Source organism: Acinetobacter sp. YH01020, assembly GCF_013420275.1.
Classification (GTDB): domain Bacteria; phylum Pseudomonadota; class Gammaproteobacteria; order Pseudomonadales; family Moraxellaceae; genus Acinetobacter; species Acinetobacter amyesii.
On record NZ_VOYN01000016.1, the window covers coordinates 1 to 57,671 of the forward strand.

A 57,671-nucleotide genomic window follows, 5' to 3' on the forward strand; every position below is an offset into this window, starting at 1 on the left:
TTTAACGTCTGATAATTTTTGAATATCTTTGAATTTCATCCAAGAATTATCCCTTGAATTAAATAATTTTGCTGATTAATTTAAGATCAAATAAATTGTACGTTTTTTGATTTATGACGGAAGTCTAATGTATTATGCCAATGTTTGGGTTGGTGTGGTGGCCACAATTATCGTGCCGATTTATTTTTGGCTGACCTTCAAACAATCACAAAAACTGGCAGGCAAACGCCGTGCCCTACGCGATAATTTTGAAAAGAAAAATCAGGGTATTCTGAGTATTATCAATTCGATAACGGTCATTAAATCTTTTAACAAAGAAGCCGTCGAATCGAAAAAACAATTAAATCTGCAAAAGTCGCTGACTGAAAACCAAATGCAGACACGGCAAACCAGTTATATCTTTGACGGACTCAAAACCTTTATCGAACAGGTCGGTGTGGTACTGATCATCATTCTGACAGCCTATTTTGTTTTGGATGGGCAAATGAGTATCGGGATGATTATGTATCACGTGTTGTTATTTAATAACGTCTCTGCCCCGATTCGCTCGCTGCATCGTATCTATGATGAAATTAACTCTGCGATGATTTATTCGGAAAGCTTCTTTAATATCTTAGAAGCGGATCATGAAATTGAAACCAGTGGCACTGCCCAACCTACGATTCAAGGTCAATTTGAATTGAGCAATGTCGACTTTAGCTATCCCAATGGTTTTCAGGCATTGCACCGCATCAACATGACCATCCAACCGAATAAAATCACCGCATTGGTTGGTTTATCTGGCGCTGGTAAATCGACATTAATTAGCTTATTAGATAAGTTTTATCATCCTCAAGCGGGCAATATCAAACTCGATGGCATCGACCTAGAACAAATTGATACGCAGTATTTACGTGAAAATATTGGTTTGGTTTTACAAAAAAATCATATTTTCCCAGGTTCAATTTTTGAAAATATTCGCTATGGCAAAAGTACAGCCACAGAGCAAGAAGTCTTTGATGCAGCACGAAAAGCCTCGATCCATGATCAGATCTTAAAACTTCCACATGCCTATGAAGCCGATGCCCTACTGCTTTCGGGTGGACAACAACAGCGCATTGCCTTGGCACGTATGTTCCTGAAAAATCCACCGATTATTTTCTTGGACGAACCGACGGCTAGTTTAGACGCGATCGCTGCTGAACAAATTAAAAATAGTCTGGATCAAATTAAACAAGGGCGTACCGTCATCATGATTTCACATAGTTTGTCGCAAATTATCGATGCCGATTACACCTATGTGATGAAAGACGGACAAATCGTAGAACACGGGGAGCATCATGATTTGTACCATCAAGAAGGTGCCTATAAGCAAATCTTCGATGCGATGGCGAAAAGTTTAAATATTGACAAAATTGCCCGGACTTTTGAGGAAGACGAAGAAACACATAGTTAATTTTAGACCGAAAAAAGCCCATCGTTTGATGGGCTTCGTTCATATTTGTTTTATTCAATTAACGCTGAACTTTTTGCTCAATTTCTTCAACACTGGTGTGACGGACATCTAGACCTTTCACCATATAAATCACCTGTTCAGAGATATTTCGAGCATGGTCACCAATACGTTCAAGTGAACGCAGCACCCAAAGTACATTCATCACCCGAGTAATATGGCGTGGATCTTCTATCATATACGTCATGAGGGTACGGGTTGCCGATTGATACTCGCGGTCAATATCAGCATCGGCCAAAAGGACACGTAAAGCCTGATCTACATCCAAACGTGCAAAGGCATCGAGCGCATCATGAATCATCACGCGGACTTGGTTGCCAATATGACGTGTTTCCATATAGCCACGCGGTGAACCCCCCTCTTCACACAAGCTTTGTGCAATACGGGCAATTTTTGCCGCTTCATCACCAATCCGTTCTAAATCGGTGTTGGCTTTCGACATCGCAATCACCATGCGTAGATCAATTGCAGCAGGATGACGACGCGCCAAAATTAGGGTAAGCGCTTCATCAATTTCAGTTTCCATACGGTTCACCGTATTGTCTTGAAATTGAACATCAATCGCCATTGTTGCATCCGTATCCAATAAGGCATGAATGGCATTTGCAACCTGCTGCTCCACTAAACCACCCATGGTCATAAATTTGGTATGCACATCCTGCAACTCTTCATTGAATTGCGAAGAAATATGATGGTTTAAAACAGGATTATTAGGCAAAGCGAGTCTCCACTACAACGTGAATCGGCAGATTTTAGTGCCATATTAAAGCATATTGATTGTGAAACTTTTATGACCATGGATTATTTCTTTAGTAGGATCGATGGCTGATTTTTCTGATCGACCAACCATGCATTCATTTCCACTAAATCAGCTTCCGTTAATTTCCCAACGGAGGCTTTGAGTTGTAATACATGTATTAAATAATCGTACTTGGAATTTAAATAATCTTGACGGGCTGAAAAGGCATTACGCTGTGCCAGTAGCACATCAACCATAGTTTTCAGACCTTCCTGATACTGGGCTTGTGATGCTAAAGACACTTGCGCGGAAGAATCCATCGCGGCTTTACGTGCCTGTAATTTACTTTGATCCGTTTCGACTTGCATATAAGATTTTTTTACATCGGTTTGTGCTTTTCGAATTGCTGCATCCACCTGTGCTTGGCTTTTTTCAACATTGATCGCTGCTTGCTTAATGGATTTCTGTGTCCGTCCGCCATTAAACACATTCCAGTTCATTTCAATCCCCACCTGATCAAATTGACCATCTTGCGACATGATGGATTGTGGACTTTGCTTGTTATAACCATAGGTCCCTACCGCTTCAATCTGAGGATATAAGGCAGCTTTTTCGACGCGTTTGCCATCTTCCGCATAACGTTGTTGCATACGCGCTTGTAAAATGCCTAGGTTCTGCTCCTGAGCCAGTTCTTCCCACGCTTGTACATTGTTTGGAATCGGTTTTTCAAAATGAAAATCTTCACGTAACACCGCCAAATTTTCTCGATATGGCCCAATCAACTGTTGTAATTGTTCCTGCGCCAAAACCAATTGAACATTGGTCGCCATACGGTTGGCCCGAGCATTTTGATATTGAGCATTGGCTTCGCTGACATCACTTTTTGCCACCAAACCTTCTTTTAATTTAGCATTCATCATGCGCAGCTGTTCAGATAGCGCCTGTTCTTCTTGTAAGTTGGCAACCGTCAATGCTTGCTGACGTAGGACATTAAAATAAGCTTCGGATACATTTAAAATATGATCTTGTTTTTGAATCCGCAGATTGATTTCACTTAAATTAATCGAGGTCTTGACTTGCTTCAGCCCTTCCCATGCATCCCAACGAAAAATGGGCTGACGGGCAGTAAGCGCAATTTGTCTTGTTGTGGTGCTGTCTGGCATGATCAGCCCGGCTTGAGCGCCACTTTGGTTGGAATTTTGATTTTTTCGGGTCACATTTCCGGAGATTGTTACCGTCGGGAGTAAGTTCCCATTGGCAATCCCCAAATTCAATTTATCCGCTTCATATTGTAGTTTATTGGCTTGCCAATTGGGGTCTTCTTGTTTTGCACGTTCATAAGCTTGCACAAGATCTAGCGCACACGCCCACTGACTCGTGAAAAGTAAACAAAGACCCACCACAACTTTTTTGTTCATTTTTTTTGTAAATTCCTAATATTCAAATACCCGAGATTGAATATTCAAGCCTAAAACTAAGCAAATACTAATCATATCCTTGCAAATTTCCGTATGATTTTTATTAATTTTTTATATCAAATGCGACAAAACCGGATAATTTCAGTCGTTTTCGGACACTACTCACAACGCTATAACAAAGAACTGTACAATAGTACACATATTGCACGTGTTTCATCTATAAAATAGTCGACATTCCATCGGACAATACCACTTCTATAGCGCATCGAGTTCCTGTGTCAAAATTTTTTCAGCTGCCTGCAAAGTTTAGTGCAATGTTTTTATGTTTCAGTATGTTGAATGGATGCCAACAACAGCCTGAACCTCAACCTGCACCAGAGTTTCCCAACAATAAGACTGTTCAAAAAGAAGCAGTCGATTTGTCTTTGCTGTGCAAAAAACTTGAAAAAAACATGCTGGAAATAGACGATCAACGCACAACTTTCGCTTTAGAACAAATCAACCAAGATCTCAAAGTCTGCTTACCGCTATTAAAAGCGGACGAACAAAAAAAATTACTGCGTTTGTCCAATCAAATGTATCGTAACTTTTTACATGTTGAACGTACAGCTCAACAGCAAATGGCGTTCGAACAATTTGCCTTTGATATGGCTCAGCATCCTACCATTCAACAAAATCATTATGAGCAGCTCACTGCCCGAGATCAGTATTTACTGAAACATAAAGGCCAAGCTTATGTGGAGTTGTTCGATGCAGGTGAAGGACAATTACGCTATCGCCGCAGTCCTGAATATTTAGCCAAAATTTTTGCGCCTTATATGGAAGAATCTGAGCAAGTCTTTATTGAAAAACTGGCTGAACAAAATGCACAACCTGCCTTGCTGCAACAAAGTTTAGCCATTGAGCCACAAGAGATTGCGACACGTGCAATTTTTTGGGAAGACTATCTCAAACAATATCCAGATAGCCCCTACAAAAAAGATGCACAACAATTACTATATCAATATAGCCAGTTGTTATTTATTGGTTCGGCACATAGTCCAGTTTCCAATGACTTTTCAGACCGCCTCAGTATTCAAGCCAGTTCTTTAGAAGAAATTGAACGCTTGGCTCAATTAAAAAACTCCAAATTGGCAGATCAGGCGCGTTTATTTTTAAAATTATTAGATCAAAATACTGCTGCATCTAATCAGCGATCAGAAGCGCAGCTGTTGAATTTAATTGGTGTCCGCAATCCTGATCCGCATTATAAGAAAGACTGTTTTAGTGACGCCATCTGTGTAAATCAGTCCTCTACTTAGCCAATGCAAGTTCAATTGCACATGTGCCTAGCCAAAATTCTGCACTGCAAAATCGATGAAAAATAACACTGTTTTAAAACAGCCTTCATGCTAATATCCGCACAAAGCTTGACGGAGCGCAGGTAATTTCCTGCTGAGATCATCTAAATTTAGTTCGCTAAATTTAAGGATGAGTACCGTTGAACCTGATCAGGTTAATACCTGCGTAGGAATCAAGCCATCTAAAAACTTAAGCCCTTCTTATCTCTTGGTTTTACGCCTTTATTTTCAGGTGAATCCATCAGATAAACTGCCACGTTTTTGGTCGTGCTTGATTCGTTGATGTCATTCATAAGGATCATCGCAATGAACCAATTAACGAATCTCACCGCTTCAGATCGCGCTGCTCAACATGAACAAGATGCTAAAGATCTCACTCGTATTCTCCCCGCGTCAAAGAAAGTCTATATCCAAGGCTCACGTCCAGATATTCGCGTACCAATGCGTGAAATTAGCCTTACAGATACGCCTACAGGTCTGGGTGGAGAAAAAAATCTGCCGATCATGGTTTATGACACCTCTGGTGCTTATACAGACCCCAATATTCAAATTGACCTGAATCAAGGTCTACCCAATGTCCGTGAATCTTGGATCGAGTCTCGAAATGATACGGAAATACTCGATACCTTAACTTCAAAATTTGGACAAGAGCGTCTTCGAGATATTCGTACTGCAGAGATTCGTTTTGCGCATATTTCAAAACCCCGTCGCGCTCGTCGTGGACACAATGTCTCTCAAATGCACTATGCCAAACAAGGCATCATCACTCCTGAAATGGAATACATTGCGATTCGTGAAAATCAGCGCCAACATGAAGGTGTTGATATGCGCCAACATGCCGGTCAAAATTTTGGCGCACGCAATTTAACTGAAATCACCCCAGAATTTGTACGTCAAGAAGTGGCTGAAGGTCGTGCCATTATCCCTGCCAACATTAACCACCCTGAATGTGAACCGATGATTATTGGTCGTAACTTCTTGGTGAAAATCAATGCCAACATTGGTAACTCAGCACTTGGTTCAAGCATCGATGAAGAAGTGGCAAAAATGACTTGGGCAACTCGTTGGGGTGCTGACACCATCATGGATTTATCGACAGGTAAAAATATCCATGAGACCCGCGAATGGATTATTCGCAACTCCCCTGTACCGATTGGCACCGTGCCGATTTACCAAGCTTTAGAAAAAGTTGATGGTGTCGCAGAGGACTTAACCTGGGAAATTTTCAAAGACACACTGATTGAACAAGCCGAGCAAGGTGTCGATTATTTTACGATTCACGCAGGCGTACTGCTTCGTTATGTTCCACTCACCGCCAACCGTTTAACAGGTATTGTGTCACGTGGCGGATCCATCATGGCGCAGTGGTGCTTAGCGCATCATGAAGAAAACTTCCTGTATACGCATTTTGATGAAATCTGCGAAATCATGAAAGCCTATGATGTGTCATTCAGTTTAGGTGATGGTTTACGTCCGGGGTGTATTCAAGATGCTAACGATGAAGCTCAATTTAGTGAATTACGCACCTTAGGTGAATTGACTCACCGGGCATGGGAACATGATGTACAAGTCATGATTGAAGGCCCAGGCCATGTCCCAATGCACATGATCAAAGAAAATATGGATCTACAACTCGAGGTTTGCAAAGAAGCACCTTTTTATACCCTTGGGCCGCTCACCACCGATATTGCCCCGGGCTATGACCACATTACCTCTGCGATTGGTGCGGCAATGATTGGTTGGTACGGCACCGCGATGCTGTGTTATGTGACCCCGAAAGAGCACCTTGGTCTACCAGATAAAAAAGACGTCAAAGATGGCATTATCACCTACAAAATTGCAGCCCATGCCGCAGACCTTGCCAAAGGTCATCCCGGTGCGCAGGCCCGTGATAATGCATTGTCGAAAGCACGCTTTGAATTCCGCTGGGAAGACCAATTTAATCTGAGCTTAGACCCTGATACAGCACGCAGCATGCATGATGAAACTATGCCGAGAGAAGCACATAAATCGGCCCATTTTTGTTCCATGTGTGGACCTAAATTTTGCTCGATGAAAATCACACAAAATGTGAGAGATTATGCAAAAAATCAGCAAGATATGCAGCTTTCTTCAGAATCTAATCCTGAAATTGAGACAGGTTTACAAAGCATGAAAGCGGCCTATCATGAACATGGTCAAAAGTTGTACCATAAAGTGTAAAGCTTAAAAAAAATCTTTTGTATTCAACAAAATCTCGGTTAGGATGAAATGGAAGATTTCATCCTAATTAGCGCTTATGAATATTATTAAACAGGCCACATATAACAAAAAAGATTACAGCATTGAAGGGCGTGAACATCTTTATAAAGGCTTTATTCAAGTTGAAAAAGTTCAGCTTCGACACCGCTTATTCCATCAAGACAGCATGATTCCAACCATTCAGCGTGAATTGATTCATCGTCCTGAAGCAGCAGGTGTGCTGATCTATAGTCATCAACAACAAAAATTTGCCTTAATTGAACAATTCCGCATTGGGGCGATTGATGATGAAACTTCGCCATGGCAACTAGAGATTATTGCCGGCGTGCTCGATGGTGATGAATCTGCTGAAAGCTGCATCCGCCGTGAAAGTTTGGAAGAATCAGGCTGTGAATTAGATGCACTACAGCATTTATTTAGTTTTTATCCCTCTGCGGGTGCCTGCGCGGAATTATTCCACCTTTATAGTGCTGAATCTGAACTTCCCGAACATGGAGGAGTCTTTGGCATGCCTGATGAAGGAGAAAATATTCAATTGCATATCTTAAACTATGCTGATATTCCTGAATTATTAACCAATGGTCGGCTAAAAAACGCACCTGTCATTATGGCCTTGCAATGGTTACAACAACAAATACATACTACAAGGAATGTCTAAGGGGAAGGACATGACTTTAAGGGATACACCACAATACGACTGGACACTGATCCAGATCTCGGACACACATTTAATGGATCAGGAAGATCTTGAATTTGTCCGCATGAATCCAGAGCAGAGTTTTCACGATGTGATTCAACAAATTCAGTTGAACCATCATCACATCGATACGCTTGTCCATACTGGCGATCTTGCACAAGTGCCGGTAGAGCGTACCTATGCGCGTTATCTCGAATATATGCAACAGCAGCCGTTTCCGTTTTATCAGATTCCAGGGAACCATGACGAAGCGTCTTGCTTCCCATTTCATCAACAGGAAGATCGTGCTCACTGCATCGCATTAGGCAATTGGTGTCTGATTTTACTGAACAGTGCGGTTAAAGGAAAAGTGGATGGTTGGGTATCACAACAGCAGTTGGAACAATTAGATCAGTTACTCACAGCACACTCACAGCAACACATCATTGTGGCATGCCACCACCACCCTTTTGCCATGCAATCGCATTGGATAGATCAGCATAAACTAAAGAACGCTGAACATCTCATAGATGTGCTTTCACGCCATGACAATGTCAAAATTGTACTATGCGGACACGTACATCAAGACTCGTCTAATCAATGGCGCAATATTCAGTTTTTATCGACGCCTTCGACCAGTGTTCAGTTCAAACCGCATAGTGAAAATTTTGCCTTAGATGAGGCTTTACCAGGGTATCGTGCACTCTATCTGAATGATAATGGTGAATTTAAAACTGAAGTTGTTCGGGTCAAATTGAAACAACCTCAAATTAATGTTGAAATTTCAGGTTATTAACTTTTCAATTTGATTTTTTTGCTTTACTTTATGGCTTCTAAAGGAAAAGTGATAGTTAGAATCCAAACATCAAAGACTATCAATAAGCAGAAAAAGTCTATATGATGACGACCCCCACAGAAGGAAACTCTGTGTTGGGTGGATAAAAAACTTGCATATCACCATATTTTTTGCGTATAGATATATGCATATGATGAGGAATGCCCTACATGGCGAATGACAACCAAAATCAAGTCTTAGACGAACAAACTGATGTAGTAGACGAAAAGTCTACCAAACGCGTGCGCAAATCAAAGCCAAAGGCGACTGAAGGTGGTTCTACTGCAAGCTTATTTGGTATTGAACCTTATCAGCCTAAAAAGAATGAAGAATACATGTCTGAAGGGCAACTTGAGCATTTCCGTCACATCTTATTGGCGTGGAAAGCTGAGTTAATGTCTGAAGTAGACCGTACTTTGAATACCATGCAAGACGAAAATACTGCGCTTCCAGATGTGAACGACCGTGCAACGCAAGAAGAAGAATTTGCGATTGAACTTCGTACACGTGACCGTGAACGTAAACTGATCCGTAAAATTGAACAATCAATTGAAGCGATCAAAAATGATGACTACGGTTTCTGTGAAACGTGTGGTATCGAAATTGGCTTACGTCGCCTAGAAGCACGTCCAACAGCAACTTTATGTATCGACTGCAAAACACTTGCAGAGATCAAAGAGAAGCAAAATAACGGTTAATTCTGTGTTGAGTAATTCCTCTCTAGCCCTCCCTTTAAAAAAGGGAGGGAAAGTTGCAGAGCATTACGTGGGTCGGTTTGCGCCATCGCCAACCGGCCCTTTGCATTTTGGCTCTTTAATTACAGCAGTCGCAAGCTACTGCGATGCCCGTGCCCATCAGGGGCAATGGGTCGTTCGTATCGAAGATACCGACATTCCACGTATATTCCCCGGCAGCGAAGAACACATCTTACGTTGTATTGATGCATTTCAATTCGAACCAGATACCGAGATCATTTTCCAAAAAGACCGCCTCGAAATCTATGAGCAAGTCATTGCACATTTGTATTCCCAAGACTTGATCTATGCCTGTCAATGCACCCGAAAAATGCTTGGTTCAAATCATATCTATCAAGGCACATGTCGTAATCTTGGCCTTCCCCTTCAGGATCAGGCCATTCGAATCAAAGTCGATGCACAGAACATTTGTTTTACCGACCGCTTACAAGGGACGCATTGCTCCAATCTGCAACAAGATTTGGGCGACTTCGTCTTAAAACGCCGTGATGGCATTATCAATTATCAACTTGCTGTCGTGGTGGATGACTACCTACAAGGGATGACCCATGTCGTACGTGGAGCTGATCTTTTGGACAATACCGAACGTCAAATTTGGCTCGGACAGGTTTTGGGTTATCCACGCCTTGAATACATGCACTTGCCATTGGCAATGAATAATCAGGGACAAAAACTGTCAAAACAGAATATGGCTCAAGCTCTTGATTTAAACCAAGCAGCACCTTTATTGCAACAAGCATTGCAGGCCCTACATCAACCGCCAGTCGACTTAGACACGCCGCGCATTATGCTACAACAGGCGATTGCGCAGTGGGATATTCAACAAATTCCCCATGGCACAGCATTGCCTCAAATCTATCAATAAACCCACATCCCTATCTGAGCCAATCACTCGATATTCAATTGAATTATGCTTTAATAAAGTGATCAATTGACCATTGGAGAGCCTAATGTTTTTTATTTTTGGAGTTGGTCCGAAAACCAAAGTCATTGAAAAGAGCCAATTTACTTGCCCTGTCTGCCGCAGCAGAACTCAGTATGAGTTGAAACAGCAACGTAATTATTTTTCTTTATTTTTTATTCCATTGATTCCACTATCTAAAGCCAAGGCGAGCTTGGTCAAATGTCTCCATTGTGGAACGGAGATGCCGGCGAGTGTACTGCACCATGCATCTCCCGATCCGCAACGAGATACGAATTTAGAAGCTTGATTCTTCTTTACTTGGGTTCACTTCTTTGGTCGTCGCATCGATCTTTAAGATCAGACTCACCATAACCGCACAGATAATCAGAGAAGACCCTCCATAACTAATAAACGGTAAGGTCAAACCCTTGGTAGGAAGCATGCCCATGTTCATGCCGGCATTCACCAAAATTTGCAGCAAGAAGATAATACTAATGCCATAAGCCAAGTAGCCTGCACGTAAGTATTGATGACGTAAAGCACGATGACCAATGCGAATACAGCAGATCAACATCACAAATGACAGCGTCAATACGGTCAAAATCCCAAAGAAGCCAAATTCTTCGCCCAAAACCGCCAACATGAAGTCAGTATGAGCCTCAGGTAAATACGACATTTTTTGAATACTATGACCCAAGCCGACACCAAACCATTCACCGCGACCAAAAGCCATTAATGCATTCGACAACTGGTAGCCTGCGCCTAATGGATCATTCCATGGATTTGAGAAGGACATCAAACGTTCTAAACGATAAGGTTCAAATAAAATCAAGAACACAAAGGCCATGATGATCGCACCAAAGGCAATTGCGAACTGAATCAACGGTGCTCCTGCGAGGAAGAATACCCCTAGCATGGTTAAGGCAATCACCACCGTCGCCCCTAAATCGGGCTCAGCCATGACCAAACCGACAGTTGCAGCCATAATCACTGCCAAACGTACCAAGCCCTTGATGTTATTGCGGACTTCTTCGGCACGCCGTACCACATAGTCTGCGGTAAATATCGCCATCATGACTTTGGCGACTTCCGAAGCCTGTAAGGTAAAACCTGCGATCCGAATCCAACGCTTAGAACCATTGACTTCAGTACCTACCGCCAAAACGGCAGCTAACAGGACAATGGTCACAATCCATAAAAAGAAGGTGTTGTTAAACCACACATTTAACGGCACTTTATAGGCGATATACGCAGCCATGGCGGCAGCGGCAATCGAAATCCCGTGTCGTGAAATGTAATGGAAGGCATTTTCATGCATGCGCTCTGCATAAGGCATCGAAGCAGATGCCACCATGATCGACCCAATACACAACAATGCCAAAACACAGAACATTAAAACATTGCGCACGTTGACCTCGGCAGGTAACCGAGGAATCCAACGCTCTACAACTTCATTTATTCTATTTATGGTCGTCTGAGCTAACCCAGCCATACAACTTTCCTTATCGTTCTTTTAAACGAGTGCATTCACACAATCAACAAATTGGTGTCCACGCTCACTGTAACCTTTAAACATATCAAAACTTGCGCACGCTGGAGACAATAACACCACATCATTGGCTACCGCATTTTGTTGGCACAGCTCAACCGCTTGTTTCAAACTTTCAGCATGAATCAGCGTGGTTGTCCCTTCAATCGCTTTTTCAATAATTGGACGATCTTCACCAATCAACACCGCAACTTTGGCATATTTTGAAAGTGAATCACGCAGCGCAGTAAAGTCCTGCCCTTTGCCTTGACCACCTAAAATAATCGCCACTTTACCGCCTTTGGCTTCAATCGCGGCACCTAGACCATCAATCGCAGCTAAAGTCGCACCAATATTGGTGCCTTTAGAGTCGTTATAATAACGAACACCATGCACTTCTTTGACAAATTCACAGCGGTGCTCTAAACCTTTAAAGGTTTTCAAAGTTTCCAACATGCCTTCGAGTGGCAAACCAATCGCTTCACCCAAAGCCAAACATGCCAAGGCGTTTGCCACATTATGTGTCCCTTGAATATACATGTCTGCACTTTTCAGTAAACGCTCACGACCACGTGCCAACCAAATTGTGCCATCAGTATCGCGTAAAATACCAAACTGATTCATATCTGGAGCATTTAGGCCAAAGCTTTGCATTGGAGTAATATCTGGAACCAATGGACGTGTTAATGAATCATCACGGTTATACACCACTTTTTTCACCGCTTGGAAAATACGATGCTTCGCAGTGTGATAGCCCATCATATCGCCATGACGGTCCAAATGGTCTTCGCTCATGTTCAACACAACAGCAACCTCTGCTGCCAAGTTCGACGTGGTTTCTAATTGAAAACTTGAAAGCTCTAAAACATAAAGCTCAGGATCATCTTTGGTGAGATCCAAAGCCGGTCGACCCAGGTTGCCACCCACTGCCACTTTTTTGCCTGCATCTGCTGCCATAAGACCAAATAAAGTCGTTACGGTACTTTTCGCATTCGAACCTGTAATCGCGACAATTGGCTTATCCGTCGCACGACGTAAAATTTGAATTTCTGAAACCACAGGAATGTTGGCTGCAATGGCCGCCTGAATTTGCGGTAATTTTGGATCTAGCCCCGGGCTGATAATAATTTCTTCTGCTTGGAGTAATAAATCTTGATCCAACTGACCAAAACTGGTTTGTACATCACTTGGAATTTGATCATGACCCGGTGGGACTGCTCGTGAATCGGTGACTGCAACGCGGTAGCCATGGCTATGTAAGAAATTCACTGCGGAAACACCAGAAATCCCTAATCCGGCAACAACCTTCAATCCACCACGCTGTATTAACATTTTCGCCCCATTTTTTGGTCGGTTTTTAAATCTGACAAAATGTTAGCACTTTGCTGTTTTGAATGCTTTTTATGTTTTCACTTTCTCGCAGTTTTTTTGTGTCCGCTCGTAAAAAACCGCCCATCTCGGGCGGTTTCTTCACGCAACGGGCGGTGAGCTTATTTCCACTTCACCGCTTGTACTTCAGCTTTTTTTGCAGATGAATTATCCGAAGCTGAACATCCACAACCGCCTGCACAGCCTGCTGCCATTTTTGGCTTTAACCATTTGGCTAGACTGTTCCAACCACGGTTTGCACAGTGCTCAGATAAAGTTGTGAAGACTGAGTTCGATGTTTTTGGAAATACCTTCTTAAACACCACGACAGCACTCCAAATCACCAATACCGCAATAATTATTGATTCAAGCATGTCTCTCTCCTTTGTTCAGCTTTTGCCATTCACAATTCAGAATCCAAAATAGCGTGTTGCAAATTGATACGTGATGAATGCCATTAAATAAGCCAAACCAAATAAATAGATGGTCATGAAACTCACCGTTTTCAAGGAGCCAGTTTCACGTTTAACTGTCGCCAGTGTCGCCAAGCAATGTGGCGCATAAATAAACCACACCAATAATGATAAACCGGTTGCCAATGACCAACCCAATGACCCATCACTACTAATTAAATTTGCCAGGCCTTGAGACATGGCATCGTCATCTGTTGCAGACAAGGCATACACCGTACCCAATGCCGCCACAACGACTTCACGTGCCGCCATCGCTGGAATTAAGGCAATACAGATCTGCCAGTTAAACCCTAATGGTGCAAAAATCGGTTGTAATACATGCCCAAGCATACCTGCCAATGAATAATCAATATCCGGCAAGGTTGCGCCTTCTGGCGGTTGCGGGAAAGTACACAAGAACCATAACAAAATCGATAAAGCGAAAATGATGCCACCGACACGTTTCAAGAAAATCTTGGCACGGTCCAGTAAACCAATCCAAACACTCTTAATATCTGGGAAACGGTAGCTTGGAAGTTCCATCAATAAGGCATGCTGTGATTTATCTTTTTGGAAGAATTTCAGGACTGTTGCCACAATTAAGGCACTCACAATCCCTGCTGCATATAATGCAAATAGTACCAAGCCTTGTAAGTTAAAGACGCCCCAGACTATTTGCTCTGGAATAAATGCCGAGATCAACAAAGCATAAACCGGTAAACGTGCCGAACACGTCATCAACGGCGCAACTAAAATCGTTACTAGACGATCTCGAGGATCTTGAATACTCCGAGTTGCCATAATGCCCGGTACAGCACAGGCAAAGCTCGATAACAGAGGAATAAAAGCACGACCACTCAGACCCGCTTTAAACATCAGCTTATCTAGTAAGAACGCTGCACGTGGTAAATAACCTGATTCTTCTAAAACCAAAATAAAGAAGAATAAAATTAAAATCTGCGGCAAGAACACCACCACACCACCTGCACCCGCAATGATCCCATCAACCACCAAGCTGTTCAGTAGTGGATGTGAAATGTGTTCACCAACCAATTCACCGAACCAACCGAAGAAGGTTTCAATACCGTCCATAAACGGCGCAGCCCATGCAAACACCGCTTGGAAGATAATAAACATCATCACCGCTAAGGTAATTAAACCAAAGACTGGATGTAGAAAAATTTTATCGAGGAAGTCTGAGCGTTTATCTTCATGATCAACAAACACCACCACGTCTTTTAAAATTTGTTCAATTTTTTCGTGGTTAGTCCCAGAAAGATTGGTATCACTTAATGACGCATCTGGTTTTCTGAAACCTTCAGCATCCAAAGCACCCATTAAGTTTTCAATACCCGCATTACGCACAGCAACGGTTTCTACGACAGGCACACCCAAACGCTGAGACAGCTTTTGGGTATTGATTTGCATGCCACGACGGCGTGCTTCATCCATCATATTGAGGACAAGTAAAATTGGTCGACCCAAATCGATCATTTCCATGACCAAACCGAGGTGCAATTTTAAGTTTGTCGCATCAACGACACATAAAAAAACATCTTGATGGCCTTCTTCTGCAATTTTACCTTGCACGACATCACGCGTAATCGCTTCATCAGGACTCGTCGCTTCTAAGCTATATGTCCCCGGCAAATCCAAAACTCGAACAGATTTACCCGATGGCAAAGTAAATTGACCAACTTTACGCTCAACCGTTACCCCAGCATAGTTCGCAACTTTCTGACGTGTGCCCGTTAAATGATTGAATAATGAAGTTTTACCACAATTTGGATTACCAACGAGGGCAATACGTAACGCATCACTCATGCTGATGCCCCTTCCATTGCTATTTCCACTTTTTCAGCTTCTACTTTTCGCAGTGCGAAACGAGTAAACCCAACTTGAATTAAAATCGGATCACCACCAAAAATACCTTTGGTAATCACCTGTACTTTTGTTCCGGGAACAAAACCCAAAGTCTCTAAACGGCTAGCGACTAAATCAGCCGGAGCATTGTTGCCATTCTGGTTACGATGTACCTTATGAATGACTGCGCTTTGTTTCACTTTCAAATCAGATAATCGCACGCAACTAACCCTAAAAAATTTTGAACATTATACAAACAAATGAGAATAATTAACAAATCGGATTCGATTTCAATTCTCATTTAGCAATCTAGCATCGACACGACTATTTTTTTAAATTACATTGCATTAAACCATTGTGATTTCTTGGTTTAATTTCAAAAATGAGCGGCACATGTTAAATAAAAAACCACGAATCCCGACCCCAGTCCAAATTCCAGAAACACTCAGTTTTTTACACGGATATCGTGATGATTTAATTGCTCAAACCGTCAGCCCACACACTCGCAATGCATATTTATCTGATTTAATTCAATGCAGTGAGTGTCATACGCATGTCATGACTGATTGGAGCAGTGACGACATTTCAGATGTCTTGCTTAGCCTGACTAAACAAGGAAAAAGCCCTCGCTCGATCGCCCGCTCACTTTCTGCACTGCGTTCATTTTTCAAGTTCTTGCGTGAACAAAAAATACGCAGTGACAATCCTGTTGCAATCCATAAAACACCCAAATTGGGTCGTGCCCTACCAAAGGATTTATCTGAAGCAGATGTTGAAGCCCTGATTAATGCCCCAGACCTCAACACCGCATTGGGTCTACGTGATCGTGCCATGCTCGAAGTGCTGTATGCCTGTGGTTTACGTGTCTCTGAGTTATTAAATTTAAGATTAGAACTGATCAATCTTAAACAAGGCTATTTACGAATTACCGGTAAAGGCAATAAAGAACGCTTAGTCCCTTTAGGACAAATGGCGGTGGAATGGATCGAGAAGTATTTAGCTGAAGCACGTCCCGTTTTATACAAAAGTGCAACCGATGCTTTATTTCTCACTCAACTTGGTGGAATGATGAGTCGCCAAAACTTTTGGTACGCGATTAAACGCTATGCGCTCATTGCAGGCATTCAAGCCGAATTATCACCACATACCTTACGCCACGCCTTTGCCACGCATTTGCTCAACCACGGTGCCGACTTACGTGTCGTGCAGATGCTGCTCGGCCACAGTGACTTGTCTACCACGCAAATTTATACCCATGTCGCGCAGGTTCGTATGCAAAAATTACATGCAGACTATCATCCGAGAGCTTAACGGCAGGAAATATCAGACCAAGAAGTTCTATCGTGCCCGATATTTTTTGCTATGCTTACTCACCTGTTTGATAAAGCTAAAAGAAAAGGGTTGTTTATGTTATTTACCCGTTCAAAAATTTTTCTCGCATCGACACTTGTTGCCAGTATGGCGTTAGTGGCTTGTTCTAATTCAAATAATGACGAAAAGAAAGATGCGACATTAACGGCAAGTACGCCTGCAACTGGTGAAGCTTCGAATTTATCTGAACGTAATGCTCAGCAGCGTTTAATTGATACTTTGCAATCCAATCTGCAAAAAGCCAATATCAAGGCCAAAGTCACTGGGGTGAAAGCGACTGAAGTTCCTAATTTGTTTTGGGTGAGTTTTGAAGGCATGCCTGCGGTCTATGCTACAGCTGATGGTAAATACATTTTCCAAGGCGACGTGGTTCGTTTAGGTGAAAAACAACTCTTTAATGTAGGCGATACGCTACAAGCAGAGGCCAACAAAAAATTATTTGATCAATTAAAAACTGAAGACCTACTGATTTATAAAGCCAAAGGTAAAACCAAACACGTAGTTTATGTGTTTACCGATGTCAGCTGTCCTTATTGCCATAAATTACATGAACAAATGGATGATATTAATGCCCGTGGCATTGAAGTCCGTTATATCGCTTGGCCACGTGGTGAACAACACATGCCAATGATGGAAACTATCTGGTGTAGCAAAGACCGTCGTGCCGCATTTGATAAAGCCATTGCCGGTGAGCAAATCGAGCCTGCATCATGTCAAAACCCTGTGCGCAACATGTATGAAATGGGTCTAAATATTGGTGTGAATGGTACGCCAGCGATCTATAACGCAGAAGGCAAACACATCGGTGCTTACATGTCGGCTTCCGAACTTGAAAGTTCGCTTAAATAACTAATTTTTATAGGCTAAATGAATGTTTTTTATGGGTAGGAATAAAGTGATTTCTACCCTAGAGTCCGAACGTTTTTTTAGCTATGATCTAAACTCACTTAAAGCAATGATGAAATAAATGGAGTGTGACGTGAAACCAGTTCGTCTGGCAATCCTCGGTCTTGGTACTGTGGGTGGTGGTGCCCTTAAACTACTAAAAGAAAATGCTGCTGAGATTAAACGTCGCACCGGTCGTGAAATTGAAATTACCCATGTGGGTACGCGTCGCCCTCGTCCTGATTTAGAACTGCCTGCTTCAGTGAAGCAAAGTGCTGATTTATTGGATATCGTCCGTCAACCCGATGTAGACGTTGTGGTTGAAGTTATGGGCGGCATTCACCCTGCCTATGAAGTGATTCGTGAAGCAATCGTTCATGGCAAACAAGTAGTCACAGCCAACAAAGCACTTTTAGCTGAACACGGTAATGAATTGTTCAAATTGGCCGATGATCATCACGTTCAGATTGCTTATGAAGCAGCTGTCGCAGGTGGTATCCCAATTATTAAAGTCCTCCGTGAGGGTTTGGCAGCCAATAAAATTGACTGGCTTGCAGGTATCATTAACGGTACTGGTAACTTTATCCTGACTGAAATGCGTGAAAAAGGTCGTGCCTTTGCAGACGTTCTCAAAGAAGCGCAAGAACTCGGTTATGCCGAAGCAGATCCAACATTCGACGTCGAAGGCATCGATGCGGCGCACAAGTTAACATTGCTGGCTTCTATTGCTTTTGGTATCCCACTCCAGTTTGACAAAGTCTTCACTGAAGGCATCAGCAAAGTTACTGCGCAAGATGTCAAATATGCTGAAGACCTTGGTTTCCGTATTAAACATTTAGGTATTGCACGTCGTGCTGCAACAGGCATTGAGCTTCGTGTACATCCAACGCTGATCCCTGAAGACCAACTGATTGCCAATGTAAATGGCGTTAAAAATGCTGTGTTGGTTCAAGCCAATGCCGTTGGTCCAACGCTTTACTATGGTGCAGGCGCAGGTGCAGGCCCGACCGCATCAGCGGTGGTTGCTGATGTTGTCGATATTGTCCGTGACATCTCCTATACCGAAGATGGCGCTGGCACAATTCCACAGCTTGCGTTTGAAGCCCTAACTGATTTACCAATTCTTCCACGTGAAGAAATGACCACTGGATACTACATCCGTATTAATGCCGAAGATCAAACTGGCGTTCTTGCTGATGTCACTACGATTTTAAGCCGTGCAGGAATTAGCATCGATGCGATCATGCAACAGCCGCGCTTAAAAGACCTTATTCCTATCGTGATTCTGACTGATCCAGTCAAAGAATCTAAAATGGATGAAGCACTTCAACAAATTCAAGCATTACCTGTCATTCATGGCGAAATTGTACGAATTCGTTTAGAATCGCTTGATAATTAATCGGGTCGAGGGGAATATTTCAGTTCCTCTCGCCAAGCTCTACACACAATTGGAACATCATCATGTCTAATGCCAATCGTTATACTGGTTTAGTTGACCGCTATCGCGACCGTTTACCCGTATCTGCAACTACTCGCGCAATTTCTTTGGGCGAAGGTAATACGCCACTGATTAAGCTTGAGAATATTCCACGCATTATTGGCAAAAATGTTGAAATTTATGTGAAGTACGAGGGCTTAAACCCGACTGGTTCATTTAAAGACCGTGGTATGACCATGGCTGTAACAAAAGCAGTGGAAGAAGGCTCTAAAGCAATTATCTGTGCATCTACAGGTAATACATCTGCTGCAGCGGCTGCTTATGCTGCACGTGCAGGCATTAAAGCCTTTGTGCTCATCCCAGAAGGCAAAATTGCCATGGGTAAAATGGCACAAGCGATGATGTATGGCGCAGTAACAATGCAAATCCACGGTAACTTCGATGACGGTATGCGTCTTGTAAAAGAAGTTGCGGATCAAGCACCAGTTACGATTGTAAACTCAATCAACCCATACCGTCTGCAAGGTCAAAAAACCATTGCTTACGAAATCGTTGACGAATTAGGTCGTGCACCAGACTACCACTGCCTACCTGTAGGTAATGCGGGTAACATCACAGCACACTGGATGGGTTATACCGAAGCTGTGGCGAATCAGCCTAAAGAAGAATTTGTACAAGTGGTTTATGATCCTGAAACTGATCAATTCACAGGTCCAAAACCTGCGGGTCTACCAACAATGGTGGGTTACCAAGCTGCTGGCGCGGCACCATTCCTACGCGGCGCACCTGTAGAAAACCCTGAAACTGTAGCAACTGCGATCCGTATTGGTAATCCACAAAGCTGGAACCATGCTAAAGCCGTAGTCCGCGACTCAGAAGGTTGGTTTGACGAACTGCAAGATGCTGAAATCTTAGAAGCACAGCGTCTACTATCTATGTACGAAGGTGTATTCGTAGAACCTGCTTCTGCAGCTTCTATCGGTGGCGCGATTCGTGACATCAAAGCAGGTAAAATTGCTGAAGGTTCTGTGATCGTATGTACTGTAACAGGTAACGGTTTAAAAGATCCTGACACTGCCATCAAGCAATGCCAAGATGCCGTAATGTTGTCGATTGATGCAACTATGGATCAAGTTCGTGATTCAATTCTGTCAAATATGTAATTTATATGCTGACTGAATAAAAAAAAGCCCTGCTCTTGCAGGGCTTTTTTTATATCTTGCATTCACTTCAGCATTTAAACGTTGAGTAAATCTAAATACTGAAAGAATGAAAAATCTGAAATCTTGTTAAATACGTTTTGGTAACTGGCTCGCCCAGTTCATTAAACGAGTCGCATCATTGGTTCGTGCCACTGAAGAATCCGCACCCAATAACACCACCACCGCTGGACGGTTATTCAGTGTGGTATGCATCACAACACAGCGCCCTGCTTCATTAATAAATCCTGTTTTTGAAATATTAATATTCCAACCACCATTACGCACTAACGCATTGGTATTGTTTGATTTCAATACGCGGTAACCCAAATTAAAGTCATAACTTGGTGTGGTTGAAAATTGACGAATCAAACCATACTGCGAAGCGGTATTCACCAAAATCCCCAAGTCACGTGCCGAAGCGACATTACCAGGGTGCAAACCTGTCGATTCCATATAATGTGTCGAATTCATCCCTAATGAGCGTGCTTTCGCATTCATCGCTGAAATAAATGCAGAACGACCACCTGGATAAGTACGTGCTAATGCCGAAGCCGCTGGGTTTTCAGATTTCATCAAAGCAAATAGCAAAGCTTCTGCGCGGTTCATACTGTCGCCAGCACGCAGCGTTGAACTTGAGCTTTTACAGCCTGAACATGAGAAATCAGACTGTTGTAAGGTAATCTTTTCAGACATGTTTAATCGGGCATCTGAAATCACTACTGCTGTCATGAGTTTGGTAATTGATGCAATCGGTAAAGCGGTATTGCTATTTTTGCTATATAGCACTTCACCAGTTTGACCATCCATAACCAGTGCTGCACGCGCATTTACAGAAGGCTGACCTGCGTATTGATTGGTATCAATGATACGGACCGTCTTTGATGGTGCCGCCTGTACCACACCGCCTGTGCTACGTACAGAAGTAGTCACTTTAGTTGACCCTTGAGGAGATGGCTCTTCAGCGCTATAAGACACGTCACCGTTGAGTAACTGGTTTGCATCTTCAGATGACCAGCTAATATTTGACTGCTGATTTGCAGCACTATTCATCACAATTTCAGCAGAACTGAAACTGCTCATACTGAATAAAATTGACATGCCCAAAACGTGCATGAAGGATTTATTTAATTTTTTCACCATTGCTCACTCAACTCAGGATACTAAACATTTGCGCAAGACCAGCAATATGCCGTACATTGGTCACAACTACGAACATTTTTTGCTCACACATTGTGTATGAAGTTTTTCATTTCATATAAGAATAGGATTGCTAATTTTGTCGTTTCATTGCAAGCTTATTTTGCTTTATGTAACAAAAAAAACAGTTTTTGATTTGAGGGAGAGTGTAGGTGATCACAGTTTTGGTGGTAGATGACCATGAATTAGTCCGTACTGGTATTTGCCGTATGCTCGAAGACCATGCAGATGTCCAAGTCATTGGACAAGCCGAATCGGGTGAAGATGCGATTACACTTGTTCGCCAACACCATCCAAATGTTGTTCTATTAGATGTCAATATGCCAGGGATCGGAGGTGTAGAAACCACACGTCGCCTACTTCAAACAGCGCCAGATACAAAAGTCCTTGCTGTCAGTGGTCTTGCTGAAGAACCCTACCCGTCTTTATTATTAAAAGCAGGTGCCAAAGGCTATATCACCAAAGGTGCACCAGTTACTGAAATGGTCCGTGCGATTAATAAAGTGATGCAAGGCGGCAAATATTTCAGTGCAGACATTGCGGAACAACTGGCTAGCTCATATTTGTCTGATACCCAACAATCGCCTTTCGATGCCCTGTCTGAGCGTGAAATGCAAGTTGCCATGATGGTGGTCAATTGTATTAGTGCACAAGAAATTTCTGATAAATTATTCGTTAGCGTTAAAACGGTGAATACCTACCGTTACCGTATTTTTGAAAAACTGAATATTGATAGTGATGTCAAACTAACTCACTTGGCGATTCGCTACGGGTTAATTAAACCTTAACACCACGTACATCCTGTTACTATGACACAGCGTTCAATCCATAGTGAATTGAACCAGTATCATTTGGGCCTTTGGTACAGTGCTTATCGCTTTATCATCAGTGCCTGTCTGTTACTGGTCTTTTTACTGACCTACACTCAATTCAGTTCAGATTATGAATACCCACGTTTATACCTATATGTATTAACGATTTATTTGCTGTTTACCAGCATTCAATTCATGTCGCTTGGACGCTTCAAAGTCCGTATTCCAAACCAGTTACTGCTGTTATTCATTGTAGATGTCATTTCACTGAGCTTACTGACCTTAGCCATCGATGGACCTAATTTACATTTGAGTTTGCTGTTTGTGATTACGATTTTTGCAGCATCCCTGTTATTAGATGCCCAAAAAGCTTTGGTTATCACCCTCATCGCTGTGATTTGCGTGGTGTATCAACTGTTTTTAGGTTCAATTCTTGAATTTACCTCACTCAAAAATTTAACCAACAGTGCGATTTTGGCTTTTTTATTTTGTGTGGTGTATGGCAGTGCGCAAATTGCCGTGAAACGTTTCCAGTTACTAGAAAATCTGAATTTTTCGCAATCCTTAGAGCTACATCGACTACAAAACATTAACCGCTATATCTTGGAGCAGATTGATACGGGCTATTTGGTGTTGGATGAAAACTGTCATGTGGTGCTGAGTAATCCTGCTGCTTGCCATTTACTCGGCATGCCAAATTCTTATCATCATGACCAATATCCACTGTATACCACGCAGCCCGACTTATTTGAATTACTCAAATTTGAAGATTTAAAAAGCGGGGAAAAATTTCAATTTGAATCGCAACAAAGCCAATACCACATTCAGGTACTCGTACAAAAACTCGTTGTGCCGCATCAAATGTTGACCTTGCTGATTTTACAAGATGCACAAAAACTCAATCAGCAAGTGCAACAATTAAAATTAGCCGCTTTAGGTCAACTCTCCGCCAGTATTGCCCACGAAATTCGCAATCCTTTAGCCGCAATTGTGCATGCCAATGATTTATATCCGCAAAGTGATACCGAACAACAGCACATGTTGAATCATATGATTTCACGTCAAGCGGTGCGGATTGACCGAATTATTCAAGACACCCTAAATATGGTGCGCAATAAGGAAACCCATCCGACTCGTCTGAATCTAGAGCAATTTTTACCGCTGTTCCTACAAGAAGATCTAGCAGACATTCAACAGAACATTCGGCTCAATGTACAAGCCAAAACCTTTATCGATTTTGATGAGGCACAGTTCAGACAAATTTTAATCAACCTAATTCGTAATGCGATTCGCCATAACAATCCGGACATGTCGTATATCGAAGTGGTGGCGCGTACGGATCAGAAAAAAGTCCAGATCGATGTCCGAGATTTCGGTCATGGGGTTGCTTTACAAAACCGCGCACAGTTATTTCAACCATTTTTTAGTACCGAAATTACTGGAACTGGTTTAGGATTATATCTTGCTCATAGCTTCTGTGAAGCGAATCAAGCACAGCTTTCCTATGTAGAACAAAAACAGGGAGCTTGCTTTAGGATTGAGTGCTTACAAGCTGTTATTTAATTGTTTTTAGGGGAAAACTGTGGATTCACAACCACTGGTATTATTAGTTGATGACGAAGAAGACTTATGTATGCTGATGCAAATGTCTTTATCAAGGATGGGGGTTAAAACACATGTCGCACATCGCCTCGACGAAGCTAAAAAAGCCTTGTCTACCTATAGCTACGATGCCTGCCTAACCGATCTCAACTTACCCGATGGTAATGGTCTACAGCTCTTAGATTGGATGAATGAGCACTGTCCGACCCTGCCCGTTGCTGTGCTAACAGCCTATGGCAACATGGACATTGCCATTGCCGCATTAAAGGCGGGAGCATTCGATTTTGTCAGCAAACCGATCAATCCCAAACATCTTGAACAACTGCTACAAAAAGCCCTGAATAAGCCATTGGCCGAAGACATTACTTCGCAAGATGCTTTAGAACATAAAATGTTGATTGGTGAATCACTCCCAATCCAGCAATTGCGTCGAACTCTAAAGAAAATTGCACGTTCACAAGCACCTGTTTTTATTACGGGTGAATCTGGTACGGGTAAAGAGGTCGTGGCCAATTTGGTTCACCGTTTAAGCAACCGTAATGAAGGGCCTTTTATTGCCATTAACTGCGGGGCAATTCCCACAGAGTTAATGGAAAGTGAACTTTTTGGCCATAAAAAAGGCAGCTTTAGTGGTGCCACCCAAGACAAGCAAGGTCTGATTCAATCTGCACATGGTGGTAGCTTATTTCTGGATGAAATTGCCGAATTACCTTTAGCCATGCAAGTTAAACTGCTACGTGCGGTACAGGAAAAACGTATTCGCCCCGTAGGTTCAGACTGTGAAATTGATGTTGATTTCCGTGTGATCAGTGCCAGTCATCAGGACTTAGAAGCTCTCGTCCAACAAGGTCGATTCCGCCAAGATTTATTTTTCCGTATCCATGTGATGGATTTAGTGTTGCCTGCCTTACGTGAACGTGGCGACGACATCCTCTTATTGGCACAACATTTTATTCAAAAAATTAGCCATGAATGGGAAATTGCCACTAAGCCTCTGACTGAACGAGCGAAAAACTTCCTACTCAGCCAATACTATCCGGGTAATGTCCGTGAACTCCGCAATATTATCGAACGTGCCATGACCCTCTGCGATGATGAGCAAATTGATCTTCAACATCTGCAAAGTGCGCCATTAAGACAACCGAGTGCTCAGTTCAATTCCGCTCCAACAACGAATGATTCTGCACAGCTTGCTGCAAACAGCAACGAACAGAGTGTGGTTCCTCGTAAACTACCTGAAGAAGGTTTAGAACTCTTTTTAGAAAATATCGAAAAAGAAGTGCTCATGAATGCGTTGAATTTGACTCACTGGAACAGAACACTTGCCGCCAAAAAATTAGGTATGTCATTCCGTTCATTACGCTATCGTTTGAAAAAATTCGGTTTAGATACCGAAGACGAAGAGTAAAAGCTTTCCAGCGTATTGCTGTTTATTTTTGATTCAGCAATAACTCTGCAACATGATCGACATAGTGATCTTCACGTGCATCATGTTGCAGCGGATAGTTATAGTCTGGCTGCACTCCAATTCCTTCAATCATTTTGCCATTCGGTGTCAGATATTGTGATACGGTCATCTGTAAGGCTGCACCATTACTCAATGGAAATAGTTTTTGAACCACACCTTTACCATAACTTTTCTCACCCGCTACCCATGCACGTTTATGCTCTTTTAATGCTGCGGTAAAGACCTCTGCGGCAGAAGCAGAACGATTGTTGATTAAAATACCAACTTTCATATTTTGAAATTCAAAACTCGGTAAAGCCTGAAATTGTTGGTCACCTTCAGATCGACTTCGAGTCGACACAATAATGCCCTGATTCAAAAATAAATCGGCAGACTCCACTGCTGCGGACAATAACCCGCCGGGGTTATTTCTTAAATCAAACAATACAGCTTTGACACGTGAACCATGACTTTCAATTAAACGCTTAATTTCATTGGCTGTATCTTGTTGAAAAACTTTTACGTGTAAAACTAAAACCTGATTATTTAATAATTTAGATTCTATATCTGTTTCAACTTTAGTGTTTCTGACCAAATTAACCGGTTGACTTGCAGTTATCAGCTGTAGATTCAGCGTTGAACCTATACTACCGGTGAGTAGGTGTCGCACTTGATCTTGATTGAGTTTTTTGAGTTCTTGATCATCAATTTTAAACACCGCCGCGCCATTTTTCAGACCTAGCTTTGCTGAATCGGCATCAGGCTTTAAATTGGTGATGACCCATTGCTGTAGACCTGCATCAAAACGCAAATTGAAATCGACACTCGCAATATCCCCTTCGGTGTATTGCAAAAGCTGCTTATAGTCTTCAGGTGAAAGATATCGTGAATAACGGTCTAAACCACTGACCATGCCTTTGATGGCTTGTTGGAATAATGCATCGTCATTTTTTTCAACTACATAATTTTCTTTGACAATGCCATAGATTTGAACAAATTGTTGGATCGATTCGACAGGTACTTCGGCATAACTTTGTTCATAGCTGCCATCAAATTCATCGAAAGCCGACTTTGCTTTGTCGGCTCCCCATGTCGAATGACTAGAACACAGCAGCAAGGCTGTAAGGCTTACAACTGACGTCCAGTGTGCTTTAGTCATTCATGCTTCCTTACATTTTAAGCTTCAAGAGTAATCAAGTTACGACCTTGCATTTCTGTTGGTACAGGAATCTGCATAAGAGTTAAAAGTGTCGGCGCTACGTCAGCCAAAACACCACCTTCTGCTATTGTTGCATTGGTCGGGCCAACATAGATAAACGGCACAAGTTCAGTGGTATGTTGAGTATGCACCTGACCACTTTGGTAATCCTGCATTTGCTCTACGTTACCATGATCGGCGGTCACTAACATGTGACCTTTATTTGCCATCACAGCTTCATATACACGACCTAAGCACGTGTCTACGGCCTCAACTGCTTTGACTGCTGCATCAAACACACCAGTATGACCAACCATATCACCATTGGCATAGTTCACAACCAGTAAATCGTACTCACCTGAATTAATTGCGGCAACCAATTCATCAGTGACTTCATAAGCACTCATTTCTGGTTTTAAATCATAAGTCGCAACGTTTGGTGATGGAATCAAAATACGTTTTTCACCCGGATATTCATCTTCACGACCACCACTGAAGAAGAAGGTCACGTGTGCATATTTTTCAGTTTCAGCAATACGAAGTTGTGTTTTACCCAAATTAGACAGGTATTCACCAATCGAGTTATGCAACACTTCTGGCATATAAGCCACAGGTGCATCAATTGTTGCTTGGTAACGTGTCAACATGACAAATTTTGATAAAGCAGGAACCACTTTACGTTCAAAACCTGCAAAATCTTTTTCCACAAAAGCTTTGGTAATTTCACGCGCACGGTCAGCACGGAAGTTCATGAAGACAACGCTATCACCATCTTGGATCGGTGCTAAATCACCAATACGCGTCGCTTTTACAAATTCATCTGATTCTTCAGCAGCATAAGCCAGCTCTAAACCTTCAACAGCAGTCGCTGCTGTACGCACTGCTTCACCTTCAGTTAAAAGACGATAGGCTTGCTCAACACGATCCCAACGGTTGTCACGGTCCATTGCAAAGTAGCGACCAATCATGGTGGCAATACGACCTTGACCCGGATACTGAGCAAACAGCGCATCTAATTTTTCAAGCGAAGGTTGTGCGCTTTTTGGTGGCGTATCACGACCATCAAGGAATGCATGAAGATACACTTTTGCATCGCGTTTTAATGCCAATTCAGCCATCGCCACAATGTGATCTTCATGTGAATGCACACCACCTTCAGACAACAAGCCCATGATATGTACAGCACGATTTGCAGCTTTGGCTTTTTCAACCGCATCGACTAAAACGTCATGTTCAAAGAACGCACCGGTACGAATATCTTTGGTAATACGAGTAAAGTCTTGATACAGCACACGTCCTGCACCAAGGTTCATGTGGCCCACTTCAGAGTTACCCATTTGACCATCAGGTAAACCAACGTCTTCGCCAGAGCCTGAAATCAATCCATGCGGATGCTTTTCCTGCATTGCAGTCAAGTTTGGTCGTTTTGCTGCTAAAAAGGCATTGTCCTCGACCGCTTCGCGATGACCCACACCATCCATAATTACCAATACGTGTGGGATTTTGCCAGCAGTTGCATCCGTCATAATGAACACTCTTTCGTTTATAAATTAATCATACTATCTTACCGAATTTTCGGTGAAGACTCTATGTGACAACCATGGTTTATCTAGGTCATCAACATTGTTTTACTCAATCTTGCATGCACTTAACGTGCGCGATGCAGCAAGTAGCCACCCGCTACAAACATCAAAATAATTGGTATAAAGACGAACCATGCAGGCGATGGCGCGTACACCAAACTTGCATAACCCAAGAAATCTTGTAAGTAGTAAAAACCCAGTCCAGCAAATAAGGCAATCACCAAGCGGAAACCCATCGACTGTTGACGTAAAGGTCCAAAAATAAATGAACAAGCAATCACCACCAAGGCAATTAAAGCAAAGGGCGAACCAAACTTTTGCCAAAACGCCAATTGGTAAGTTTTCGGGACTTGACTATATTCATGCATATAGCTCATAAAGCTCACCAATTGACTCGGTGATAGGTCTTCAGGGTCAATGGTAACCATATGCACATATTTAGGTTGCAAGGCCAATGAAAGCGGCTGTTCAGCATTTTGCTTAGCCACAGCATCACCCGTCGCTAATAGGTCGACTTGGGTTGAATTTTGCAGTGTCCAAGCCCCATTTTTGACAAAATTCCCTTGCTCCGCATCTAAAGTGCCTCGCAAACGATATTTTTCATCAAAATCAACAACCTGAACATCTTTAATTTGACCTTGTGAATTGGCATAGTCAATATAAATAAAGCGCTGGCCTTCACGTGACCAATAGCCTTTGACTTCGCCCAGTTCAGCCGCAGTGCGGTGACTTTTGACGCTTTTGGCTTGTTCATTGGTATAGGGAATGACCCATTCGCTTAATGCAAAGGATAAAACCACCAAAATGAGTGCCGAACGAATCACCCAGCCCACAATCCGCCAAAGGCTGATGCCGACCGAACGCATCACAATTAATTCACTATTTGAAGCTAGAGTACCTAAACCCAGTACCGCGCCAATCAAGGCTGAAATCGGTAAAATTTCATATAAATAATTCGGTGAACTCCATAACACATACTGCAAAGCATTCCATGCGTTATAACCTTCTTTCAGCGAGCCCAATTCACCTAAATAAGTAAAAAGCACTTGTAAGCCAGCCAATACCGCGGTCGCACCAAGCATGGCTAAAGCAGTAGTTTTGGTCACATGTTTTGCAACTATACGACGTGCCAACATTTTAAGACCTCACTCGCTGAATTTGTTTCTTAATTTTGGGCGCTAATTTTTGTTTACGCGAGAACAATGCTGCTGCAATGCCGTAAATCACTAAGACCAGTGGATAAGCCCAGATACCCATTTCATCTTTACTGATCCGCGTTTTGATCGCCATTAAAGCCACGATTAAACTGGCAAAAATAAGTAAGGCGGGGAACAGTTTTAGGTAACGCCCTTGACGAGGACTGACCTCAGACAAAGCGGTGGCAAGCAATAACGCCACCAAAATAGCGAACGGCACAAAGATTCGCCAACCAAGTTCACTGGCAACCACAGGATCATGACGGTTATCCCATAACTTCGAGGTTGGTAAAGCTTCTACTTCAGTACTTTCAAATTTTGCTTCTTTATCATTTTCTAAACGTAAACGATAACTTTGGAATTCTGCTTGAGAATAACGCGGTTGCCCCGGATAAATTTCGTAACGGCGACCTTCAACTAGGTCAACCACATTGGCATTGTCATCGGGCACTTCGACGCGGGTCGCTTCTTTTGCCAAAATAATGACATCAGGCTTGCCCTCTTTTTCTGCACGTTGATAGAAGAAAATATCTTTTAAGTTTTTACGGTCTTCTGACAAGTCGCCTGCATAAATAGTATAGGGCCCAGAGGAAATAAACTCTTTCGGTCGAACCAAGTCAAAGCCTGTTCGTACAGCTTGTGAAGTCGTTAATGCTTCAAACTGACGGATGCCCCAAGGCGACGCCCACAGCATCAAAAATGCTTGAACAGCCATAAAAACCACGGTCATCGGCACCAATAAACGTGACAATTGATTGCGACTGACACCACTACCATTGAGCACAGCCATTTCATGATCGACATACAGACGACCAAAGACCAACATCAGACCAATAAAGAAACCGAGCGGAAGAATTAAAGTTAAAAACTCAGGCAAACGGTAGCCAATGATGCTAAATAAAATACTTGCATCTAAACGACCCTGCGCCGCCACACCAAAGTACTTGATCAAACGACCACCCATCATGATCAAGGTCAATAAGGCAATCACAACCAGTGATGTCGACACCACTTGCTTGACCAGATAACGCCGAATAATCAAATTAATTCTTCCAAAAATAGGGCCAATAAAAACTAGCGTTAGTTTACCCGAATGTAGAAAATATAAAACCTATACCCTTGTTGCTCATTGAAACTCTATTCATATAAATGTTTCAATGGTTTAATGGTTTATAAATTTAAAAAGGCATAAATACCGCACATGAAACTTTCTATTAATACGTCATTCCAAGCGAATGCGTCCAGCCAATATTTGTTGATATTAGTAGATTCTGAGCACGTTACAAATGCAGCTACTTCATATCAAATCAATGATTTAGATAATCTAATTGAAGCAACTCAATTTAAAGCAGCACTCAATGAAAGCCTGCCTTTGGTGGCGAACATTGCCGCTTGTCGCAATAGCGCTCTTTTAGGCCTTGGCAAAGTTGCTGAATTACAGGTCAATAAATTTGCAAAAATTGCACAAACCATTATTAAAGCGTCACAAAAAAAATTCAAACAGATCAGTGTCGATATCTCTGCCCTACCACAAGAACAACATTATTTATTCGCACTTAGCCTGACGCAAGCGGCTTATGCATTTGATGAATACAAATCAAAGAAAAATGAATTTGTTTTGGAGCAGATCCATTTAATCGCTGCTGAAAGTCCATTAACCACTGCACAGCTTGACTTAATTTCTGCAGTTCAATCAGGTCAAAGTTTTACCCGTGACCTAGGTAACCGTCCGGGCAATATCTGCTTCCCTGAATATTTAGCCGAACAAGCTCAAGCGCTTGCAGCTGAATTTCCGGATCAACTCAAAGTGACTGTACTCGATGAACAGCAAATGGCTGATCTCGGTATGGGTGCTTTCCTTGCTGTGAGTAAAGGTTCTGACCGTCCAGGCCGTATTATTACCATCGAATACCTTTCAAATCGTGAAGAAGCCCCTGTAGTGCTTGTTGGTAAAGGCGTGACTTTTGATACGGGTGGTATCTCACTTAAACCAGGTGCGGGCATGGACGAAATGAAATTCGACATGTGCGGTTCTGCATCAGTTTTGGGTACCATCCGTGCGCTGTGTGAAGCGAAATTACCGATTCATGTGGTCGGCGCAATTGCTGCTGCAGAAAACATGCCGTCTGGTCATGCCACTCGCCCGGGCGACATCGTGACAACCATGAGCGGTCAAACCGTTGAAATTTTAAATACCGATGCCGAAGGTCGTTTGGTTCTGTGCGATACCTTGACCTATGTAAAACGCTTTAATCCTGCACTGGTGATTGATATTGCAACCCTCACTGGTGCATGTGTTGTGGCATTAGGTTCAGTCCTTACCGGTATGTTCACTCCGGATGATGAACTTGCGGCTGAATTGACTGCTGCGGGTCAACATAGCTTTGACCGCGTATGGCGCATGCCAGTGATTGAAGATTATCAAGAACAACTTGATTCTCCATTTGCAGATATTGCCAACATTGGTGGTCCAAAAGCAGGTTCTGTGACCGCTGCATGTTTCCTTCAACGCTTTACGCGTGAATACCGTTGGGCGCATTTAGACATTGCTGGGACTGCATGGAACTCAGGTGCAAATAAAGGCGCAACAGGTCGTCCTGTACCATTATTAATGCAATTCTTAGCGAATCGTGCTCAATCGAATGGCTAAAGTTAGCTTTTATTTATTTGAAAAAAGTCCTGAACGACAAGTCGAAAGCACTTGTCGTTTATGCCGTAAGATTCTGCGTCAGCCTGTACGTATTTGGCTACATTGTGCTGACCTAGACTTACAGCAACAACTTGATGAACGCCTGTGGAGTTTCGATCACACAGGTTTCATTCCCCATGGTATCGATCAAGCCGAGGCAACGGTCTGTATTTCTGCCCAATTGCCTGAGCAAGCCGACTGGATTGTGTTTAATTTTAACGATCAAGCACTTGAACAGTTCGCAAGTTTTAGTCACATTATCGAAATTATTGAAAATAACGAACTCGCTAAAATTATTGGGCGTGAAAAATATAAACAATATCGACGTTTGGGCGTTCAACCACAGACCCACAAACTTTAACGTGATATTGGTTTTACCCTATTTGCAAGGAGATGCACCATGGCATTGAATGTCGGTCCAGACTTTAAACAGCGCTGGTTAAAAGTACCTGAAGCTATTCGTCAGACCTTTATTGATGACCTTGGTCGCGTTTGCGATGTACTCAATCCCAGTACAGACATTCAACAATGGCTGGTCAATGACCAACAGCAGCAGCAAGTGTCTTTTGACAAAATTGAGTCTGCCTATGCAGATTTGAAAGCACAGCTGATTGAAGATGCTCGCATTCGTAAACAATTGGCTTTAGAAAAAGCCTTAGAAGAAAAACGTGAAGCTGAACAAGCCTATGCAGAACAACTGAAACGTGACGAAGAGTTACGCTTTGCTGCACAAACGCAAGCGCTCACCATGATGCAGCATAATCTTGATCGTGAAGTACAACACTATGCCGCTCGCTATCATAAAAACCCTGAAGCGGGATTAAGCCAAAGCTTATCGGTTAGCGAAGGACAAATGTTGTCAGAACTTGAAAGTGTACGCGTGCGTTTGGAACTTGAGGCAGAAACGCAAATCGAAATAGCCGTCAGTGATTTCCGTGCAAAATTGAAAGCTGCCGCACAAGAAGAAATTGACTATATCTTAGAAAACTCCAATTTTTCGACAGAATCTACATCGTCCCAAGCATCTTAAGCCGTCCATCGAAATCTGGTCACTGTCATTAAACTGACATGTATTTGCAACATGATGTTCATATGGCTGAAGCATTGTCCCTCAAAACACAATGCTTCAGGCATCCTAAAGATATAATCATGCATCCAGATGGGAATTCAATATGGACATCATTCACCAGATTACCCAGAAAATATCCTCTCTATCTGCTGGAGAACAATGGGACATTCGTGCCAAAGATCTTTGGCTGAGTCATTCAGACTTTCATAGTATTTCGGTGTATCTCAGCCGTGAATCAGAAAAAGGGGGTTTTAGCATTCAGCAACTGCCCCGCAGCTCGATTTTTCAAACCCTTGATGTGGTGACCGTTACAAAACACTAAGTGGTCATCGACTCCATAAAAAAAGCCCACAACAGTGGGCTTTTTCTCAGTCTAAGTTTGGCTTAGACCAAATCTGCAACTGCAGAAACGGTATGTCCTAGGAAATAACCAATACCAAGTAATAATCCAATCCAGATGAAACCACCTAGCACGTTATAGAACATAAATGTACCGAGGCTCATGCGCGCAGACCCAGCGGCAAAAGGCGCAAAAGAACGTACAAAAGGTACAAAGCGTGCGACTAAAATCGTTTTACCGCCATGCTTCATAAAATATTTATTGGTTTTGACCATATATTCGGGCTTAAAGTAACGTGTGTGCTTATTAAAGTACTTAATGCCTAACACGCTGCCCGTATAGTAATTGACGCAGTAGCCCAAGACCGATGCGACAAATAACATCAGCCCCATGGTGTGTAAATGCACCACTTCCGTCGTTGAACATAATGCGCCGATGGCAAGCAACAGGCTGTCTCCCGGCAGGAAGAACATAAATACTGAACCCGTTTCTGAAAATATCACCAGAAATAAAATGGCATAAATCCACACACCATAATTTTCCAATAACATGGGTAACCACTGTTCCAGATTCAGTAAGAAATCAATCATTATCACCTGTCTGATTATTCATCATATATGTCATTCCGCGACGCATTATCACCAAAAATAAAAAAACAGTCTAATTTTTCAATCAGACTGTTTGGTTTTCTTCGGTATCAACTTATTTCAAGAAGCCATTTTCAGCTAAAAAATCTAAGCTAATTTTTGATTGCTCTGTGGTCTCAGCGGCTTTATCACCAAGCAATAAGCGCTCAATATAACGTGCTAAAACATCCACTTCTAAGTTCACTTTAGCCCCAGCCTTCCACGTACCGATATTGGTTCGTTCAGCCGTATGCGGAATTAAATTTAAGCTCAGCACATTGCCACGTAAATGGTTAATCGTCAGGCTAATACCATCCACGGTCACAGAGCCTTTTTCCGCTAAATAGCGTGCAATTTCTTTCGGTGCGGTCACTTCAAAATAAATAGAACGCGCATCTGAACGAACTTGAGTGATTTCACCCACTGCATCGACATGACCACTGACAATATGTCCACCAAAACGCGTGGTCGGCAACATGGCTTTTTCCACATTCACCGCCTGCCCTGCTTTCCAGCATTCCAAGGTGGTTCGATTTAAACTTTCACGTGAAACATCGGCTGCATACCAATTGCTGCCAAAATCGATCACGGTTAAGCAAATGCCATTGGTGGCAATAGAATCCCCCAAATGCACATCCGACATGTCTAACTCTGTCTGGATACGCAAGCGGACATCGCCACCCACGTTTTGAATGCTTTCAACTTTACCTAGACTTTCAATAATGCCTGTAAACATGTTCAATCCCTGAAAAATATGGGGCGATGATTTTTACCACAAATCAAGTTGCGTGCTCACGCCAGAGGTATCGACACCACCCAATTCTGCAAAATGGTGCAATTGACTCAACAACTGACGGATCGGTGGACCTGATTTGGCATGCGTATCCGTGATAACAATAAACTCTAGTACGCGTGCACGTTCAGACTGACGCTGCTTACTTACACGGTAACGTGGTACATCTTGCGTCAATAAGCTTACTCGGCCACGTTTTAAATTGGCTTGTAACAAATCTGTGGCGCTGATATTACCATCGGTTGAATAGCTCGTCAGGATGTAACGTGCATTGATGGTTTCTAATAATTTTTCATAAGCTTCTTTCGCATGCTTCGAAGAATTATATGGACTTGGACGTTCTTTACGCCATGCACGATCGATTCCGCTCTTAAAGCCTTTGGTGTCTGGCGTTGGTAAATCCACCTGATCCCATAACGTTAAGGCATTCAACACATGGTAGTTACTGCTATAAGCGTGCTGGTTATACGGTGGATCGAGATAAGCCACATCCACTTCAAAGCCACTCATTTGATTAGCCAAATGCTGTGCGTCGACACACCACATTTCAGCGGCGGGTTTTTTCGGATCACCAATTTCACAAAAACGACTTGGAGTCAGCCATAACAATGAGCCGATACGATCTAAGGCCGCTTGGGTTTTACCGCCCCAACCATGATGGAAACTTTTAAATACACCGCTGGTATTGCTGACAAAACTTGCTGAATACAATAACGGCGCTAACAAAGCACTCATTTCCACATCATCAATCGCGCCTTGAGCTTGCCAAGTTGCAATTTGCTGACGAATCGCATCTATACGCATACCGTTACGGCGTTTAAAGAATAAACGGTCACGTGCCGGATCGTAGATTTCATCATTACGTGGACACAAGTTATGGGTCACCCAACCTTTAACTTCTGGCAAACGGTTCAGATAATCAATCGCTTTCTGATAGCCACCCAACTCTTTAAAAGCAGGTGCTTCAACGCAAGAGAGAATCGCGCTGTTCAAGGCATGGCTGTAGGGTTCCCAGTCATTGGCAATAACACGATAGCCGTTTTGACGTGCCAACCGTGACACCACACCCGAACCTGCAAAAAAGTCAGCAAATATCGGCGCACGACCATCTTCGCGTTTTAAGGTTCCCGTTTGCTCAAGTGCTTCTAAAATCAGATGTAATAGACGGCGTTTGTTTCCCAAATAAGGAACCAACTGATGGAAAAGATATTCGTCTGTGGTACGAGCCGCATGACGACGTTTGTGATAAACCGTAGACTCTGAATTCATAGCGTCTCTTGAGAAGGGATTAACCTTAAGCGAATGTCATCACCCAATTGAGTGACATCTTTCAGCTTAAATCGAAGCTGCTCTGCCATGCGGTCAAATTCCGCATTAAACATCGCACGTGCTGACTGACCCAACAAGGTCGGTGCAACATAACTGATCATTTCATCGATCAAATGTTCTTGTAAGAAAGCGGTCGAAAGTGTCGCACCGGCTTCCACAAGGACATCATAAATTTGGAACTGTTGAACGCATGCTGCTAACAGATCGGCCAAAGGCTGAATTTCAAATTGTACCACGCCCAAGTCAGCAAGTTCCTGACGATATGGCCCCATGACCATCACGGTTTCAGGTTGCTGTAATATTTTTGCAGTTAATGGCAAGCGGCCTTGGCGATCTAGCACGATACGTTTCGGCTGAACCACGCTACGCATATCAACAGCATCATCGAGCTGACGTACGTTGAGTAAGCAATCATCGGCTAATACTGTTTCAATCCCAGTAATCACAGCACCTGATATCGCACGCCAATGTTGTACATCTTGTCGCGCCATTGCACCGGTAATCCATTTAGACTCACCCGAGGCCATCGCTGTGCGTCCATCAAGGCTCGATGCGACTTTGAGGCGGACATAAGGCATGCCCGTCGCCATGGCTTTTAAAAAGCCCAAGTTCAATTGATGCGCTTCTGCTTCACAAATACCCGTAATCACTTCAATGCCAGCATCACGTAGGATTTGTACACCTTTACCCGCAACCAATGGATTCGGATCGGGACAGGCCACAACGACTTGAGCAACACCTGCTTCCACCAAGCCTTTGGCACAAGGTGGCGTACGTCCATAGTGTGCGCAAGGCTCCAAAGTCACATAAGCGGTTGCGCCACGTGCGGACTCACCTGCATCACGCATTGCAAAGACTTCTGCATGCGGCTGACCCGCTTTGGGATGAAAGCCTTCACCAACCAATTGACCATCTTTGACAATCACACAGCCCACATTGGGATTGGGACGAGTGCTGTATTGCCCCTGCTGTGCCAATGCAATTGCACGCCGCATCCACTGTTGATGCTGCTGCAAAGTCACTTGATCTAACTCAGACATGTAATCACTCATGATAAAAATGGAAGCAGATGTGCATTAGTGCTCACGCTGCTGCATTTGTTCAATTTGACGACGAAAAGCTTCTACATCTTGGAAGTCTTGATACACAGAAGCAAAACGTACATAAGCCACATGATCTAAAGCGAACAATGACTGCATGACAATTTCACCAATGGTGCGTGATTTCACATCACGTTCACCCAAACGGCGAATTTGCAATTGAATATCACTGAGTACCGTTTCAATTTGCTCTTGCGTTACTGGACGCTTTTGCAAGGCATGCATGAGCGAGCGGCGGAGCTTGGCTTCATCAAAAGGTTCGCTCTTTGAGTCAGACTTGATGACACGCGGCATCACCACTTCATAGCTTTCAAAAGTTGTAAAACGTTCACCGCAACTAATACATTCACGGCGGCGGCGTATCTGACAGCCTTCAGCAGCAAGACGTGAGTCAATCACTTTACTGTCTTCAGCGTTGCAAAATGGACAATGCATAGCGGTTAAATTGAACAAATCCGAATGGATTTAGAGTGTAGCAAAAATTTTGAAATTTGTAGAGCTTTACGCTAGATATGGAAAAAAAACAGCCCTTTCGGGCTGTTTTACACAATATATTGATTTACTGTGATCTTATTATTCTACACGTTCGCCATGTTGACTTAAGTCTAGACCCATACGTTCGTCATCAGCTTCAACACGGATGCCAATCACCAGATCAATCACTTTCAAGATAATGAATGTCATCACTGCTGAGTAAGCAATAGTCGCTAGTACACCTTCGACTTGAACCCATAATTGATGCATTAAGTTACTCGGTGCATTGTCACCCATGATGAATTCGCTGGCAAAGAATGCTGTAAGGATCGCACCCACGATACCACCGACACCATGTAGACCAAACGCATCCAAAGAGTCATCCGCTTTCAAGGCACGTTTCAGCGCAGTAATACCCCAAAAGCAAACCACACCACCAATCAGACCCATCGCTAAAGCGCCGCCAACGGTTACGAAACCTGCCGCAGGTGTAATCACCACAAGACCTGCTACTGCACCAGAAGCACCGCCCAAGACAGACGCTTTACCACGAACCACTTTTTCAGTAATTAACCATGCCACTGCTGCTGCTGCTGCTGCAACTTGTGTTACCACCAATGCATAACCAGCGGAACCATTTGCACCTAGTGCAGAACCACCGTTGAAACCGAACCAACCTACCCATACAAGGCTTGCACCGATGACAGTTAGCGTTAGATTATGTGGTGCCATAGATTCACGGCCAAGCCCCATACGTTTACCAAGCATGTACGCTGCAACGAGACCCGCAACACCTGAGTTGATGTGAACAACTGTACCACCCGCAAAATCAAGCGCACCGTCGTTACCTAACCAACCACCACCCCATACCCAGTGAGTAATTGGCGCATAAACCACGACACTCCAAATTGCGATGAACGCAACAAAAGCACCGAATTTCATACGTTCTGCAATCGAACCACTAATAATGGCAACGGTAATAATGGCAAATGTCATTTGGAAAATAACAAAAAGAATCTCTGGAATCGTACCCGTCAACGCTTCTGTAGTGATACCCGACAACATAAATTTGTCTAAGCTACCGATAAAGGCATTGCCTTCACCAAATGCTAAGGTATAACCCACAATCACCCACGTTAAACTCACGACACCCGCAGCAACAAAACTGTGTGCCATGGTGCTGAGTACATTTTTCTTACGGACCATACCGCCGTAAAACAATGCTAAACCGGGAATTGTCATAAGTAGGACAAGTGCAGTGGATACTAAAATCCATGCTGTATCACCTGTATCGAGCTTAGGTTCTTCTTCTGTAGGTGCTGGTTCTGCAGGTGCTGGCGCTGCTTCAACTGGAACTGCAGCTTCTGTTGTATTTAGCGTTGTTGTATTTGCAGTATCAACTACTGTGACTTCTTCTGTAGGTGCTGTTGCGCTTTCTTCAGCCCACGCAACAGAACCACCTAAAAGTGCACTGGACAAGCCGAGTGCAATTAGCATCTTTTTCATTCGTATCCCCCGACCTGATTTTCTGAGTTATTAGCTACTCAGCAAACTTCATGCCAATTTTTTAAACGGCATCTGCACCTGTTTCACCAGTACGTATACGGATGACTTGTTCCAGATTGCTTACAAAAATTTTACCGTCGCCAATTTTTCCTGTGCTTGCAACACGAGTAATTGATTCAATTACGGTATCGACCATTTCATCACTGATTGCGATTTCGATTTTTACTTTTGGTAAGAAATCAACCACATATTCAGCACCACGATAAAGTTCAGTGTGACCTTTCTGGCGACCGAAGCCTTTAACTTCAGTGACAGTGATCCCTTGAACACCATTTTCAGAGAGTGCTTCACGCACGTCATCTAATTTAAAAGGTTTTACAATTGCAGTTACGAGCTTCATGTTTTGTTTTCCTTCGGCTTATTTCACCTGTAAGGTTTTATGTTCAATTTTCATGCCAATATGACTACAGTCGGGGGAAAATAGTCAGCCCAGCATGAGATTTCTTTATAACCTATTTTATACGGATAATCTTGCGTATGCTTATAAAAATAGACGTTTTTACTAGAAGAATTACGATTTTACTGATCGATTAAACGCATATTTAAATAAAAGCACTATGGTCATGAATGTGGCGATGTTAAACTGCTGCAACCAATTCACTGAGGATGGTCACAACAATGATTGAAACCTTATTACAAGCGATATTAGAACAAATCGATCAGCCGAAAAAAGACGTCGAACATAATCTTCGCAGCTTACTTAACGAAGCTGTGAGCAAAATGGATCTCGCATCTAAAGAAGAAATCGAACGCCAACGTACTGCACTGAATAATGCCAATTTACGTTTAAATGAATTGTTGAAACACGTCGAAGAACTCGAACAAAAAATTCAGAACAAAAAATAAGCACCTTTTTAGTGCAACAAAAGACGCATAACGATTAAAAATAATGCACCATAACGGAACAATAATATGTCTTTTGCCAAAATCTATACTCGGGGTTTGCTCGGCTTAAATGCACCCCAAATTGAAGTTGAAGTTCATGTCAGCCAAGGTCTGCCTTCATTGACCATTGTGGGCCTACCTGAGGCCGCCGTCCGTGAAAGTAAAGACCGTGTCCGCTCTGCGATTATTAATAGCGGCTTTCAGTTTCCGACCAAACGTCTGACCATTAATCTAGCACCCGCAGATTTACCCAAAGATGGTTCACGTTTAGATCTCGCCATTGCTTTAGGGATTCTGATCGCGTCGGGACAACTTCCTGAAAATGCAGCAGATGGTTTTGAATTTATTGGAGAATTGGCACTTGATGGTTATTTACGACCTGTCAGTGGCATCTTAAGTATAGCCATTGCCTGTCAGCATATCGGGCATCATCTGATTCTACCGGCACTCAATGCCGATGAAGCGGCGCAACTGCCGGAGTTCCAAGTCTTTCCTGCTCAGCATCTTAAGGATGTATGTGAACATTTGAGTCGTTCAGCCTTAATCAGTAGCCACCCCTCGACATCGTCAGCCAATCAACACAGTTACCCTTTTGATTTATCTGATGTGAAAGGTCAACTGAGACCACGTCGTGCTTTAGAAATTGCAGCGGCTGGCGGTCATTCTCTACTATTTCGGGGCCCACCAGGCACAGGCAAAACTCTACTCGCCTCGCGTTTGCCCAGTATTCTGCCCCCCTTAGATATGCAAGAAAATTTGCAAGTCGCGAGTATTTATTCCATTGCAGGTGCAAATCATCATTTTGGGCAGCGTCCATTTCGTGCGCCACACCATACCGCATCTGCGATTGCCCTCGTCGGTGGAGGATCAAATCCTAAACCGGGTGAAATCACCTTGGCACATTTAGGAGTTTTATTTTTAGATGAGCTGCCTGAATTTGATCGAAAGGTGTTGGAGGTGTTACGGCAACCAATCGAATCCAAAGAAATTGTGATTTCACGGGCTTCTCGTCAAATCACCTTCCCTGCAAATTTTCAACTGATTGCGGCGATGAATCCTTGTCCATGTGGCTATGCCTTTAACCAAGACAGCCGCTGTCAATGTAGTGCTGAAAGTATTAAACGCTATCAAAACCGTATTTCAGGTCCATTATTAGATCGAATTGACTTACATATAGATGTCCCGCCACTAGCAGCGCATGAATTACAAAGTTCGCAAGAGGTTGAAAGTTCAAGTGTGGTTAGGCATCGTGTTATACAAGCTTATGAGTTACAAATAGAGCGTCAGCAAAAATCCAATATGGCGCTCACGCCGACGCAATTGGAGCAACAGGCGGTTTTGGATGCTACTGCACAGAATATTTTACAGTTAGCCCAGCAGCGAATGAATTTATCTGCACGTGCTTATCATCGGGTATTACGTGTTGCCAGAACCATTGCCGACTTGGCTCAAAGTGAACACATTCAAGCTCAACACGTTTCTGAAGCACTGTCCTATCGAAGCCAACTCAATGCTTAAACAAATGGCGACCCTAGGTCGCCATTTTTAATGCTTTTTAAAATTAGAATTCGTATTTCAAGCCAAATACGACTTTATTCTTTTGTTTTTCATCCAGACGGTCATAACCACCCACGATATAATCCATATTTACGCTCGCGCCTGTGTCACCCAATGGATGGCTTAAACCTGCTGTAAAATGACGGAAGCCAAAGTCTTCAGTGGTTTCTACAAATTCGTCATCATCACCATATGCATATAGGCCCAATGAAGTATTTAGGGTGAAATCTTTTGGCAATGCATAACTGTAGCTACCTAAGATATACGTATCGCCCTTGTTACCCCAAGTCGTATTTTGAGTTAAGGTTTGCGCAGTTATGCTAAAGTCTTTGTAGTTCAATCCTAAGAGAGTTTCGAAACCATCGGAATCAACATCCGATTCATAGTAGTAATAATACGTACCACCGACGGTATAACCTAAATCTTCAGTAATTTTGCCGTTATAACCTGCATAAAAGTCATGTTCAAAAGAATCACGCCCTTCTTCACCAAGTGCATAATCTAAGGTTGAACCCCAGTAACCTGCATAGAAGCCTGACGCATGGCTATAGTCCAAACCACCTTGAATAGTTGCGCCGCTATTTTCAGGCACATTGGTAATACCACGTAAATTATAGCTAGACAGTACGCCGATATTTCCGGATACAGAATGCTCAGAAGCAGGTGCTTCAGCAAAAGTAAACATCGATGCTGTTCCTAGTACAGCGATTGATAAAGCTTTAAGTGCAAATTTCATGGTTTGTTCCCCCACATCGTGCGACGACGTATTTTTTGGTTATTTCATTGAACTCAATGAGGTATTAGCAAGCGCTGTGCCATGTTTAAAAATAAGCGCATATTTTTTTTATAAAAGTCACCATTTTGGTTTATAAAAAACCAATATATTACTGTTTTTATTTATTATTTTTTAATTATCCTATTTGGCCTTTTTTCTCTTTAATTTATTTTAGAATGCAGATTTTCATCTATTTAGATTATTTAAATCTTCAGGTTGATAGTTGTAACAGGATTTTAAAAATGCGCTTTTTTGAGTAAATTTTTTCAACACCGATCTCAAAAATGCATAAAAAAAGTGCACAATCACCATTATGCACTTTCAAGAATATGACCAAATACAGTCAACTCGTTAATGTTAGAAAGAATAGGTCAATCCAACTACAACGTTATCGTCTAATTGCTCGCCTTCACGATCTTTACCGCCCCATACATAGTCAGCAGCAATTTCAAATCCAGTATCTGCAATCGGTTTACTCAAGCCTAAACGTGCTTCAGTGAACACCACATCTTCTGTGGTTGTTAATAGGCTGTCATCACGACTGTCATTAAAAACAGAAACACCAAGCGATGAATTTAATGAAACATCATAAGGTAATGCATAGCTATAAGCAGCATTCAGATATACATCGCCTGCGTTGCCATAATTAACATCAGACAACAATACAGCCATGCTTGCAGTTAAATCTTTATAACTTATGTCCTGAATAAATTCGACGCCTGTCGTGCGACGCTTTTCAGATCGGTCGTCGTTATAAACAGAACCTCCACCTTGATAGACATAAGCCATCACTTGTGACTTATAGCTCCAATCTTCATTCAGTTCACGTCCATATCCGACATAGAAATCATGTTCAAAACCATGCGACTGACTGTCGTCCGTAGGATCATAGTTGAGTGTAGAACCCCAATAGCCCGCGAACAGCCCACTGTTGTGTGCATATTCCAGTCCGGCTTGTAATGCCGCTTGATCATTTTCTTCACTCGCACGGTACACATATTTGTTTACCACGCCCAAACTTCCAGACCAATTCCCTTGTGCTGTTGTGACTTGTTCAGTTTGTTCTGCAAATGCAGGGGCTGTACCTAGGGTCACTAAAATACTTAAAATTGCTTTTTTATAAAATTGAATCATGTTTAGTCCCCACATCGGATCGATCGTGGATTGGGTTGAGTAAAATTTAGCGCCGATTTTAATCGATTTTACCGCACTGTATAGCCCCTTTTTTCTTATTTTGATAAATTAAATCATTTAAAAACAAAGCTAAGATTATATAAAACAGTAAAAACTAAGCTTTTGATTCATAAAATATCTTTTATAGCGTTCAAGTCTTTAACAATGATTTAATGCTTTCATTAATATGTATTTATCAAGATTATTATCATCTTTTATTGAGCTAGATTTTAAGGAAAACATTTCTGACGACTTCGCTAAAAGTCATTCTCTATTTACAAAAAACACGCCAACAGTGCTTACTTTGCCTGAACATAGATGCCATGTACCTCAACCATTGATATACTTTTTGATCAAAATACGAATTTAGATTCGGCACAATTTGTCGCAAAGAGTGATGATAATTCAGCAAGTTAAATGAAAGTTTTTACCATTTTTTATATTTTTTTATGATAAGCAATGAATAAACTTCTCTTTAGCTTAATATATATTCAATTTAAATAAACTATTTGTTAAACAACAATAACATACGAAATATTTGTTTATTACAGATTGACCGATGATCTGAATGTTTTCTAACTTTAGTGTAATAAGCGCATTAAAAATAGTGATTTTTTTAAGAAAAAATATACAATCGCACTACATATTAACCAAATTTGCATGAGGCTCTCTCCCAATGCTTAAAGCTCAACAACTAACACTTGCAGTATTAGTAAACGCTGCTCTTATTTCTACTGCTTTTGCTAGCGAACAAAGTGAATCTAAAGGCTTTGTGGAAGATGCCGAAGGCTCTGTATTGTTTCGTACAGGTTACATCAAACGCGATAAACAAGATGTAAATCGCGGTGACGATACAAGTTCTTTTGCACAATCAGCAATTGTGAAATTAGAGTCAGGCTTCACTCAAGGTGTTGTTGGCTTTGGTGCCAATGTTGTAGGCGATGGTTCTTTTAAAATCGGTGAAAATAAACATGCTGGTAATGGCATGATTCCACAACATAACGACGGCTCAGCGTATGATCACTGGGCACGTGGTGGCGCAAGTGTTAAAGCTCGAGTATCAAATACTACTGTTGAATACGGTACCCAAGTTCTTGATATTCCAGTGCTTGCATCTAATACAGCACGTATGGTACCTGAATACTTCACAGGCGTTTTAGCGACAAGCCATGAAGTTGAAAATCTAGAAGTTATTGCTGGTAAATTCACTAAAAACCAATATTCAGACCAAATTAATTCTGACGGTAACGATCTAGATCGTGCTGTGGTTTGGGGTGCAAAATATAAGTTTAACGACCAACTTAATGCATCTTACTATGGCTTAGATAGCAAAAATGCGTTGGATCGTCATTACATTAATGCTAATTACACTATTCCGTTAGCTGAAAAACGCTCTTTAAATTTAGACTTTAGTGGTTATCACACAGAATGGGACAAAGCCGCTTCAACCTCTTCTTCATCACTTGGTGCTACAAATGTAGATGGCCGAAGCAATAATCTATGGTCATTGGCAGGTACATTAAATCAAGGCGCTCACTCAGTCATGCTGGCTTACCAACAAAACACTGGTAACACAGGTTATGACTATGGTAGCAATGCTGACGGTGCGCAATCTATTTATGTAGCCAACTCTTACCTTTCTGACTTTATTGGTAACCATGAGAAATCGGCACAAGTTCAATACAACTTAAACTTTGCTGATTACGGCGTGCCAGGTTTAAATTGGACGACTGCTTATGTATACGGTTGGGATATCAAAACTATTAAAGATGGTGTAGAGACATCAGACGATGCTAAAGAAAGCGAATTCTTTAACCAAGTGAAATACACTGTTCAATCAGGTTTTGCTAAAGATGCTAGCCTTCGTTTACGTTATTCACACTACCGTGCAGACCAAGCATACAATGACGTATATATGGCTGACACCAATGAATTACGTGTATTCTTAGACATCCCTGTGAAATTATTTTAATTTCGCAGCTACTCTAAGATAGCGAAAAAAAACCTGCACAGTGTGCAGGTTTTTTTAAGAGCATCGTTTTCATATAAAAACGATGCTCAGCTTAAAACAATATTATTTGTTCGCAGCTTTGTAAGCTTCAATTGAGCTAAGTACTTCTTGTTTAGCAACATCAGCACCTTCCCAACCACTTAACTTAACCCATTTACCAGGCTCTAAGTCTTTGTAGTGTTGGAAGAAATGTTCAATTTGATTGATCAATAATGCAGGAAGATCTGTATATTCTTGAACATCTTTATAAAGCGGAGTCAATTTGTCGTGTGGAACAGCAACGAGTTTTGCGTCAACACCACCGTCATCTTCCATGTTCAATTTACCAACAGGACGGCAACGAATTACAGAACCTGGCTCTACTGGATGTGGAGTTACCACAAGTACGTCTAGTGGGTCACCATCCAAAGATAATGTATTTGGAACATAACCATAGTTCGCTGGGTAGAACATTGCAGTACCCATGAAACGGTCTACAAATAACGCATCAGAATCTTTATCGATTTCGTATTTGATTGGTGCTGCATTTGCAGGAATTTCAATAATGACATAGATGTCGTTTGGTGCATCTTTACCCGCTGGGATATTGCTGTAGCTCATAGCATCACTCTTTAAACAAAGTTAAATCTTTTAATCCGGCACAATTATAACGGTTTTATCGCTTTTTTTGTGATTTTAGCGATCATGCTGATAATTTAATCATCAAGCTGAACATTTAGCTTAATTTAATGACCAATAACATCAGGCAAATTGGGCATAACATCGACAAGGTCCAAATGATTGAACGTAAAGTTGCCCAATTGGCTAAATAACATAGCCCATAAATGACACGTAAAACGAGATAGGCAATCCCAAAGGTCATGATGTATTGTTGATGAATCACCATGTATTCAGCCATTAAAATAGCTGCAATAAATAAAGGTAAACTTTCAAAACTATTTTGCTGCACTGCATGTGCGCGGCTCGCCAATCCTGTAGAGCGCGCTAAAACTTCACGTGGATTTTGATTATCACTCGACTTAAAACCTGCAGCTCGCTTCGCAATAAATGTAAATACATATGGCAGTAAACAAGCGGCCAAAATGAGATAGATGATCCCACTGATGCTGTGCATGTGTTTTTTCTCAGGAAGATTTTTATGGCTGCTATAATACCATGGCATTTCGTGAATAATTTTTGTTAAATATAGTGTTTTTATAATCGGCAGATGAAAGGATCCTCTATGAGTACTTCTGATCAAGATCAATTATTTGAAGTTCTTGAAGAGCAAAAACGCCATCAGCTTCGCGTCGATCGTGTTTTAAAAATTGTCATTCCTGTGACTGCATTTTTACTTGCTGTGATCTGTGCCAACTTAAATGTATGGTCGACTGTTTTCAGCTTTGTCATCATGTGGATTGCATTCTATGCAGTTTCCATCAAGCAACTTCCCCTTTGGCATTGGGTCATTGTCATTGCACTATATTGTTTAGTCGACAATATTTTAACCTATGGCAGCTATAACCAATCTGGCTTTAGTCGTCAGTTCGGCGCGATGTTTATCTTCTTAGGTGTTTTTGGAGTAGGACGTCGCTACTTTGATCGCTGGTCGATGAATAAAGGTAATCTTTAATGATCTAAATTAAAAGCGATAAAAAAAGCGCCCGAAGGCGCTTTTTTTATGCATCATATTATGCTGTTTTACGCAAATCTTTACGTAGAATCTTACCAACATTCGATTTTGGTAATTCATCCATAAATTCAACATAACGTGGGCGTTTATAGCCAGTTAAGTTTTCTTTTGCGAATGCCAAAACTTCTTCAGTCGTTAAAGATGGATCTTTTTTCACAACGAATAATTTAGGTACTTCGCCTGATTTTTCATCAGGAACACCAATCGCAGCAACTTCTAGTACTTTTGGATGTTTTGCAACAACTTCTTCAATTTCAGAAGGATAAACATTGAAGCCAGACACCAAAATCATGTCTTTTTTACGGTCTACAATCTTCACATAACCGCGTGGATCCATGACACCAATGTCACCGGTACGGAAGAAACCGTCCGCCGTCATTACTTTGGCAGTTTCATCTGGACGGTTCCAATAGCCTTTCATGACTTGAGGACCACGAATCGAAATTTCACCTTGCTCACCTTGAGCAACTTCATTGCCATCATCATCTAAAATAGCAACTTCTGTCAGTGGCAATGGAATACCAATCGTACCGCTAAATTCCATTGATGCTGGAGGGTTTGCGGTTGCAACAGGTGAAGTTTCTGATAAACCATAACCTTCGATAATATTGGTACCGGTAACTTTCTTCCACGCTTCTGCAGTCGAAGGAAGCACTGCCATACCACCACCCATCGCCATTTTTAGCTTGCTGTGGTCAAGTTGCTTGAACTCTTCATTGTTCACCAAAGCATTGAACAATGTGTTCACTGCTGGGAAGAATGAAGGTTGGTATTTACGTAATTCTTTCATTACCGCAGGTAGATCACGCGGGTTAGGAATCAATACGTTCGCCTGACCTTTGTACATACCGTAAAGTGCACACACCATAAATGCAAAGATGTGATACAGCGGTAATGCACAGAAGATACGATCATCTGGCTGACCATCTTGCTGACCAAATTTACTTTGGAAAATACCATCACACTGCAACATGTTTGACACAAGGTTACGATGTGTCAATTCTGCGCCCTTAGATACGCCAGTTGTACCACCGGTATACTGAAGTACCGCAGTATCACTTAAAGTTAAGTTTGGACGTTTGTAATTGTTTGCACTCACTTTAGACATTGCTGCATTAAAGCGAATATGACCTGGAATGTTCCAAGCTGGAATTTGTTTACGTACTGAACGTAATACAAAGTTAACCAATGTACCTTTCAGTGTACCGAGCATGTCACCCACAGATGCCACGATCACATGTTTTACTGGGGTTTTACCAATAATCGCTTGGTAAACAGATGCAAAGTTTTCAATGATAACCAATGCCTCTGAACCAGAGTCATTTAATTGATGTTCAAGCTCACGAGAGGTATACAATGGATTCACGTTGACCAATACCAGTCCAGCACGGAATACACCTAATGCAACAACAGGATATTGAAGAACGTTAGGCATCATAACTGCAACGCGTGAACCTTTAGCCAAACCTAAGCTTTGCAAATAGGTTGCAAATTTACGGCTTGCTTCATCAAGTTCTTTAAAAGTTAAGACTTTATCCATGAAGATAAAGGCATCTCTTGAGCCAAACTTCTGAAAATTACGCTCAAAAATATCGACCAATGAGGTATTTTCTGCGGGTAATTCTACAGTTTCTGGAATCCCTGTCTTTTGGTATTCAGCGAACCAAATCTTTTCCATAACGCCCAATTCTCCTGTCGTAATCCTTAATAATCCAACTGTTTTTTTTCAATATTAAGCGGTCATTATTTAACTTGTTTGTGCTTAATATTGCATCCATTTCACGAATAACAGCATATATAACGTATTTCGTTCCATGGATGCTAGTATTATCTTTGAATGAACAGTTTATTTGCTTTTTGATATCCACGTGGTAACAACACGCCTTTCGATGCACGTTTACCCACATATTTTTGCAGATCGTCGCCTTTAAGCTTTAATTGTTGATTTCCTGCAAGCACTTGAATTATTTCATCTAAATTCAAAGTTGTCATGGATACAATTTGATCTTTTGCCTCAAGTTGTATCAATTTATTACCTTTACCCTTATTCAATACTGGTAATTCATCAAGTTCAACCAACAGCAAACGCCCCGCAGAACTGAGGAGTGCAAGATGTGTTGCATTCTCAATCGCCGTTAAATTCATGACCGCCGCGCCTTCAGATAAGGTAAGGAAGGCTTTACCTGCTTTTGCATTGGTATCGAGGTTTTTGGCTTGGGTTTTAAAGCCATAGCCTTTACTACTCATCGCCAAGACTTCTGTTTCATCTTCAGCAATAAACACTTGTTTAAAGCCGACACCACTTGCAGGTGCAAGTTTAGAACTCAGAGGCTCACCTAAACCACGCGCAGATGGCAAGGTATTGATGCCCAAAGCATAGCTTCGACCGGCATCATCTAATACATACACACGTTGATTCGATTTACCTTGCGCATGGCTGAGATATTGGTCACCTGCACGGAAATTTAAGTTCTCAGCATCGACTTCATGACCTTTCGCCGAGCGAATCCAACCCGCTTCAGACAACACCACAGTCACAGGATCTGCAGGAAGCATATCTTGTTCATTAATCGCATGGGCTTCAGCACGTTTCACAATTGGAGAACGGCGGTCATCACCAAATTTCTTCGCATCTTCTTTAAGTTCATTAATGATCAAGGCTTTTAATGATTCAGGATTCGCCAATTGTTCACGAATAATGGCAGCTTTGGCTTCCAGTTCTTCTTGTTCACGGCGCATTTCCATTTCTTCAAGTTTTGCCAAATGACGTAACTTGAGTTCTAAAATGGCTTCGGCTTGAATTTCATCGATATTAAAATGCGTCATTAACACCGGTTTAGGCTGATCTTCTTCGCGAATAATACGAATCACTTCATCAATATTCAGATAGGCAATGATCAAGCCTGCAAGTATATGTAACCGTTTTTCAATTTTATTCAGATGATAAGTCAAACGACGTGTCACGGTATTTTTACGGATTTCGATCCATTCCAACAAAATACGGCGGATCGATTTCACTTGCGGACGACCGTCAGCGCCAATCATGTTCATATTGACACGATAGCTCGACTCTAAGTCTGTGGTTGCAAATAGATGACTCATCACCGATTCAGCATCAATACGGTTTGAGCGCAGGACAATCACTAAACGTGTTGGGTTTTTATGATCTGACTCATCACGTAAGTCCGTGACCAATGGCAACTTCTTCGCCTGCATTTGATCTGCAATCTGCGTGATCACTTTTGAACCTGAAACCTGATACGGCAGCTCCGTAATCACGATTTCATTTTTCTCAATGCTGTACACCGCACGAGTTCGATAACTACCGCGACCCGTGGTTTGTATTTTGAGTAATTCTTCTGGAGAGGTAATAATTTCCGCACGTGTCGGCAAATCAGGTGCAGGAATATATTCTGCGACTTTCTCATCGGTTAAGTTTGGATTGCGAATTAAGGCGATGGTACCCTTCACCACTTCACGTAAATTATGCGGTGGAATATCGGTTGCCATACCCACAGCAATACCCGTTGTGCCGTTGAGTAAAATATTCGGAACACGTGCAGGTAAATTCACGGGCTCTTTCATCGAACCATCAAAGTTATCCTGCCAATCACAAGTCCCTTGTCCTAATTCTGACAGCAATAAATCACTATACGCAGACAGTTTCGCTTCGGTATAACGCATAGCAGCGAAGGATTTCGGATCATCTGGTGAACCCCAGTTTCCCTGACCTTCAATAAATGGATAGCGATAACTAAACGGCTGCGCCATAAGCACCATGGCTTCATAACAAGCATAGTCACCGTGAGGATGGTATTTACCCAGTACATCACCAACCGTACGTGCAGATTTTTTTGGCTTACCCGTTGGCTTTAGCCCGAGTTCGCTCATCGCATAGACGATACGACGCTGAACGGGTTTTAAACCATCACTGATATGTGGCAATGCACGATCCATAATCACGTACATGGCGTAGTTGAGATATGCTTGTTCGGTAAATTCTGCTACGGAACGGTTTTCTGTCGCATGATGCGCAAGGCTTGTCATAACAACCTGTAATCCTAAATTGTTCGTTCTTTATTGGGTTCTTATGCTATGTCGCAGGTGTCCCCTATACAAGGGGATGATCTAACACTCTGCGACAAATTGTGTCTTATGGCGTAAAAATATCCATTTTATTCACCATGATCAACTAAAAATTCAACAGTCTTTATAGACCGATGGATTCTAAAGTTTTGCCCTTGGTTTCTTCACCTAAAACCAAAATCACCACGGCAACTGCAATTAAGACTGCAGTAAACATTATAAAGACATAGCTAAAACCATGATCCATATCCATCATATGTGTCACGGCAAAAGGTGCTGCAATGCCCCCGATCCGACCAATGGCACCCGCCCAGCCCGAACCAAAGGCACGAATATTGGCCGGATATTGTTCTGGTGTATAGGTATAAAGTACGCCCCAAGCACCGAGATTAAAGAAGGACATTAAACAGCCCCAAATCACAATCTCGGTCACACTGCCAGACTGACCGAAGAAATATGCTGAAATGGCACACATCCCAATGAAGCCCGCCAAAGTGGCTTTACGACCCAATTTTTCGACCAACCATGCAGCTGCAATATAACCTGGCAATTGTGCCAAAATCATAACCAAGACATATTCAAAGGATTGAACAATGGTGTAGCCTTCTTTGACCAATAAACTTGGTAACCACGTAAAAATACCGTAATAAGAAAAAACTATACCGAACCAAATGAGCCACAGCATTAAAGTACGTCGTGCAAAAATGCCTGACCAAAGCTGTGAAAAACTGATGTTGTGCTTTTCTGCAACCGGTTTGACCTCAAAAATTTCAACAACTTGCACACCACATTTGGCTTCAATCTTTTTCACCAATGCATGTGCTTCATCAAAACGTCCACGGTTGATTAAATAAGGCACCGATTCGGGCACCATTTTCCAAATCACGATTGCATATAACGCAGGAATACCGCCAATCAAGAACGCTGCATGCCAGCCAAAATCAGGAATAATAAAGCGTGAGACCAATGCAGCAACCAACCAGCCCAGTCCCCAAAAACTTTCTAGTAAGACAATAAAACGGCCACGCACATGCGCTGGAATATATTCACTGACCAAAGTCACCGCGACTGGGAGTTGTCCACCTAAACCTAAGCCGACAATAAAACGAAATACCAACAACCAAGTTAGATTAGGTGCAAACGCACATGCAGCGGTGGCTAAGCTATAAATCACCAATGTCCATGCAAACACTGTTTTTCGGCCGAAGCGATCTGCCAGTCCTCCAGAAAACACCGCGCCAATCGCCATCCCAACAAAACCAATCGAGACCACCCAACTTTTATCATTTGGCGTCATGGCCCAATCTTCAGCCATTTTCGCTAAGATAAAGGAAATGAGCCCCGTATCCATGGCATCAAACATCCAGCCAAGGCCAATAACCCAAAGTAAAGTGTAGTGAAACTTACCGATGGGTAAGCGTTGTATACGTGAGACTAAGTCCATAACAAGATCTCTGAACTGGTGGAAGGATGAACACTGCTTTCCCAACAGGATGTATGATTTTGCGTTTTTTAGTATAGATCCATGCAAAAGACCGACCATTGATCCGTCTTTTTAGCATTTTAATGTGATGTTATAGCAATGCGGTTACGACAAATCTTTTGAAGATACCGACTGATCATCATCATCTTTATAAATGAATTTAGGCATTTCTAAGCCAAAGTAAATGGCGATCAGACGTAAGGTGAAACCGAAAATGAGAGTCGCAATGACGGTTAATTCTAGCGATAAGCCAATCTCAATACAGAGCCAATAACAAATCACGGACACAAAAGAAATACTGGCATAAAGTTCACGACGGAACACCAGCGGGACATCGTTACATAGAATGTCTCGTAAAATACCGCCAGAGACCCCAGTTAACACCCCTGCTACCGCAGAAACGACAAAACCATGTCCCATTTCTAAAGCGATTTGACAGCCAATAATGGTAAAACCAATGAGACCCAAGGCATCGAGAACCAAGAAGATATTACGAAGATGACGCATCCACTTTGCAATCAGGATGGTGACAAATGCAGCAAAGCAGGTCAGCATGAGATATTCAGGATGCTTAACCCACGTCAGTGGATAGTGCCCAAGTAGCACATCACGAACCGAACCGCCCCCCAGTGCCGTGACACAGGCAATCAATGTTACCCCAAACCAGTCCATACTCCGCCGACCCGCAGACAATGCACCTGTCATTGCTTCTGCCGTGATTGCGATAATATAAATAACGGTAAGTAACATCGCCCTTCTTCCACTGAGGGTTGAGATGCGCGCTATTCTAAGCTAAATCTGCTCAAATGTTATAAAAATTGCGCACAACATTGTTTAAATTTTCGTCCAGAACCACAAATACACGGCTGCTTCATGGTGATTTTCATCTCTGTGGTCGGATCAAGGAAATACCAGCGCTGCTCGAACTTCACAAAGTGTGAAATTTCATGATGTACCTGCGCTTGCTGCCTATCGTGATAATGGGCTTTAAATTCAACTTGAGCATGGTTTTTATCGAGCTTTTCTTGGGCCTGTACAACCTCAAGCTTTAACCACTGATTGGCCTGACTCCACGCTGCAATAGCACTGACATCCAAGGCTTTCTGCTGTCCAAGCGCAGTTGTTTGTACAATATAATCAATCTCATGCTGTGCAAAAGCACTATAGCGAGAACGCATCAACTGCTCTGCAGTCTGTGCATTTTCACTGCCCGCATGTAAGGGCTGACAACAGTTGGCATACTCACCTTTGCCACATGGACATTGAACTTGTGACATATTTGTTTCCATAAAAAATAGCCTGACAATGCAGGCTATTTTAACGGATCTTTCCACACAATTTTCATCAGTAGATCCGTATCGATTCAAATAAAAGAATGATACACGGTAAGGTCATCCGCAAGTGTTTGAGGCAGGACTACTTCTAATCAAAAATGTTTTTGCAATGCTTTGAATAATTTGACGATAGTGAACGAGTTTTGCGGATGACAATGGTTTTGGGTACTTTTGCTGAAACAAAAGTACCTCCAGCCGAAGGCTAATCCCTTTATTTAAACCCTAGATGTAAGACTCCGTCGAATAGACTTAAAAATCATTTTAAAAATGCGTAATTACTTTTACGTGCGTAACATCAGTGATCTATATAGATTCCCCCCCGATACGCAACTTAATCTTCAGTTGGCATGGGAATGACATGCACTTTTTCAATCTTATGACCATCCATCGTAACCACTTCAAAAATGTGTTCATCCGCTTTGAATTTTTCACCATTGGCTGGTAAACGGCCCAAATGAAATAAGATATATCCGGACAATGTCGAATACTGTTCAGCATCATCCACCAAGTCACGACCCAACAATAAAGACACATGACGAATGTCAGTTGAGCCATCGAGTAACAATGAACCATCATCGAGACTTTCTGCTGCTGTCTCCGGTTCATCTTCATCGGGAAACTCACCAGCAATCGCTTCTAAGACATCAATTGGTGTTGCAATCCCTTCAATTGAACCGTATTCGTTCAACACCAAGGCCATTTGCAACGGCGCTTGACGCAGTTGTTCCATCACCATCAAGACTTGTGCATTTTCATGCACCACTACAGGCTCACGGAGATGCTTTTCAAAATCAAGTACGCCTGTTTCAATATAGTCATTCATGACTTTATGAGTCAGTACCGCACCCGCGATATTGTCTAACTCGCCGTGTGCCACAATCAAACGTGAATGCGTGGTACTGAGTAATTGAGCACGAATCGCCTCAGGCGCTTCATCCAAGTCAATCCATTCTAGTTCAGGACGAGGTGTCATCACTGACTTCACTGGACGTTCAGATAAACCCAGTACCCCTTGTACCATGACACTGTGGTAAACCCCGTTGTCTTCATCAAAGACTTCATCGGCAAAGGCACGTGTTGCAAGCACATCTTCATTTTCATTTTGATTGTCTGCAACATTTCTCCCACCAAGCATACGCATCACCGCTGAGGCTGTGCGATAACGTAAGTCTGTGGTTGTCACCATTTTTTCCTGATTATGACGCATGGTTTGGTTCAAAAACTCAATCAGTACGGAGAAACCAATGGCTGCATATAAGTAGCCTTTTGGAATATGGAAACCAAAGCCTTCGACTAAGAGCGAGAAACCAATCATCATCAAGAAACACAGGCACAGAATCACTACCGTTGGATGACGGTTCACGAAGTTCATCAGAGGCTTAGATGCCCACAGCATGATGCCGACAGCAATAATGACCGCAATCATCATGACTGACAGGTGTTTCACCATCCCGACAGCGGTAATCACGCTGTCGAGCGAGAACACAGCATCGAGCACCACAATCTGCACAATCACCATCCAAAACGTCGCATGCACAGGATTTTCTTCCTTGAGCATCGGCTTGTTTTCAAGACGTTCACGCAGTTCCATGGTGCCTTTAAATAGCAAGAACACCCCACCAAACAGTAAGATTAGGTCTCGACCGGAGAATGGATGGTCGAAAATATGGAACAGTGGATTGGTTAGAGTCACCACCCATGCAATTGAGGCCAGTAAGACCAATCGCATACACAGTGCAAGCAATAAGCCGACAATCCGTGCGGTATTACGCTGTTCTGGCGGTAATTTTTCCGCAAGAATCGCAATAAAAACCAGGTTATCGATACCTAAAACAATCTCAAGCACCACCAGTGTTAATAAACCCACCCATGCAGAAGGATCGGACATCCATTCAAAGATCATGGTTGTATCTCCTGAATGTTATTCACACGTGGATCATGCTGATTTGAAGATGAAATGCATTGGACATGCGCAAACGCTTTTAATGGCGTTCTTTCTAATATTTTGATGTGTGCTGAGTGACAACAACCACTACCCATGACGGTTCTTTAGCTTGAAATGAAGTTTTAAGTATAGCAAGTTAAGGTAAAAATTCACCCTTTTTTACCAAAGTACAATCTCAGTATGGAAGAATTTAAACCCAGTGATGACATTAAATTGTCATATTTAGCTGCCAATGTAGTGTCATAAAAAATAACATGCTAAGGTAAAATTAAAACGTAATGAATAGCGGATTAAAAATGACAGAAAAACGTGGTAATCCTTCTCCTGCTACAACACAACCTTTAATCGCACTGTATTGCGGCTCCCGCTCTGGTAACAATCCAATTTATCAAGAAAAAGCCATCGCATTAGCGCAAGGCTTGGCTGAACATGGTTTTGGTCTGGTCTATGGTGGTGCCAGTATTGGCCTGATGGGTCAAGTTGCTGACGCTGTGGTCGAACATGGCGGCGAAGCCGTGGGTGTGATTCCTGAGTTTATGTTGGATTATGAAATTGCACATAATCATTTGACTGAATTACATGTCGTGCGCAGTATGCATGAGCGTAAAGCCATGATGGCAGAACGTGCAAGTGCCTTTGTTGCCCTGCCCGGTGGTCTTGGCACATTTGAAGAAATTTTAGAAATCGCCACTTGGGGACAGTTGAATCAACACCAAAAACCGATGATGCTTTATAACGTCAATGGCTTCTATGATGCACTAATTGCACAATTAGACCATGCGGTCGCTGAAGGTTTCTTGCCGCCGCAGCATCGTGCCAAATTGATCGTATGTAATTCTTCGAAGCAGATCTTTAGTGCACTAAAAAATTTAGATTGCCCAAAAAATTTCGTGGTCTAACTGTATTTTAGATGTCAAAAAGGGGAATAAATTATTCCCCCTTTTTTATTAATCGATATCCTACTTCAAATCGAGATCGTGCCGACTTAACCGGACACCACACGATAGAACCATGGCAAGGTTGTCGCTAAGAAAATACTCATCAGTAAACCAAGCATCAACTTCATCGCATCTTTGCTGACATTTCGTGAAGTTCGATATTTATTCACTTCATGTAAATGCATGGACATAGCAAATTCACGTCCTGCAAGTAAGCCCAAGAATACCCAAGTGGTACTCATTGGAATATTACTCCACTCTTTGAACACCAATAAAATCAAAGC

Annotated in this window: 53 protein-coding genes, 1 pseudogene and 1 riboswitch (1 of these 55 running past the window's edge); of the genes and pseudogenes, 24 read left to right on the forward strand and 30 right to left on the reverse strand. The window is 42.3% G+C overall.

Going from position 1 to position 57,671, the window contains the following annotated elements; all coding sequences use genetic code 11:
• Nucleotides 1-124 precede the first annotated feature (124 nt).
• Nucleotides 125-1,435 (forward strand): annotated as a pseudogene (locus FTT85_RS08090) (ABC transporter ATP-binding protein); the annotation flags it as partial.
• 58 nt (nucleotides 1,436-1,493) lie between these two features.
• Here FTT85_RS08090 and phoU read toward each other — a convergent pair.
• Together phoU and FTT85_RS08100 are read right to left on the reverse strand one after the other, a co-directional pair.
• Nucleotides 1,494-2,210: a phosphate signaling complex protein PhoU gene (phoU, locus tag FTT85_RS08095; protein WP_078189433.1), complete on the reverse strand. Its 717-nt coding sequence runs from the start codon at nucleotides 2,208-2,210 to the stop codon at nucleotides 1,494-1,496.
• 83 nt (nucleotides 2,211-2,293) lie between these two features.
• Nucleotides 2,294-3,649, reverse strand: a complete 1,356-nt coding sequence (locus FTT85_RS08100; RefSeq protein WP_180039956.1) for a TolC family outer membrane protein — start codon at nucleotides 3,647-3,649, stop codon at nucleotides 2,294-2,296.
• Nucleotides 3,650-3,981: 332 nt separating this feature from the next.
• On the opposite strand from FTT85_RS08100, the gene FTT85_RS08105 reads away from it, so the two are divergent.
• The 7 genes from FTT85_RS08105 to FTT85_RS08135 all read left to right on the forward strand — a co-directional run bounded on the left by FTT85_RS08105 (nucleotide 3,982) and on the right by FTT85_RS08135 (nucleotide 10,707).
• Complete coding sequence (locus tag FTT85_RS08105; protein ID WP_233945409.1) at nucleotides 3,982-4,950, forward strand: hypothetical protein; 969 nt, start codon at nucleotides 3,982-3,984, stop codon at nucleotides 4,948-4,950.
• Nucleotides 4,951-5,052: 102 nt separating this feature from the next.
• A riboswitch (TPP riboswitch) is annotated at nucleotides 5,053-5,179 on the forward strand.
• A gap of 116 nt (nucleotides 5,180-5,295) precedes the next feature.
• Nucleotides 5,296-7,191, forward strand: a complete 1,896-nt coding sequence (thiC, locus tag FTT85_RS08110; protein ID WP_180164331.1) for a phosphomethylpyrimidine synthase ThiC — start codon at nucleotides 5,296-5,298, stop codon at nucleotides 7,189-7,191.
• 76 nt (nucleotides 7,192-7,267) lie between these two features.
• Nucleotides 7,268-7,888, forward strand: coding sequence for an NUDIX domain-containing protein (locus FTT85_RS08115; protein WP_180055461.1), 621 nt, complete (start codon nucleotides 7,268-7,270; stop codon nucleotides 7,886-7,888).
• A gap of 10 nt (nucleotides 7,889-7,898) precedes the next feature.
• Nucleotides 7,899-8,702, forward strand: coding sequence for a 3',5'-cyclic-AMP phosphodiesterase (gene cpdA, locus FTT85_RS08120; protein ID WP_180055462.1), 804 nt, complete (start codon nucleotides 7,899-7,901; stop codon nucleotides 8,700-8,702).
• 209 nt (nucleotides 8,703-8,911) lie between these two features.
• Nucleotides 8,912-9,439 (forward strand): RNA polymerase-binding protein DksA, encoded by a 528-nt coding sequence (gene dksA, locus FTT85_RS08125; protein WP_078189438.1) that lies wholly within the window; start codon nucleotides 8,912-8,914, stop codon nucleotides 9,437-9,439.
• Between the two features lie 4 nt (nucleotides 9,440-9,443).
• Nucleotides 9,444-10,361 (forward strand): tRNA glutamyl-Q(34) synthetase GluQRS, encoded by a 918-nt coding sequence (gene gluQRS / locus FTT85_RS08130; RefSeq protein ID WP_373685816.1) that lies wholly within the window; start codon nucleotides 9,444-9,446, stop codon nucleotides 10,359-10,361.
• An 85-nt stretch (nucleotides 10,362-10,446) separates the two neighbouring features.
• Nucleotides 10,447-10,707, forward strand: coding sequence for a zinc-ribbon domain-containing protein (locus FTT85_RS08135; RefSeq protein WP_078189439.1), 261 nt, complete (start codon nucleotides 10,447-10,449; stop codon nucleotides 10,705-10,707).
• Here FTT85_RS08135 and ftsW read toward each other — a convergent pair.
• The 5 genes from ftsW to FTT85_RS08160 form a co-directional block, all read right to left on the reverse strand.
• Nucleotides 10,696-11,892 carry a putative lipid II flippase FtsW gene (gene ftsW, locus FTT85_RS08140; protein ID WP_180035957.1) on the reverse strand — a complete coding sequence of 399 codons (1,197 nt, stop codon included), beginning with the start codon at nucleotides 11,890-11,892 and terminating at the stop codon, nucleotides 10,696-10,698. The genes FTT85_RS08135 and ftsW overlap by 12 nt on opposite strands.
• A gap of 21 nt (nucleotides 11,893-11,913) precedes the next feature.
• Nucleotides 11,914-13,260, reverse strand: a complete 1,347-nt coding sequence (gene murD, locus FTT85_RS08145; protein ID WP_168378220.1) for a UDP-N-acetylmuramoyl-L-alanine--D-glutamate ligase — start codon at nucleotides 13,258-13,260, stop codon at nucleotides 11,914-11,916.
• A 158-nt stretch (nucleotides 13,261-13,418) separates the two neighbouring features.
• Complete coding sequence (locus FTT85_RS08150; RefSeq protein WP_180008057.1) at nucleotides 13,419-13,670, reverse strand: DUF6587 family protein; 252 nt, start codon at nucleotides 13,668-13,670, stop codon at nucleotides 13,419-13,421.
• Between the two features lie 36 nt (nucleotides 13,671-13,706).
• Nucleotides 13,707-15,572, reverse strand: coding sequence for a ferrous iron transport protein B (gene feoB, locus FTT85_RS08155; protein WP_180183287.1), 1,866 nt, complete (start codon nucleotides 15,570-15,572; stop codon nucleotides 13,707-13,709).
• Entirely contained in the window at nucleotides 15,569-15,832 is a 264-nt protein-coding gene (locus tag FTT85_RS08160) for a FeoA family protein (protein ID WP_078189444.1), read from the reverse strand. The genes feoB and FTT85_RS08160 overlap by 4 nt, the downstream gene beginning before the upstream one ends.
• 172 nt (nucleotides 15,833-16,004) lie before the next feature.
• Here FTT85_RS08160 and xerD point away from each other — a divergent pair, with 172 nt between their 5' ends.
• The 4 genes from xerD (at nucleotide 16,005) to thrC (ending at nucleotide 20,468) form a co-directional block, all read left to right on the forward strand.
• Nucleotides 16,005-16,922 (forward strand): site-specific tyrosine recombinase XerD, encoded by a 918-nt coding sequence (gene xerD, locus FTT85_RS08165; RefSeq protein WP_180010677.1) that lies wholly within the window; start codon nucleotides 16,005-16,007, stop codon nucleotides 16,920-16,922.
• Nucleotides 16,923-17,018: 96 nt separating this feature from the next.
• Nucleotides 17,019-17,831, forward strand: a complete 813-nt coding sequence (locus tag FTT85_RS08170) for a DsbC family protein (protein ID WP_180183288.1) — start codon at nucleotides 17,019-17,021, stop codon at nucleotides 17,829-17,831.
• 130 nt (nucleotides 17,832-17,961) lie between these two features.
• Nucleotides 17,962-19,266 carry a homoserine dehydrogenase gene (locus FTT85_RS08175; protein ID WP_078192857.1) on the forward strand — a complete coding sequence of 435 codons (1,305 nt, stop codon included), beginning with the start codon at nucleotides 17,962-17,964 and terminating at the stop codon, nucleotides 19,264-19,266.
• A gap of 62 nt (nucleotides 19,267-19,328) precedes the next feature.
• Entirely contained in the window at nucleotides 19,329-20,468 is a 1,140-nt protein-coding gene (gene thrC / locus FTT85_RS08180; protein WP_078192584.1) for a threonine synthase, read from the forward strand.
• Between the two features lie 126 nt (nucleotides 20,469-20,594).
• On the opposite strand, the gene FTT85_RS08185 is transcribed toward thrC, so the two are convergent.
• Nucleotides 20,595-21,644: a serine hydrolase gene (locus FTT85_RS08185; protein WP_180114203.1), complete on the reverse strand. Its 1,050-nt coding sequence runs from the start codon at nucleotides 21,642-21,644 to the stop codon at nucleotides 20,595-20,597.
• A gap of 212 nt (nucleotides 21,645-21,856) precedes the next feature.
• On the opposite strand from FTT85_RS08185, the gene FTT85_RS08190 reads away from it, so the two are divergent.
• The 3 genes from FTT85_RS08190 to FTT85_RS08200 are packed head-to-tail and all read left to right on the forward strand — an operon-like array spanning nucleotide 21,857 to nucleotide 25,526.
• Nucleotides 21,857-22,492 carry a response regulator gene (locus FTT85_RS08190; RefSeq protein ID WP_078189449.1) on the forward strand — a complete coding sequence of 212 codons (636 nt, stop codon included), beginning with the start codon at nucleotides 21,857-21,859 and terminating at the stop codon, nucleotides 22,490-22,492.
• 21 nt (nucleotides 22,493-22,513) lie between these two features.
• On the forward strand, nucleotides 22,514-24,079 hold the full coding sequence (locus FTT85_RS08195) for a PAS domain-containing sensor histidine kinase (RefSeq protein WP_180183289.1): 1,566 nt from the start codon (nucleotides 22,514-22,516) through the stop codon (nucleotides 24,077-24,079).
• 19 nt (nucleotides 24,080-24,098) lie between these two features.
• A complete protein-coding gene (locus FTT85_RS08200) occupies nucleotides 24,099-25,526 on the forward strand; it encodes a sigma-54 dependent transcriptional regulator (RefSeq protein WP_180183290.1) in 1,428 nt (475 codons plus the stop codon).
• 22 nt (nucleotides 25,527-25,548) lie between these two features.
• Here FTT85_RS08200 and FTT85_RS08205 read toward each other — a convergent pair whose 3' ends face one another.
• The 4 genes from FTT85_RS08205 to lptF form a co-directional block, all read right to left on the reverse strand.
• Complete coding sequence (locus FTT85_RS08205) at nucleotides 25,549-26,724, reverse strand: S41 family peptidase (RefSeq protein ID WP_078192589.1); 1,176 nt, start codon at nucleotides 26,722-26,724, stop codon at nucleotides 25,549-25,551.
• A 17-nt stretch (nucleotides 26,725-26,741) separates the two neighbouring features.
• A complete protein-coding gene (gpmI, locus tag FTT85_RS08210; RefSeq protein WP_180183291.1) occupies nucleotides 26,742-28,289 on the reverse strand; it encodes a 2,3-bisphosphoglycerate-independent phosphoglycerate mutase in 1,548 nt (515 codons plus the stop codon).
• A gap of 122 nt (nucleotides 28,290-28,411) precedes the next feature.
• Complete coding sequence (gene lptG / locus FTT85_RS08215; RefSeq protein WP_078189454.1) at nucleotides 28,412-29,482, reverse strand: LPS export ABC transporter permease LptG; 1,071 nt, start codon at nucleotides 29,480-29,482, stop codon at nucleotides 28,412-28,414.
• Nucleotide 29,483: 1 nt separating this feature from the next.
• Nucleotides 29,484-30,584, reverse strand: a complete 1,101-nt coding sequence (gene lptF / locus FTT85_RS08220; protein WP_180022073.1) for an LPS export ABC transporter permease LptF — start codon at nucleotides 30,582-30,584, stop codon at nucleotides 29,484-29,486.
• A 159-nt stretch (nucleotides 30,585-30,743) separates the two neighbouring features.
• Here lptF and FTT85_RS08225 point away from each other — a divergent pair, with 159 nt between their 5' ends.
• The 4 genes from FTT85_RS08225 to FTT85_RS08240 all read left to right on the forward strand — a co-directional run bounded on the left by FTT85_RS08225 (nucleotide 30,744) and on the right by FTT85_RS08240 (nucleotide 33,622).
• Nucleotides 30,744-32,192 (forward strand): leucyl aminopeptidase, encoded by a 1,449-nt coding sequence (locus FTT85_RS08225; protein ID WP_180035949.1) that lies wholly within the window; start codon nucleotides 30,744-30,746, stop codon nucleotides 32,190-32,192.
• Entirely contained in the window at nucleotides 32,185-32,592 is a 408-nt protein-coding gene (locus FTT85_RS08230) for a DNA polymerase III subunit chi (RefSeq protein ID WP_180183292.1), read from the forward strand. The genes FTT85_RS08225 and FTT85_RS08230 overlap by 8 nt, the downstream gene beginning before the upstream one ends.
• 39 nt (nucleotides 32,593-32,631) lie before the next feature.
• Complete coding sequence (locus FTT85_RS08235) at nucleotides 32,632-33,261, forward strand: hypothetical protein (protein WP_180183293.1); 630 nt, start codon at nucleotides 32,632-32,634, stop codon at nucleotides 33,259-33,261.
• Nucleotides 33,262-33,403: 142 nt separating this feature from the next.
• On the forward strand, nucleotides 33,404-33,622 hold the full coding sequence (locus FTT85_RS08240) for a hypothetical protein (RefSeq protein ID WP_180035948.1): 219 nt from the start codon (nucleotides 33,404-33,406) through the stop codon (nucleotides 33,620-33,622).
• Between the two features lie 62 nt (nucleotides 33,623-33,684).
• Here FTT85_RS08240 and FTT85_RS08245 read toward each other — a convergent pair whose 3' ends face one another.
• From FTT85_RS08245 to glnK, 7 genes are all read right to left on the reverse strand, one after another.
• On the reverse strand, nucleotides 33,685-34,230 hold the full coding sequence (locus tag FTT85_RS08245) for a VTT domain-containing protein (RefSeq protein WP_078189460.1): 546 nt from the start codon (nucleotides 34,228-34,230) through the stop codon (nucleotides 33,685-33,687).
• A 112-nt stretch (nucleotides 34,231-34,342) separates the two neighbouring features.
• Nucleotides 34,343-35,002: a riboflavin synthase gene (locus FTT85_RS08250; protein WP_180183294.1), complete on the reverse strand. Its 660-nt coding sequence runs from the start codon at nucleotides 35,000-35,002 to the stop codon at nucleotides 34,343-34,345.
• Between the two features lie 33 nt (nucleotides 35,003-35,035).
• Entirely contained in the window at nucleotides 35,036-36,328 is a 1,293-nt protein-coding gene (locus FTT85_RS08255; RefSeq protein ID WP_078189462.1) for a DNA adenine methylase, read from the reverse strand.
• Complete coding sequence (gene ribD, locus FTT85_RS08260; protein WP_180183295.1) at nucleotides 36,325-37,428, reverse strand: bifunctional diaminohydroxyphosphoribosylaminopyrimidine deaminase/5-amino-6-(5-phosphoribosylamino)uracil reductase RibD; 1,104 nt, start codon at nucleotides 37,426-37,428, stop codon at nucleotides 36,325-36,327. The genes FTT85_RS08255 and ribD overlap by 4 nt, the downstream gene beginning before the upstream one ends.
• Before the next feature lie 36 nt (nucleotides 37,429-37,464).
• Entirely contained in the window at nucleotides 37,465-37,923 is a 459-nt protein-coding gene (gene nrdR, locus FTT85_RS08265) for a transcriptional regulator NrdR (protein WP_067763170.1), read from the reverse strand.
• 138 nt (nucleotides 37,924-38,061) lie between these two features.
• Nucleotides 38,062-39,468 (reverse strand): ammonium transporter, encoded by a 1,407-nt coding sequence (locus FTT85_RS08270; protein WP_180008071.1) that lies wholly within the window; start codon nucleotides 39,466-39,468, stop codon nucleotides 38,062-38,064.
• A 61-nt stretch (nucleotides 39,469-39,529) separates the two neighbouring features.
• A complete protein-coding gene (glnK, locus tag FTT85_RS08275; RefSeq protein WP_067763174.1) occupies nucleotides 39,530-39,868 on the reverse strand; it encodes a P-II family nitrogen regulator in 339 nt (112 codons plus the stop codon).
• A gap of 278 nt (nucleotides 39,869-40,146) precedes the next feature.
• Between glnK and FTT85_RS08280 the strand changes: the two genes are divergently transcribed.
• On the forward strand, nucleotides 40,147-40,374 hold the full coding sequence (locus FTT85_RS08280; protein WP_180183296.1) for an accessory factor UbiK family protein: 228 nt from the start codon (nucleotides 40,147-40,149) through the stop codon (nucleotides 40,372-40,374).
• A gap of 66 nt (nucleotides 40,375-40,440) precedes the next feature.
• Nucleotides 40,441-41,931, forward strand: coding sequence for a YifB family Mg chelatase-like AAA ATPase (locus FTT85_RS08285; protein WP_180183297.1), 1,491 nt, complete (start codon nucleotides 40,441-40,443; stop codon nucleotides 41,929-41,931).
• Nucleotides 41,932-41,974: 43 nt separating this feature from the next.
• On the opposite strand, the gene FTT85_RS08290 is transcribed toward FTT85_RS08285, so the two are convergent.
• A complete protein-coding gene (locus FTT85_RS08290) occupies nucleotides 41,975-42,706 on the reverse strand; it encodes a TorF family putative porin (RefSeq protein WP_180183298.1) in 732 nt (243 codons plus the stop codon).
• A 396-nt stretch (nucleotides 42,707-43,102) separates the two neighbouring features.
• A complete protein-coding gene (locus FTT85_RS08295; RefSeq protein WP_180127002.1) occupies nucleotides 43,103-43,879 on the reverse strand; it encodes a TorF family putative porin in 777 nt (258 codons plus the stop codon).
• Between the two features lie 715 nt (nucleotides 43,880-44,594).
• Here FTT85_RS08295 and FTT85_RS08300 point away from each other — a divergent pair.
• Nucleotides 44,595-45,890 (forward strand): OprD family outer membrane porin, encoded by a 1,296-nt coding sequence (locus FTT85_RS08300; RefSeq protein ID WP_180156671.1) that lies wholly within the window; start codon nucleotides 44,595-44,597, stop codon nucleotides 45,888-45,890.
• A gap of 102 nt (nucleotides 45,891-45,992) precedes the next feature.
• Here FTT85_RS08300 and ppa read toward each other — a convergent pair whose 3' ends face one another.
• Both ppa and FTT85_RS08310 read right to left on the reverse strand, forming a co-directional pair.
• On the reverse strand, nucleotides 45,993-46,529 hold the full coding sequence (ppa, locus tag FTT85_RS08305) for an inorganic diphosphatase (protein ID WP_078189469.1): 537 nt from the start codon (nucleotides 46,527-46,529) through the stop codon (nucleotides 45,993-45,995).
• A 115-nt stretch (nucleotides 46,530-46,644) separates the two neighbouring features.
• Nucleotides 46,645-47,043 carry an MAPEG family protein gene (locus FTT85_RS08310; RefSeq protein ID WP_078189470.1) on the reverse strand — a complete coding sequence of 133 codons (399 nt, stop codon included), beginning with the start codon at nucleotides 47,041-47,043 and terminating at the stop codon, nucleotides 46,645-46,647.
• Between the two features lie 108 nt (nucleotides 47,044-47,151).
• Here FTT85_RS08310 and FTT85_RS08315 point away from each other — a divergent pair, with 108 nt between their 5' ends.
• Nucleotides 47,152-47,541 carry a hypothetical protein gene (locus FTT85_RS08315; protein WP_180049881.1) on the forward strand — a complete coding sequence of 130 codons (390 nt, stop codon included), beginning with the start codon at nucleotides 47,152-47,154 and terminating at the stop codon, nucleotides 47,539-47,541.
• Between the two features lie 58 nt (nucleotides 47,542-47,599).
• On the opposite strand, the gene FTT85_RS08320 is transcribed toward FTT85_RS08315, so the two are convergent.
• From FTT85_RS08320 to FTT85_RS08345, 6 genes are all read right to left on the reverse strand, one after another.
• The gene (locus FTT85_RS08320) at nucleotides 47,600-49,279 is read right to left on the reverse strand and encodes a long-chain-fatty-acid--CoA ligase (RefSeq protein ID WP_180024224.1); all 1,680 of its coding nucleotides are present in this window, start codon (nucleotides 49,277-49,279) and stop codon (nucleotides 47,600-47,602) included.
• Between the two features lie 149 nt (nucleotides 49,280-49,428).
• Nucleotides 49,429-51,648 (reverse strand): DNA topoisomerase IV subunit A, encoded by a 2,220-nt coding sequence (gene parC / locus FTT85_RS08325; protein WP_180183299.1) that lies wholly within the window; start codon nucleotides 51,646-51,648, stop codon nucleotides 49,429-49,431.
• Between the two features lie 163 nt (nucleotides 51,649-51,811).
• Nucleotides 51,812-53,131, reverse strand: a complete 1,320-nt coding sequence (locus tag FTT85_RS08330) for an MFS transporter (RefSeq protein ID WP_180183300.1) — start codon at nucleotides 53,129-53,131, stop codon at nucleotides 51,812-51,814.
• A 144-nt stretch (nucleotides 53,132-53,275) separates the two neighbouring features.
• Nucleotides 53,276-53,920: a trimeric intracellular cation channel family protein gene (locus FTT85_RS08335; protein WP_078189475.1), complete on the reverse strand. Its 645-nt coding sequence runs from the start codon at nucleotides 53,918-53,920 to the stop codon at nucleotides 53,276-53,278.
• Nucleotides 53,921-53,979: 59 nt separating this feature from the next.
• Nucleotides 53,980-54,447 carry a YchJ family protein gene (locus FTT85_RS08340; RefSeq protein WP_180183301.1) on the reverse strand — a complete coding sequence of 156 codons (468 nt, stop codon included), beginning with the start codon at nucleotides 54,445-54,447 and terminating at the stop codon, nucleotides 53,980-53,982.
• Nucleotides 54,448-54,835: 388 nt separating this feature from the next.
• Nucleotides 54,836-56,407, reverse strand: a complete 1,572-nt coding sequence (locus FTT85_RS08345; RefSeq protein WP_180022085.1) for a TerC family protein — start codon at nucleotides 56,405-56,407, stop codon at nucleotides 54,836-54,838.
• A 320-nt stretch (nucleotides 56,408-56,727) separates the two neighbouring features.
• Here FTT85_RS08345 and FTT85_RS08350 point away from each other — a divergent pair, with 320 nt between their 5' ends.
• Complete coding sequence (locus tag FTT85_RS08350) at nucleotides 56,728-57,348, forward strand: TIGR00730 family Rossman fold protein (RefSeq protein WP_078189478.1); 621 nt, start codon at nucleotides 56,728-56,730, stop codon at nucleotides 57,346-57,348.
• An 86-nt stretch (nucleotides 57,349-57,434) separates the two neighbouring features.
• Here FTT85_RS08350 and FTT85_RS08355 read toward each other — a convergent pair whose 3' ends face one another.
• Nucleotides 57,435-57,671, reverse strand: the 3' portion of a protein-coding gene (locus FTT85_RS08355) for a hypothetical protein (RefSeq protein ID WP_078189479.1). It continues 729 nt past the right edge of the window; 237 of the gene's 966 nt are visible here — the last part of the coding sequence; the start codon falls outside the window, past its right edge; the stop codon is at nucleotides 57,435-57,437.

Excerpts from the sequence above, each read along its gene's own strand:
- FTT85_RS08170 (WP_180183288.1), top strand. The coding sequence starts at position 17,019 with ATGTTATTTACCCGTTCAAAAATTTTTCTCGCATCGACACTTGTTGCC.
- FTT85_RS08205 (WP_078192589.1), bottom strand. The coding sequence starts at position 26,724 with ATGACTAAAGCACACTGGACGTCAGTTGTAAGCCTTACAGCCTTGCTG.
- gpmI (WP_180183291.1), bottom strand. The coding sequence starts at position 28,289 with ATGACGGATGCAACTGCTGGCAAAATCCCACACGTATTGGTAATTATG.
- dksA (WP_078189438.1), top strand. The coding sequence starts at position 8,912 with ATGGCGAATGACAACCAAAATCAAGTCTTAGACGAACAAACTGATGTA.
- FTT85_RS08280 (WP_180183296.1), top strand. The coding sequence starts at position 40,147 with ATGATTGAAACCTTATTACAAGCGATATTAGAACAAATCGATCAGCCG.
- FTT85_RS08105 (WP_233945409.1), top strand. The coding sequence starts at position 3,982 with ATGTTGAATGGATGCCAACAACAGCCTGAACCTCAACCTGCACCAGAG.
- FTT85_RS08335 (WP_078189475.1), bottom strand. The coding sequence starts at position 53,920 with ATGTTACTTACCGTTATTTATATTATCGCAATCACGGCAGAAGCAATG.
- xerD (WP_180010677.1), top strand. The coding sequence starts at position 16,005 with ATGTTAAATAAAAAACCACGAATCCCGACCCCAGTCCAAATTCCAGAA.
- nrdR (WP_067763170.1), bottom strand. The coding sequence starts at position 37,923 with ATGCATTGTCCATTTTGCAACGCTGAAGACAGTAAAGTGATTGACTCA.
- lptG (WP_078189454.1), bottom strand. The coding sequence starts at position 29,482 with ATGTTGGCACGTCGTATAGTTGCAAAACATGTGACCAAAACTACTGCT.
- ftsW (WP_180035957.1), bottom strand. The coding sequence starts at position 11,892 with ATGGCTGGGTTAGCTCAGACGACCATAAATAGAATAAATGAAGTTGTA.
- FTT85_RS08195 (WP_180183289.1), top strand. The coding sequence starts at position 22,514 with ATGACACAGCGTTCAATCCATAGTGAATTGAACCAGTATCATTTGGGC.
- FTT85_RS08295 (WP_180127002.1), bottom strand. The coding sequence starts at position 43,879 with ATGATTCAATTTTATAAAAAAGCAATTTTAAGTATTTTAGTGACCCTA.
- FTT85_RS08225 (WP_180035949.1), top strand. The coding sequence starts at position 30,744 with ATGAAACTTTCTATTAATACGTCATTCCAAGCGAATGCGTCCAGCCAA.
- FTT85_RS08230 (WP_180183292.1), top strand. The coding sequence starts at position 32,185 with ATGGCTAAAGTTAGCTTTTATTTATTTGAAAAAAGTCCTGAACGACAA.
- FTT85_RS08330 (WP_180183300.1), bottom strand. The coding sequence starts at position 53,131 with ATGGACTTAGTCTCACGTATACAACGCTTACCCATCGGTAAGTTTCAC.
- feoB (WP_180183287.1), bottom strand. The coding sequence starts at position 15,572 with ATGAGTGATGCGTTACGTATTGCCCTCGTTGGTAATCCAAATTGTGGT.
- FTT85_RS08300 (WP_180156671.1), top strand. The coding sequence starts at position 44,595 with ATGCTTAAAGCTCAACAACTAACACTTGCAGTATTAGTAAACGCTGCT.
- parC (WP_180183299.1), bottom strand. The coding sequence starts at position 51,648 with ATGACAAGCCTTGCGCATCATGCGACAGAAAACCGTTCCGTAGCAGAA.
- FTT85_RS08255 (WP_078189462.1), bottom strand. The coding sequence starts at position 36,328 with ATGAATTCAGAGTCTACGGTTTATCACAAACGTCGTCATGCGGCTCGT.
- FTT85_RS08250 (WP_180183294.1), bottom strand. The coding sequence starts at position 35,002 with ATGTTTACAGGCATTATTGAAAGTCTAGGTAAAGTTGAAAGCATTCAA.
- FTT85_RS08135 (WP_078189439.1), top strand. The coding sequence starts at position 10,447 with ATGTTTTTTATTTTTGGAGTTGGTCCGAAAACCAAAGTCATTGAAAAG.
- FTT85_RS08345 (WP_180022085.1), bottom strand. The coding sequence starts at position 56,407 with ATGATCTTTGAATGGATGTCCGATCCTTCTGCATGGGTGGGTTTATTA.
- FTT85_RS08115 (WP_180055461.1), top strand. The coding sequence starts at position 7,268 with ATGAATATTATTAAACAGGCCACATATAACAAAAAAGATTACAGCATT.
- thrC (WP_078192584.1), top strand. The coding sequence starts at position 19,329 with ATGTCTAATGCCAATCGTTATACTGGTTTAGTTGACCGCTATCGCGAC.
- ribD (WP_180183295.1), bottom strand. The coding sequence starts at position 37,428 with ATGTCTGAGTTAGATCAAGTGACTTTGCAGCAGCATCAACAGTGGATG.
- thiC (WP_180164331.1), top strand. The coding sequence starts at position 5,296 with ATGAACCAATTAACGAATCTCACCGCTTCAGATCGCGCTGCTCAACAT.
- FTT85_RS08350 (WP_078189478.1), top strand. The coding sequence starts at position 56,728 with ATGAATAGCGGATTAAAAATGACAGAAAAACGTGGTAATCCTTCTCCT.
- FTT85_RS08240 (WP_180035948.1), top strand. The coding sequence starts at position 33,404 with ATGGACATCATTCACCAGATTACCCAGAAAATATCCTCTCTATCTGCT.
- FTT85_RS08150 (WP_180008057.1), bottom strand. The coding sequence starts at position 13,670 with ATGCTTGAATCAATAATTATTGCGGTATTGGTGATTTGGAGTGCTGTC.
- FTT85_RS08340 (WP_180183301.1), bottom strand. The coding sequence starts at position 54,447 with ATGTCACAAGTTCAATGTCCATGTGGCAAAGGTGAGTATGCCAACTGT.
- FTT85_RS08290 (WP_180183298.1), bottom strand. The coding sequence starts at position 42,706 with ATGAAATTTGCACTTAAAGCTTTATCAATCGCTGTACTAGGAACAGCA.
- cpdA (WP_180055462.1), top strand. The coding sequence starts at position 7,899 with ATGACTTTAAGGGATACACCACAATACGACTGGACACTGATCCAGATC.
- FTT85_RS08315 (WP_180049881.1), top strand. The coding sequence starts at position 47,152 with ATGAGTACTTCTGATCAAGATCAATTATTTGAAGTTCTTGAAGAGCAA.
- FTT85_RS08270 (WP_180008071.1), bottom strand. The coding sequence starts at position 39,468 with ATGAAAAAGATGCTAATTGCACTCGGCTTGTCCAGTGCACTTTTAGGT.
- FTT85_RS08320 (WP_180024224.1), bottom strand. The coding sequence starts at position 49,279 with ATGGAAAAGATTTGGTTCGCTGAATACCAAAAGACAGGGATTCCAGAA.
- FTT85_RS08235 (WP_180183293.1), top strand. The coding sequence starts at position 32,632 with ATGGCATTGAATGTCGGTCCAGACTTTAAACAGCGCTGGTTAAAAGTA.
- glnK (WP_067763174.1), bottom strand. The coding sequence starts at position 39,868 with ATGAAGCTCGTAACTGCAATTGTAAAACCTTTTAAATTAGATGACGTG.
- FTT85_RS08100 (WP_180039956.1), bottom strand. The coding sequence starts at position 3,649 with ATGAACAAAAAAGTTGTGGTGGGTCTTTGTTTACTTTTCACGAGTCAG.
- murD (WP_168378220.1), bottom strand. The coding sequence starts at position 13,260 with ATGTTAATACAGCGTGGTGGATTGAAGGTTGTTGCCGGATTAGGGATT.
- FTT85_RS08285 (WP_180183297.1), top strand. The coding sequence starts at position 40,441 with ATGTCTTTTGCCAAAATCTATACTCGGGGTTTGCTCGGCTTAAATGCA.
- FTT85_RS08245 (WP_078189460.1), bottom strand. The coding sequence starts at position 34,230 with ATGATTGATTTCTTACTGAATCTGGAACAGTGGTTACCCATGTTATTG.
- ppa (WP_078189469.1), bottom strand. The coding sequence starts at position 46,529 with ATGAGCTACAGCAATATCCCAGCGGGTAAAGATGCACCAAACGACATC.
- FTT85_RS08310 (WP_078189470.1), bottom strand. The coding sequence starts at position 47,043 with ATGCACAGCATCAGTGGGATCATCTATCTCATTTTGGCCGCTTGTTTA.